The sequence below is a fragment of the Arthrobacter sp. KBS0703 genome (assembly GCF_002008315.2).
Taxonomy (GTDB): Bacteria; Actinomycetota; Actinomycetes; order Actinomycetales; family Micrococcaceae; genus Arthrobacter.
In genome coordinates this window covers 850,419-908,089 of record NZ_MVDG02000001.1, presented here as the reverse complement: position 1 = coordinate 908,089, position 57,671 = coordinate 850,419, and the positions used below count along the sequence as shown (strand labels likewise).

Sequence of the window (57,671 nt, the reverse complement as noted above, 5' to 3'; positions counted from 1 at the left end):
TGCCCGCCGCACGCGGCCGTCAGCCAGCAGCGCCGAAATGATGCGTCGGGACGTGGTGTTGATGGGTACGGCCAGTCCCAGGCCTGCGCCGGCCACCGCGGTGTTGATGCCCACGATCCGGCTGCGGGCATCGGCCAGCGCACCTCCCGAACTGCCGGCGTTGAGCGCGGCGTCCGTCTGGATGACGTCCTCGATGACACGCCGGTTGCGGCCGGCCCAGACAGGAATGGCGCGGCCCAGCCCGCTGACCACACCCGCCGTCACGGAGCCGGCGAGTCCGAGCGGATTGCCGACGGCGATGACCAGTTGACCCACGCGGAGGGATTCCGCATCGCCGAATTCCGCCGGGGGCACATGCGGCGCCCGCCCGCGGATCACGGCGAGGTCCGACAACGGATCCGCCCCGACCACCTCAAGGTCCGTTCCGGAACCATCGGCAAAGACTGCCCGCCCCTTCTGCGTCCCGGCCACCACATGCGCGTTGGTGAGCAGGTAGCCGTCCTCCGTGAAGAGCACGGCTGACCCTGCGCCGACGCGGAATCTGCCGTTTCGCCGGTTTCCGGTCATCTCGATGGCGGCGACATGCGGCGTGACCGCTTGGGCCACCCTGATCACCGTCTCTGAGTAGGCATCCAGCGGCGCGTCGTCGCCGACGGAATCGGATGAGCTTGCAGGCGCCGTGGACATGGTGCGCCTCCCTTGGCCTGTCATAGGTGTGATGCGGATTGAGTTGCTACCTGAAACAACTCCGGCAGCACGCCGGGTACTCCCGGATGCGCTACGCCGTTGGTGAACAGCTGGGCGCCGGCCTCAGCTCTGGGCGCCCGGCGTCTTTGTGCCAGGCGCAGTTGTATCGGGCGCCGAGAGCCCGAAGCGTGGGTAAAGGAGCGGCAGCCCCGTCGTCACACCGTAGTCAAGGGCATCCCCTCGGTGGCCGATGCCGCTGCCAACAAAGCGCCGGGTGGCCATGCCGGCTGCCTTGGCGTCCGCTGCCGCTGTTCTCGCCTGGGCACTGTAAACGGGGTCCAGGGAACCGCTGGTGAAGATGGCGAGTTCGTTGGAATACTTGTGCGCTTTGAGGATGTTGGCGGGTTCCTCCGCGGCGAATGCCGCGTGGTTCCCCTTGAAGATCGTGTTGATCGTGTTGGCTTCGGTTCCGTTGAGCGGCTCCAGTTCGCCTGATATGTCGAGAATGGAGGCGAAGAGGTCAGGGCGCTTCGCGCCGAACGACAACGCACATTCCCCGCCGTTGGAGTAACCGCCCACTGCCCATTCAGTGTGGTCGGCGTCGACATTGAGGTTGCTCCGGACGAAGTTGACGACGTCAGTGGTCACGTAGGTATAGACGTTGCCGCTGTCCGAATCGACGCACACAGGGTTGTGGAACGGATTGCCGAGCTGGTCGACCGTCAGCAGCAGCGGGGCCAGGCCGTGGTGCTGCCGGGCAAGGGCGTCGAGTTCCCGCACCGCCGACCTGTCCTGCTCGGGGCCGCCGGGCTGTCCCATCATCATGACAATAATGGGCAGTGCCGGCGGATTCGGGACCAGCGCCGCCGGCGGCAGATAAAGGTGGGCGTCGCGGGCGCGGAAGCCGGACGCAGGGGCAGGGATTGAAATCGGGCCGTCACGGCCCGCGGCGGGCATGCCGGCGGGAGCTTTCCACGTCTTCCACAGCGGGCCGCCGGTCTCAGCTCTGGAACTCAGCTTCGGCAGGGCCAGGGGACGGGCGGGGTTGAGGTCCAGGAAGGCGCCCACGGTGGCGTTGAGACCGTAGGCCGCATTGATGCCAAGGGCCGCCGTCGCAGCGAATAGCAGAATGGAAACTCCGGCCGCAAGCTTGCGCCGCCAGTGTGAATGCCACATGTTCAGCAGTGCCAGCGCCACCGAGCCGAAGAGTGCTATGACCCAGGCGTGCGTGTCGGGATCCAGGGCCAGGCCGAAGACGTTGAGCCAGCCCTCGCAGACATAGAGGGTAAGGACACCCGCCAGGGAGCCGCCTGCCAAGGCGGCGACCGCGCTCAGGAGCTGGCGACCCTGGAGATGACGGCGCCGGCGTTTGAACTGCCGGGGAATCGAGCCCACCGGAATCGAACGAAGTGCAATCGAACGCCGCGGTACCAGTCGCCGGACCCCGGCAGCCGATGCAGGGACCTGCCGCCGGCGGGCCGGGCCCGCCGGCCGGATCAACAGATACACGACCGCCAGAAGGCTTGCCGCGTCGAATGCGTAGAGCAGGGGTTTCTGCAGAATATTCAGGTCCAGCAGCGGCAGCATCTTGCCTCCTTGCGTACAGCCCCCTGGCGCTCCGCCCAGGATGAGAGTAGGACCGGAACCTTACAGCCGGCTGAATGTTGGCGTGCTGGCGCCTGAGTCTTCCCTGCCCCGGGCTGACCAAAGCAGCCCGTTGCCTGTCTCACAAGCAGCCAGCGGAACAAACCGGCGTCGTGAAGCGGCGCGGGAAGCGCCGTGCGAATGCCCAGATTATCCCCAGTAAATGCCCAGAATCCGTGACTATCGTGAAGACGCCGGAAGTATGACCTGGAGGATTCTGTTGCAAACCTGGCTGTATTCAATCAGTCTTTTGGAGGGGTGGTTTCCGGATACCCTGGCCGTTCTCTGCGCTGTCTCCATTGTCTTCCTGCTGCTGCGCCGGCGCCCCGGTTGGTGGATCTTTGCCGCCGTTTCGCTGACCGCTTCGATGGCAGGCTGCTTCGGCCTGGCGTGGCTGTTGGTTCACGTCTTCTACGTGTGGCCGGAAGATCTTCCGCCGGAGGTAGTGGCGTGGGCCGGTGTCGGAGTTTTTGCCGCAACCGCCGGCGTCGGAAATATTCTCTTGGGCGGCCTGCGGCACGCCCTCCTGGCTCCGGTCGCTGCCCTCGTGGTCCTCAGTCTCTGCGGGCTGCAGATCAATGCCTACTTTGGTCTGCTCCCGACGGTCGGCACGTTGTTCGGCGTCTCCGGGTCCTCGCTTCTGCCGCTGGAGTCCGCCTTGAAGAAGCACGGCGACCGGATGTCCTTCGAAAGCGCGCCGATCTACGACCACTGGCACGAACCTGGGCATTTGGCTGCCACCGGCGTCATGCGCCATGCGGAGATCCCGGGGACGGTTTCGGGATGGCATGGCCGGCACGCCCATATCTACCTGCCGCCGGTGTACCTCCTGAAGAACCGGCCCAAGCTCCCGGTCCTTGTTCTGGTTGGCAGCCAGCCTGGCTGGCCGGGGGTATGGGCCGTCAGCGGGGACCTCGTCCGGATGATGGCCGTTTTCGCGGCCAGGCACCACGGTCTGGCTCCGGTGGTTGTCATTCCTGATCCCAATGGGACCGAGGATGGCAACACGATGTGCATGGACACCACCATTGCCAAGACGGACACCTACATGAGCGTTGACGTGCCCGAATGGATCAAGCACAACCTCGACGTGGACTCGAACCCGCAGCATTGGGCCGTGGGCGGCTTTTCTTTCGGCGGCACCTGCGCCGTCCAGATGGCTACCCGGCATCCTCGCATTTACCCCAACTTCATGAGTTTTGGCGGTGAGCGGGAGCCCGCCCTGGCGATTTCACGCCAGCAGACAGCCAACGAGGCGTTCGCCGGAAACCTCGCTGCGTTCACGGCCGAAGTCCCGCTGACGCTGCTGGCCAAACACCACTACGCGGACAGCTTTGGATTCTTCGCGGCGGGGGCCGACGATCCCGAGTTCCGGGGCAACGCCGTCGTGCTGGCCGCGGCCGCTGCCAAGGCGGGAATGCACGTCAAATCGGAAATCGTCCCGGGTGCCGGGCATTCGTGGAAGGTCGTGTTGGATTCAATGCAGTCGGCGTTGGATTTCCTGGCACGGCCGATGGGGCTGGCCCCGTGACGAAAGGGGCCGGTTGGCGGGCACCGCTGCGGGCCGCCGTGCGGTTGCTGCGCAGCGTCCCCTTGGCCTCCTTGCTGGCCGCTGTCATGTGGGCCGCCGCCGCCGGAACCCGTTCCGTGGTGTCCGGGCCGCCCCCGGAAGTGCGGCGGCTGGTGGCGGAGAGCTTCGACGCTGCCGCCCGCGGGGACTGGTGGGCACCTCTCCTTTCCATCTTCTTTACCGGAAACCTGGCCTCGTACCTTCTGGCCACGGCGATCATCCTGGGATGCGTCGGGCTCGCGGAAGCCACGATGGGCACCCTGCGGACAGCCCTGGCCTTCTTCGGCGGCCATCTGGGCGCCCTGGTCCTGCATTTCACTGTGGTCCTGGCCGGTTCGGCCCTGGGCAGCGACTGGCTCGCGGGCATGCGGCCCGGGGCGATCATCGGCCCGTTCGCCGGATCGCTGGCAGCGCTGATGGCGGCCACTCCGCTGCTCAGCGCGTTGTGGCGGCGCCGGCTGCGCTCGGTCACCGTAGCCGTCACGCTCATGCTGCTGCTGTACGTCGGGCATCCGCAGGCGCTGGCCAGTTTTCTGGGCATCCTGTGCGGCCTTGGCCTGGGCCGGGTTCTTCACGAACCGCCGGAGGGAGCCCGCCTGCCCCGCTCCACGAGCCGAGAGACGAGGGCGCTGCTGTCGATGATGGTGGCAGTCTTCGCCGCAGGGCCGGCGATGGCAGCCCTGGCCCAGGCACCGTCCGGGCCCTTGGCTATCCTCCGCGATCTGATCGTCAATCCGATTCCGACCATCAGCCAACTCCAGGCCAATTGCCGGGCAGCCGTCGACCTGAGCTGCGCGCAGGTGCTTCACAGCCCCGGCCTCAACGGCCCGGGAGGTGAGGCGCTGTCGCTGGTCCCGCTGCTGGTGCTGCTCGTCTGCGCGGAAGGCCTGCGGCGCGGAAACCGTTTGGCGCTGTGGGCAGCGATCGCCGTCCACCTGGTGATCGGAGTCCTCTCGGCCATCCACCTGCAGCTCTTTTCACTGTTCGGGAGCTACATGCGCAGCGCAGGCCGGGTGCTCCCCGTGGAGTCGGGGATTGTTGAGGTGCTGCCGGTGGTCACTGTGCCGTTCGTCATCGCCGGGCTGCTTTTCTTCAACCGGCGGCATTTCATCGTCGATCCCGATCCTCTCCTGCGCCGGCGAACGGCGATTCTGCTGCCCTCGCTCTTTGCCGTCTTCGTCACAGGCTATGTGATCGCGTGGTTCGCAGAGGACAACCATCACCGGAGAGCGGGACTGTTTGCCCTCCTGGCCACACTTCCGAGGATGTTCCTGCCCTACCCGTTCTCCTTCCGGTATTCGGTGTCAGTGTTCCCGCACGGCTTCTTTTCCACCCTGCTCTTCAGCTACGGGGGCGCCGTCTTCTGGCTCGTGTCCGTCATCAGCGTGTTCGTGCTGTTCCTCAGCCGGCGGCTGAGGAACATCCGCCCGGACAACGACTTCTCCAAGGCCAGGGAACTGGTCCGCCAGGGCGGAGGCTCGCTGTCCTGGATGGCCCTGTGGCCGAACAACCGCTATTGGTTCAACGCTGCCCAGACCGCGGGCGTGGCCTATCAGGTGCACTATAACGTTGCGTTGACTATCGGCGGGCCGTTCGGGCATCCGAAAGACGCCGGTGGCACGGCCGAGGAATTCACTCGCTTCTGCGGCGCCCAGTCTCTGGCCCCGTGCTGGTATTCGATCACCGATGACAACTGGGAGCACCTGCGGAGGCTCGGCTTCCGCCGCGTCGCCGTCGCGGAGGAGACGCTGCTGCCCATCAGGGAAATCGAATTCAAGGGCAAGGAATGGCAGAACGTCCGCACCGCGCTCAACAAGGCCCGGAAGCTGGGAGTCACCGCCCGGTGGTCCACCTACAGCGAGCTGAGCCTCGGGCTTCGGACGCAGATCCACGAGATCTCGGAAGCGTGGGTATCCGAGAAGGCCCTGCCCGAGATGGGGTTCACGCTGGGCGGCCTTGAAGAACTCAAGGATGACAATGTACTCATTGGGCTTGCCGTGGATTCAAACGGGAAAGTGCACGGCGTGACCAGCTGGCTGCCGGTGTTCCGGCGCGGACAGGTTGTCAGCCGGACCCTCGATTTCATGCGGCGGAGTCAGGAGGGCTTCCCGGGCGTCATGGAGTTCCTGATCGCCTCTGCCGTGATCCACTTCAAAGAATCGCTTGACGTCCTCTCGCTCTCCGGGTCCCCTCTTGTCCCTCCGGCGGCGTCTGCAGCTCATTCTTCGGCGCCGGCTGACGGCGATGCCCTGGGCAGGTTCCTGGCCCTGTTGGGGAGGGGCCTCGAGCCGGTATACGGTTTCCGCTCTCTGGCGGCCTTCAAGGCGCGGTTCCGGCCGCGGCACCGCACGCTCTACATGATGTATCAGGATCCGCTGTGGCTTCCGTGGATCGGCCGGGCGGTCACCGAGGCATACATGCCGAACACATCCCTGCGGCAAACGGCGAAGCTGCTCCGGGAAATCATGGCGTGAGTCTGTCGGGCACCAACCCGGACGAAGAAAAACACCCCGGTCCGAAGACCGGGGTGTTCCCGATGACTCGACACATCCGTGAAGGATGTCCCGACTCACCACAAAATGTGGAGATGGGGGGAATTGAACCCCCGTCCGATGTCGTGTTGTCAGGGCTTCTCCGGGCGCAGTTCGCGTCGGATTTTCTCGGCCCCAGCCGTCCTGCAAACAGGCGGCTGATCCGGGCCCAGTCATCTAAGAGTCCCGTCTGCCCCGATGACGGGGGCAAACAGCAGTGGCTATCTAAATGACGCCAGGATCCGGGGCAATAGCAACCTCGGGCTGACGGACTGTCTTACTGCTTAGGCAGCAAGAGCGAAGTCAGTGCGCTTAGAATTGGCACTTATTGGTTTGCAGACAGCGTTTACGAGATAATTCTGCATCCTCGGCCCGCTTCACCTGTCGCGACTAACATCGTCGAAACCGATCATCCCCGTATTTTGTTACCAAGCCGGCGGGGCCAACGGTACACGTACCAGATCCCTGCCGGACTACCCATCATAACGCATCTTTGCGGCGAATAATTCCTACCGGCGGTTGCGGTCCCTCATGACCCGAAGAGCTTCGCGCTTGTCCTGCTGTTCCCGCAGCGTCTGGCGCTTGTCGTACTCCTTCTTGCCCCTGGCGATGCCGATTTCCACCTTGGCCCGGCCGTCCAGGAAGTACAGCTGCAGCGGCACCACGGTAAAGCCGGATTCCCGGATCTTGTGCGAGATTTTAATGAGCTCCTCGCGATGCAGCAGCAGTTTGCGGCGCCTGCGGGCGGCGTGATTGGTCCAGCTCCCCTGGTTGTACTCGGGGATATGGATTCCCTCCATCCACAGCTCATCGTTGTAGAAAGTGCAGAAGCCATCAACCATCGAGGCGTGGCCTTCGCGAAGGCTCTTCACCTCGGTGCCCATCAGGGCGATGCCGGCCTCGTAAGTGTCCAGGACATGGTAGTCATGCCGGGCCTTCCGGTTGGTGGCCACTACCTTACGGCCACTTTCTTTGGGCACGGTAGAACTCCTCAGATCTCAAAATTTTGGCTGTTCCGGGGCTCCGGAGCAAGGTCACACCAGTCTACGGCAGTCATCCGGGCGCGGCTGCGAAGGCCGGGAGCCTGCCTCAGAGCAGGGTCATCGGGTCCACCGCTACCCCGTTGAGCCAGGTCTCGAAGTGCGAGTGGCAGCCCGTGGAGTTTCCGGTGGTGCCGGAGTAGGCAATGAGCTGACCCTGGCTGACATGCTGGCCTGGAGAGACGGTGACGCTGCTGTTGTGGTAATAGATCGTGGTCAGCGAGTTCCCCTGCACCACGCCGTGGGAGATTTTGACGTTGTTGCCGCCGCCGTCGTCCGCCCAGCCGGCAGAGAAGACGGTGCCCGCTGCCGGGGCATACACAGGAGTGCCGCATGCGGCCCCAAAGTCGATGCCGGTGTGCATGTAGCCGCCCTGGCCGTAGAAGTCGACGGTTCCGGGCGGCGTTGCCCGCCAGCCGAATCCGGACGTGATGGGCACGCCGTCGGAGAACGGGTGACGGAGCCCGAAGGCCGACGGCGGACCGGTCACCGGCGCATACGGCTTCGGCGTTTCGCCCTTGGCCTTGGCCGCCGCCGCGGCAACGGCTGCGAGGCGGCGCTGCTCCGCCTCCCATGCTTCACGCAGCTTCCGGTCACGTTCGACGATCTCGGCGGCCACGGCGTCCTGCCGGGCCTTGACGGTCGCAAGTTTCTTCTGGATTCCCGGCTTGGCGGCTTCGAGTTCCTTGTTGAGCCGGGCGGTGTCGGCGATGAGCTTGTCCACCTGGGCCTTCTTGGCGGCTGCCTCGTCCCGGGCTGCCTTCTCCTTGGCCAGCGCGGCGTCGGCTTTAGCTTTGAGGTCCCTGATCTCCGCTTCGACCGCTTCCAGGCGGGCCCGGGAGTTCACGTTGGTGGCGTTCTGCTGGGTCAGCTTGTCCATGGCCGAGTTCTGGCTGCGCATGGCCTGGTCTGCCAGGTCGATGGTGTCCGTGAGGCTGCCCGTGTTGTTGGAGCCGAAGAACAGCGTCAGGTTCGACGGCACGCCGCCGGACTTGTAGGCCTGCGTGGCAATCTGGCCAATGAGTTTCTTGGTGCTGGCGATCTTCTGCTTGTCCGTGTCCAGCTGCTGGGCGATCTTAGCCTTGTTCTGCTGGGCAAGATCCACCCGGGCGGCGAGTGCCTCAACCTCTTTCACTGCGCTGGCCACACGGCCCTGCGCCTCTAGCAATGCCTGCTGGGCGGCCGGGAGCTGGCCGCGGAAGAGGACCAGGTCGGCCGCAGCCTTGGAGATTTTTGCGTCCACGAATTCCAGGGACTGCTGGACCCGGGCCGCCTCAGCCTTGAGGGCGGCCTGCTGGTCTTCGAGATCGTCGGCGAAGGCTGCCGGAGCCGAGGCAGCCAAGCTGGCCGCCAGCACCAGCGCGAGGGCTGCACTGACGATCCTGCGTTGGCGTCCCGCCGGAGCGGTCCGCGGGAGCCGGGCGGACTTCGCCATCATGGGCATTCCTTCAGTTCGACAGTGCGCACAGCGAGGAGACTCCAGAGCAATATCGCGGGGACATTGACAATGAAGCTGGAGCGGACGAGGAGATTTCCTCTGGTGCTCGGTGTCTTGTCATGTGAATTTCTCATTGGATTTCTCCCAAGGCTGCCTGTTTGCTCACGCCGAGCGCTGCAGCCAATTCTGACCGGCCTGCCCCTTCCTCATGCGCAGATTTTGCCCAGTTTTCAAGCAGTTGTTTACGCATGGACTACACCCTCAAGTATCGGCGGAGTGTCAGAAGAGATGAAGTACCCGCGAGGACCACGCCCAGTCCGACAAGGGCGGGAGCCAGGAGCAGCGTCTGCGCGGGGGAAATAAATGCGGTGTCCGGGTACTGCTTGGACATGTACTCACCCAGGAAGAAATGGGCGACGGCCCACAGTGTTCCCGATGCGAGGGCTGCGCCGATGACGGCGGCAATCACGCCCTCGAGGATGAACGGCAGCTGGATCACTATCTTTGAGGCGCCTACGAGCCTCATGATTCCCGTCTCGCGCCGCCTGCTGAACGCCGAGAGCCGGATGGTGGTGGCGATGAGCAGGATGGCGCAGACCGTCATCACGCCGGCAATGCTCACCGCCACGAGTGACGCGGCGTTCATTACGGAGAACAGCCGTTCCAGGACCTGCCGCTGATCAATGACCGTCTCTACCCCGGGCTGCGAGGCGAACGTCTCGCTGATGATCTGGTACTTTTCCGGATCCTTCATGTTGATCCGGAAGGACGCAGGAAGCTGGTCGGGCGTGACGGAGTCGACGATGGGCGAGTTCGAAAACTGCTCCTTGAAGTGCTTGTAGGCATCTTCCTTGGACTCGAACTGGAAGTCGTTGATGTACTGGGAAACCGCCGGCGACTTGAGCAGGGTCCGCAGATTTTCCTGCTGCTCGGGAGTGACCGTTCCCGTGGCGCAGCCGGCCGCCGTCGACCCGTCACCGCAAAGGAAGATGGCGACCTGGACTTTGTCGTACCAGTAGCCCTTCATTTGGTTGATCTGCAGCTGGAGCATTCCGGCGGCGCCGACGAACGTCAGCGACACGAACGTCACCAGGATGACGGACACCACCATGGAAAGGTTCCGGCGCAGGCCGCTGCCGATCTCGCCGAGGATGAACTGGAGCCTCACAGCTGGTCCTCCCCTGAACGCGGGGAGCGGTCCGGCCGGGAAGGGCCGGAATCCGCGGCGTCGTCCCGTCCGCTGGCATCCTTGAGCCGGCGGGACTGGCCGACGACGGGAATCATCGACGTGTACAGGGCGCGCGCTTCGTCGCGGATGACCCTGCCGTTCTTGAGTTCCACCACGCGTTTGCGCATTTCGTTCACGATGTCGTCGTCGTGGGTGGCCATTACCACCGTGGTGCCGTTCTGGTTGATCTTGTCCAGGACACCCATGATGCCCATGGAAGTGGTGGGATCCAGGTTGCCGGTGGGCTCGTCCGCCAGCAGGATGCCGGGCCGGTTGACCACTGCGCGGGCGATTGCCACGCGCTGCTGCTCGCCGCCGGAAAGTTCGTGCGGCATGCGCCGCTCCTTGCCTTCGAGGCCAACGGTCTTCAGGACCTCGGGGACGGTGTCCCGGATGACGCTGCGGCTTTTGCCGATGACCTGCATCGCGAACGCGACGTTCGCGAAGACGTTCTTCTGCGGCAGCAGGCGGAAGTCCTGGAAGACGACGCCGATCCCCCGGCGGAGCCTCGGCACGCGCCAGCTGGAGATGTTGGCGACGTTCTGGCCTGCGACATAGACGATGCCGGAAGTGGCGCGGTCTTCCTTGAGGACCAGGCGCAGAAATGTTGACTTGCCGGATCCCGACGCGCCGACGAGGAATGCGAATTCCCCACGGTCGATTTCAAGGCTGACAGCGTCCAGCGCAGGCCGGGCGTTCTGGTCGTAGACCTTGGTGACATTTTCGAAACGGATCATGACCCTATGTACCCTGCAGGACGCGGCTTTGTGGGCATGGTCTGCAACCGGTGCGGGGGCTTTCTCTTGGGGGAAGTAGAGCTCCGGCCCCTCGACTATACGCACGGGCAGCTGCGCTCACCGGGGAGTCAGCGGGGCGTGTCGCACGATTCGAGCCCAAAGCCTGGCCGTTCAGCGTCGAAGGTGGCTACTTGGCCGCGTTGCGGTTGTCCGTGCGCCAGCGGATGCCGGCTTCGATGAAGTCGTCGATCGCGCCGTCGAAGACAGCGGACGTGTTGCCCACTTCGTGCTCGGTGCGGAGGTCCTTGACCATCTGGTACGGGTTCAGGACGTAGGAGCGCATCTGGTCGCCCCAGGATGCCTTGACGTCACCGGCGAAGGCCTTCTTCTCGGCGTCCTCCTGCTCCTTCTTGAGGAGCAGGAGGCGGGACTGCAGCACACGCAGGGCGGCGGCGCGGTTCTGCAGCTGCGACTTTTCGTTCTGCATGGACACCACCGTGCCCGTGGGGATGTGGGTCAGCCGGACGGCGGAGTCCGTCGTGTTGACCGACTGGCCGCCGGGGCCCGAGGACCGGAAGACATCCACACGGATTTCGTTGTCCGGGATGTCGATGGAGTCCGTCTGTTCGATGAGCGGAATGACTTCGACGGCGGCGAAAGAAGTCTGCCGGCGGCCCTGGTTGTCGAAGGGGCTGATCCTGACGAGACGGTGCGTTCCCGCCTCGACGCTCAGCGTGCCGAACGCGTAGGGCGCGTTGACTTCGAACGTGGCGGACTTGAGCCCGGCCTCTTCCGCATAGGAAGTGTCCATGACGGTGGTGGGATATCCATGCCGCTCGGCCCAGCGCAGGTACATCCGGAGGAGCATTTCCGCGAAGTCGGCAGCATCGACGCCGCCGGCACCCGAGCGAATGGTCACCACGGCCTCGCGCTCGTCGTATTCGCCCGCGAGGAGCGTGACGACCTCAAGCTCTTTGAGGGATTTCCGGATCGACTCGAGCTCCGCGGCGGCCTCCCCCATGGAATCGGCGTCGTCCTCATCCTGGCCCAACTCAACCAGCACTTCGAGGTCGTCAATGCGGGACACGAGGGTGTTCAGCCGTTCAAGCTCGGACTGCCTGTGTGACAGGCGGGAGGTGATCACCTGGGCGGCTGCGGGGTCATCCCACAGGTTCGGTTCGCCGGCGCGCTCGCTCAGCTCTGCGATGTCTTCCTTCAGCGCCTCGACATTGGTGACGTTCTCGATGGAGGTGTAGGTGGCGCGCAGCGCGCGGATTTCTGCGGAAAAATCTATTTGGGCCATGGTTATTAAAGCCTACGCTATCCGTCTCCTCCCGCCGCGCGGGCGGGCTTGGCTTGATTCGCGGAGCGACTTGGCTCGCGGGCGGGCTGGCCGTCACGAGCGGGCGGCTGCGGCGGCCTGTCTCTTATACACATCTAGATGTGTATAAGAGACAGTGTGAGCCGCGACCGGGCGGTGGACGCCGCCTCGATGCGGATGCCGTCCGGCACGAGGAAGTTCACCACCGGTGGGTGCACTGCGGCACTGAGGACCACGACGGCGGTGGACCCGTCGGGTGTTCCGGTTGCCGCAGTGACGGCCAGACCTTCGAATCGCCCGAACGCACCGTTCCGGTTGAGGTAGTCACCCGCGACGCTCCTGACGCGTTCCCCGCTCAGGACGGCCGAAGGGGTTCCGCCCTTGGTCTCCACCTGTCCAAGGGTGTAGCTGTCCGCGGCAGCCACCGATGCGCCGTCGGCCAGGGACAGGAGTTTCTTGTGCTCGATGTAAAGGCTTGACGCCGCCATCACCACCGTGCTGACCAGGAGTGCAAGCATGACGAACCCGATAATGAGCACGGCCATCTGCCCGTCCTCGCTTCCGGTTCCGTTCCCTCCGCCGGGTGTCCGGCCGGCCGGATCCCATCTCACCGGAACTTGCCCACGATCTGGGTCGCTGAGGCGTTCAGTTGGCTGGCGTTGAGGCGTAAAGCGTCGCTGAAGGGGACGAAAGGAAGCGGAACGCTCAGATGAACGGTCACTGTGACGGCGGACCCTGCCGCCAGGCAGTCGCCGGGGTCACAGCTGACCTCGACGCGGGCGTTTTCGGCAGAATGCCCGTAATCCGCCATGGCCAGGGTTGCGGCCTGCTCCGCCGCCGCACGGCCCGACTGCTCGTCGCGTTGGGCCACAAAAACCTTCGCCCCCTGGTCTGCTGCGCCGACGACGGCGAACGAGCCACCTTGGATCTGGCTGATGGTGATGATGAAGTACACCACCGGAACCATCAGGAGCAGCCCCAGGAAGGTGAACTCCACGACCGCGCTCCCCCGCTGGCCGGGGCCGCCCCGCAACGAGGGTCCGGCGGCGCGGCTGCCGGTTGCGTTCCTGCCCCCGGTTGGTTCACAGTCGTCAAGGCACAGCGCTTCGGACAAGCGGTGCTTGAGGAATCGGGCAATGCGCCAAGGCGACGGCCGAACCTCGGCGACGCCCTGCGATGCCCTGCGCACGTTGGGGTCATTCGCCGACGGCCGCATGGCCCTTGACCTCCAGCATGTCCCGGGGACCGATGAGTCCGATCACCGGCATCGGGGCCCTGACGGTTACTTCCAACGTCCGGAGGCCCTGGAAAGTGACTTCACGTGTCTGGACGTCCCGCGCGAAGTCAGCACTGAGGGCTGTTCCGATCAGTTCGCCCGTGCGCCGGCGTGCGTCCTCGGCACTGCGGTCAGCCAGGGTCCCGTACCGCGCACCCGAGGCCGCGGCATCGATCAGCGTATTGCGGACGTGCAGTACGAGGGCGAGCTGGATAATGGCCAGGAAGAACATCGTGAGCAGTCCGCCGACCAGCACAAAGTCGACCACAGCAGAACCGCGCTCGCCTCCTGCAGCGTCGACGGAATGCTCCGCGGCCATCCCTGTCACGGCCTATTTTCCGACCGTGTCCATTGCCTGGTTGAACATGGCCTCAAGGGCCGGGCCCGCGAGCGCCAGCAAGGCGGCAACAAGCACCGCCGACATGAGGGTGATCATGACCCAGCCAGGCACATCTCCCCGCTCAGGATCATCAGGCTGACCGCTGGCTTTGGGTAGCGCCGGCGGGGTCAGCGCCCGGGCTCCCGCGGTGAGCGCCATCAGTGCGTTGGCAATTGCCATTCGGTGCCTGGCCATGAATGTCATGTACTTCCCTTTTCTCTGCGGACTGACTGCTGATAACCGGAAAACCCGGTTTGTGTAGGGCCATTCGCCGAGGCGCGCCAGAAGGTCAAAGATTCAGGCTGAGCGCCGCCAGTCCCGGAAACACGGCGAAGACAACGGTGAGCGGCAGGACACCGAATACGAGCGGAACCACGATTGCGCGGGTCTACTATTTCTGCATGAGCGCAGTCGTGTATGTGAGGCAGTCCCAAGACAAGACCGGCAATTCGGCGGCGGTGGACCGGCAGGAACGTGCCTGCCGCAAGCTCGCCGAAGCCAAGGAACTCGCCGACCTCACCATCTACAGAGACAACGACAAGTCAGCAACAAGCGGCAAGGAACGCCCCGAATTTGAACGGCTGCTCCGCGACGTAGAAGCTGGCCGGATTACGATTGTCATTGTTTGGCACCTGGACCGCCTCACGCGCTCCATCCGCGACCTGACCAGGATCATCGAGGCCGGCCAAAGCCACCGGATCAGCATTGCCAGCGTTAATGGTGTCAGCCTAGACCTGGGCGACCCTACTGGCGTGGCCGTTGCCCACATCCTCACCGCGATAGCCGCCATGGAAGTAGCGCACAAAGGCAACCGGCAAAAGGCCGCGAACCGGCAACGCGCGGAGAAGGGCAAGGCGCACTGGATCCGACGCCCCTTCGGCTACCAGCGCGACGGCGAAAAGGTCACCATCGTTCCCGCAGAAGCCAAAGCACTTCGCGACGCGGCCAAGCGCGTTTTGGCAGGTGAGACGCTCGCCTCCGTTGTCCGCGTCCTGAACGGCGCCGGTCACACGTCCACCACAGGCGGCCCATGGAACGTAACGTCATTGCGGCGGGCACTGATCAATCCGCGCAACGCCAAACGGCGGCTCTACAACGGAGAAGACCTGGGCAAAGGAGACTGGCCAAGGATCTTCAACAAGGACACCCACCGAGCTCTCGAAGACAAACTGAATGACCCACGCCGCCGCACAGCACCGCAGGACCTGAGCGTCAAATTCCTGCTCTCCGGCATCTGCCGCTGCGGCAAGTGCGGCAAGGCCATGTTCGCCACCACGACCAAGGGGCCCATGGTGTACCGCTGCTTCGGCGGGTACTGCATGACGCGGAGGCTGGACCGCGTAGACGAAGTGGTCGAAGGCGTTGTCATAAGCGTATTGTCCCGGCCTGACGCGGCCGCGCAGTTCACTGGCACCGAAGACGCTATCAAGCTGCGCCGCCTGTCTCTTATACACATCTAGATGTGTATAAGAGACAGCCGCGACGCGCTCGCCGCCCTGCTGGCCGACGGGCTGCTCTCCCCTGCTGCCGTCAGGGAACAGTCCGGCAAACTTAGCAACGAACTGCAGGCGGTTGAAAGCGCCCTTGACGCCGCTGACACCCTCAACCCTGCCGTCGGCGTCATTGCGGCCGAGGACGTCGCGGCAGCGTGGCATGGGCTGCCGTTGAACCACCGCCGTCAGATCATCCGCGCCCTAATGGACGTCACTGTCCGCCCGGCCGGCAAGGGCGTCCGCTTTAGCGCGGATCAAGTCATGGTCACGCCGAAAATTGCCGGCGTTCCCGCCGCATAGCGAAGCGTCGGGGCCCCGTCCTAGCCCCGGTCAGGCGTGCCCTTGCCGGGACATTACTACCCATGGTTAACTTGCTCTAACCGCGAGGGGCCCCGTAGGGGCCAGCTCAACCCAATGCAAGGGCATCAGGGCGGATTCGACACTGGCCGGTATAAAACGCGGGAGCCAGCGCTGTCGGAGCCACGCCGAAGAATCATCTTCGGAGGGCTCCCGTGCCTGCACAATCGAACCACCCAATTCTGCAACCGCAGCAACTTATCAGCCTCGCTGAATCGTCGGCGCGCACCGGCCTCAGCGAAAAAACCCTGCGCCGGCGAATCGCCGACGGCCTGCTCCCGGCCTACCGGGTAGGACCACGGGCAATCCGCGTAAAACCCGAAGACCTCGACAAGCTCCTTCGGCCCATGCCCGCCAGCGTCGAAGGCCGCCGGCAGGACCAGCTAGCCGACTACATAGCCCGAACCGTAGAGGCGTTCCCCCCTCTCACCCGCGAACAGCTGGACCGGATTGCCGTCCTGCTGCACAGCGACCCGGAGGCCGGGAAGTGAACGCGCCAAAGTCCGAGCCAGGATTCTTCGCCGACATAAGGGCCGCATTCCCGCAGCCATCCGCCGCGACGGGCACACCGCCGCCCGCGCCGCCAGTCCTGGCCGGCGTGGACGGGGCACACCCGTATGCCCTCGCAGCGCTCAGAAGCCAATGCGAGGAACTGGCCGCAGCGCAGCCCGGGAACCGTAACCACCTACTCAACATCTCTGCCGGCAAGATGGCCGGCTACGTCGCGGCCGGGAACCTGCCCGCAGACCAGACGCAGCGGGCCCTGCTCGACGCAGCCCGGACAGCCGGCCTGCCAGACAGTGAAATCCTGCGCACCATCCGCAGCGGCTGGGATCACGGCATCCAGCACCCTAAGCCCGTCCCTGACACGGACAAGGCATCGGACGACTGGCTAGCCAGCGTCGCCCCGGCAACACCCGCAGGCCGCCCCGCAGGCCCAACCAGAAGCGAGGCAGACAGCACCCTAACGGCGGCATTCGTAGACGGCGGCAGCTTCGTTTTCGACATACCCGACATAACCCCGTCAGTGTGGGGCGCCGGCAGCGAAGTGCTGTGGGCCGAAGGCGAAGCGCTCATGATCGTGGGACCGTCCGGCGTCGGCAAAACCACCCTGACAGGCCAGCTGGTCCGCGCCCTGCTGGGGCTGCAGAACGACGTCCTAGGCTATCCCGTCAACAACTACGGCAAGGTGCTGTACCTCGCCATGGACCGCCCCCAGCAGATTCGGCGAAGCCTCAACCGCCACTTCCAACCAAACGAACGCGACACCGTAGCCCGGGGACTAATCCCCCGCCCGGGGCCGCCGTCCGCGGACCTTGCCCAACACCCGGACCTGCTCAGATCCCTGGCCGAAGCCGCAGGCGCGGGCGTCGTCATCGTGGACAGCCTCAAAGACGCCGCCATCGGCCTCGCCGACGACGCCACGGCCGCCGGCTACAACCGCGCGCGGCAAAAGTGCCTAGCCGCCGGCATCCAAGTGCTGGAACTCCACCACCAAACCAAACGCGGCGCCGGCGACAAACAACCAACCACCCTCGCCGACGTCTACGGATCCACATGGATCACCAGCGGCGCCGGATCCGTCATCCTGCTGTGGGGCGAAGCCGGATCCACCGTCGTCCGATTCATGCACCTGAAACAACCGGCCGAAACCGTCGGCCCCTTCGACGTCTCCCACGACCACGACGCCGGCAAGTCAACGAAAGTCGACAAGGCCGACCCGCTGGCCATGGCCCAGGCACTGGCAGCCAGCGGAGGCATGACAGCCCGCACTTTCGCCATGGCACTCCACGACACGGACAAACTGACGGCGGCGCAGCTGCAGGGAGCCCGCCACCGGCTGAACCGGCTAGTCAACGAAGGCAGGCTGTCCGCCCGCGACCTGCCAGCCCTCAACGGCGCCAACCCCGGCAAGGTGTACCTGCCAGCCAGACCCGCCGCACCACCAACACTTCCCGGGCTGCCGTGAACAGCGCGACCGGGCGTGGACCCCCACACACCCCCCACAAACGCGGATTTGTGTGGACGCCCACCACAGGCACAGACCCCCCACAAAAAACACCCAAATCCGCGGAAACAAGCCGCACACGGGGGCCCACAAGGTCCACAGCCCAAGGGGTCCACATTTCCCTCCCCCCTTAAAGGGGGAGGGAATGGGACTGGACCCCAAAACGATGCCAAAGAACGACAGAGCGGAGCCCAGAAAATGACGACACCGAACCCCAACGAGCCGGACACCGCCCACGCCGGACAGGAGCCGCCCGGCTGGTTGCTTGACCGGATCGAAGCCTGCACCGGCGTAGCTCTCGGCCCACGTTGCCCGCACTGTCAACAAACGGTGCAATCCCTGGCCGGCCCCGGCATGAGCGTTGAAGTCATCCACGAGCCCGGCTGCCCGGCGCTGATCGCCGCCGAGAACCCGCCGGCCATCATCGGCTACCCGTACCCGGATGACCCGCGGACACCGCTGTAAGCCGGCCAAGCCCGCTAAAGGGATGCCCCCGGCGCGCCGAGGGTATCCCTTGCCGGACTTTAATGGCCGGGCATATGGTTGGGGCAGAGCAACGCCAACAGGATCCGGGAAGCCGGTCCCGCCAGCCGCCGCAGACGCCGCCCCGCAACAGCCGGGCCGCCGACAGTGGCCGCAAGAAGCCCGGACCCGCAGTGAAGGGCCGACCCGCACCGCTCCAACGGCAGCACGCCGCCCCTCGATCACGGGCAGCGCCAAAAGCTCGCCGTGCTGCGCTACGCGCACCCCACCCCTTCACCACGCCCGCCCGCCAAGCGCCCGGGCCATCTCTCACCGGAGCACACCATGAACTACCCACAGGCACACAGCCGCAAAGACGCCCAAGCGAGGCTGCGGGAGGCAGCCGGCAAAGCCCTTTCAGTCACCGAGAATCCCACGATGAACTTTGCACGGAAGCAGGCCGCACTCGGCCCGCTCGAAGAAGAAATGACGCACTGGGAACAAGAAATGACCAGCTGGGAAATTGTTGAATCCAAGAAGCGTGCCTTCGATGGCGCCGGCGGCCGCGAAGCCATGGGCGCGGACCACAGCGGCGGCTACAACGTCCCGGCCGTTGACGCCTACGGCCACCCCGTGCCGCAGCTGCGCCGGGCCCCGAACCTGATCCCGGACCCGGAGCAGATGCGGGAACTTTATGAGGCTGCATCGTCGCAGCGGGCACTGAGGATTCAGATCAAGTCCCCGTCCAGCGATGCCGGCAACGTGACGGCCGGCCAGTTGCCGGCGCAGCTGTACCCCGGCATCACGGGAATGGGGCACGAGCCCGTTCGGATCCTCGACCACATTCCCACCACTTCGATGCAGGGCGCACCCTCCATTGAATTCATTTCCCACACCAGCACGACCGGTACGGCCGGCATGGTGGCGGCCGGCGCCCAGAAGCCTGAGGCAACCATCACCACGACGCAGGTTGTCCTCACAGCGAAAAAGTTGGCCGTTTACGCGCTGGAGAACATGGAGACGCTAGCCGACTTTCCCGCGTTTCAGCAGTATCTGACCGCTGAGCTTTCGCACCTGGTCATCGACCAGGAGAACACGCAGGTCCTGACAGGCGATGGCACGGGCCAGAATCTGTTGGGCCTGCTGAATTGGTCCGGGATCATCACCCGCGCCTACGGCACCGCCACCGAAACGCAAGGACTGGACACCATCGACCTTGCCATTGCGGATCTGCGCACCGGCCCGGCGTTCACCGAACCCGACACCGTGATCATCCACCCGGCTACATGGTCCAAACTGCGCCGCGTGAAGGACTCGCAGGGCCGCTACCTGCTCAACCCCGACCCGACCGCCGCGGAAGCGAACACTCTGTGGGGCGTGCCCGTACTGGCAACAACCAGCATCGCCACCGGAACGGCCGTCGTCGCCAACCTCGCCGCAGCTGCCGTCGGCTTCGTCCGCGAAGGAATCAGCATCCAAACCAGCAACGCCCACAACGACGCTTTTCGGCTCAACCAAATTGCGTACGTGGTCGAGGAGCGTCTGCAGCTGGGCGTTTCGAGGCCAGCGGGGATAGTCAAGGTGACGGGGCTATGACACGGGCGGCAGCACGAAAGGCCGAGGCGCCGGCAGACACCGGGGCGCCCGAAGCTGTGGAGCCGGCGCCGGCCGACGTCACGGTGAAAGTCGCAGCCCCGTACCAAGTCAGCCATGACGGCAAGGTCTACGGCACCGGCGAAACGCTCACAGTGCCGGCCGACGTCGCCGAACCCTGGCTGCTGGCAGGCTGGGTCAACACCGTGAACAAAGCCAAGTAAACCGCGCAGAATCCGGCCGCAGGGTGGCGGGGTACATCAGATCGCTACAACTTTTTTCCCAGCCGCCCCTCCACCGGGTTGCGGGTATCTCTCCCCCGGCCTTAAGACCCACTTTGGACCGCCGGCACCCGCGGCGTTTTACCAATGGGACAGCAGGAGCCCCATAATTAGGACACGCGGCTTAGCCATTCGTCCTTTTCCGGCCGAACGGCGGAATGGGCTTTACGTTGCTTTCGTCGATGGATTTGGCGTCTTCGAGCTTCACCAGGTGCATCAGGCGGCGCATCAGCCAGATCATCCGCACAGTGGCGTGAATCAAGAGTCCAAGTGCCATTTCGATTAGCCACGGCACTGTAATCAGTTCTTTGGCCGTTGCAAGCAGCGCAGCGATTAGGCAAAGGCCGACGGCGGTGAATGCGGACGCCATGGTCGAAACCCAGTTGGCCTGCAGCGCTTTGCCGCCTCCGGCCCTAAACAGTCGGAAACGGGCCGAGCTAGACTCAAGGCCGAAAATAATGATTACGCCGGCGAAACCGCCGACAAGGCTCGATGAACCCGCTATTCCTAGGCAAAGCGACGCGATAGGGTCCGCCCGGGCCGGATCCATCAACGCGACCCAGACGTTCGGTATCGCGGCGAAACCGGTAAGCAGTGCGTGGGCGGCCACAAGTACGGCCATGATCGAGGTAACAACAAGGGGGTGGTCCTGTACGAAACCGAGCAACTTGCCCAACTGCTTCACCTGACCTACTTAGGACTTTAAAGTTTACCTTGCCGGTATTTTTGAATGGCCGAACCGAGTGCGATCAGTGCAGAGTTCAAACTGGGCTCTTCGCCTTCCGGGGCGTCGATCACCTCGCGACTCGTGATCTTGTCGTTGAGGAAATCGACCTGTTCTCGCTTAGTTTCTCCATCTTGGTCGACTATAAGGGTGGCCGATGACTTTTTGAACGTGGCATTGCGCATGAACTCCACCAGCTGGTCCTTAAGCTCTTCCGCGGCCAAGGTGTCCGGCGTTGCATGGCCGAAGCTTAGTATCAGCTCCATCGACAAGTCGCCCGAGACCTCTTCGACGGCCTCCATGGCCTGACCAATGGCACCTGAGCTGGATCCCGCCCCCAGAGCATGCGGCTCTACCTTGATATGGACCTTGGAAACGCCGAAAGAATCCCGCAAACGCTCGAAGCCGTCCTTCTTCACCAAAGGACGCAGCTTGTAGAACGGACCCTTGACCCCAACGGCCGTTACCTCGTTGATCCAGGCTTCGATACCGGACCATGTCGGGCCTCCGGAGGACCGAAGGAAAGCAGCAAAGTTGCTGCCGTCGATGCCGGCTATATATACCGGTTCAAGCAGGCCGTAGATGTTCGGCACCTCGGACAGGGCCCCAACCGAGCCCAACTCGTCTTGAACGTCTGGCCAATCAATTTCTGGCCGGGACCGTCCCAGGTAGATGTAGTCGAGGAGTGTCTTGACGTCTGAACGAGCTTCGCCCAGCAAAAGGTTTCCCCGGTAGAACGCGCTGCGTTCCTCTTCTGGCGCACCCCTCAGATGCGAAGCCAGCAGGTCCCAGAACCCGGGGGCCAAAGCTACAGCGACCCCATCGGCAGTCTCCTGGAAGACCTCCATGAAGTAGACCGTGCGTTTCTTGCTCAACCGCTCCCCCTTGTAATCACGGCTTCACACAGCGGAGCGCCATAGAATCGCCGGCCGCGCCGACCTGCCAGCGCAAAACTAACAAGATCTTACCGGTCAGCTTTCGAAGCACAGACCACCACTGGATCTGACGCGCCGTCCAGCGTTTATGTTCTGAGGCGCACACGGTCAAAGTTGAAGAAAAACCATGGGTAGGCCATCCGGATCATCGGAAGCAATTGGCCGCAGAGTCCCTAGCTCCGTCCGCTGCCACCGTTGGCCGGCACCGTCGGTGAACTGCACCTCACGCAGTACGGCGTTACGCCAGAATTCCCGCGGCCGCTCTTCTCTGTTGCCCCGGGCCTCGATGACCGGCCACGTCTGGACCACAAGGGGCTCCGACCCGTCCTGATACCGCTGGAGAATAGCAACGGATGAAATGGGTTCTTCGGCGCCGTTGTGGACCGTCCAACAGAGCTTCACCTCGCCCTTATCGTCGACGTAGCGCTCAGTCGTCACCGTTACCTGGGCCGCAAGACGACGCTTGGCAGCTGCCGCCTGCTCTGCCTGCTCCCGCCGGAAAGCCGCCCGGTCTTCCTCTGCCGCCGCCCGCTCTTGGCGTAGCCTCTTGCCGTCTCGCATTCCAAAGCTCAGAGCTACCGCTACGGCTGCGAAGGTGCTCGCTGCTGCGAACCAGTCCGGGACGGTTCCCCAATTCAAATCCATGGCGAGAAGCCTACCGTCCGCCGCGGAAAATACCGGTTCCCGGGACGCCCGGGGGCTATTGGTTCAGCATCTGTGCATCCTGCTGCAGATTCCTGAACCGGCAAGTTTCGGTCCGCGTGACAAGGCTGCCGTCGGCAACCTTGCTGACAGAGCGGACGGGGACTTCCCATGCAATCTCCTTGTAGAACAGATCGACCTGCTTGACCTCGCCCACGAAGTCGACCGAAACAATGTCATAGGGCTTGTCAGGGACGCCGCTGAAATGTCTCTTACTGCTAGCCGCCACGGCTCGAAGCTGGGCCTCACACGCGCTCTTGACCTTGGAGACCGTGGCGGCATCAACCGGCACCACGGGCTCTGCGGTCGGAGTGAACTGGTATGGGTTCGCCTCAGGCTTTGACATATTGATACTGCAACTCACTATGATGCCAACCATCAAGATCAGCACCACGCCCAACGCCCACAGTGCGCATCCGCCGCAGCCCGATTTTGTTTTCGGCTGCTCTGCAGCCTCTCCCCCAAGTTCACTCATGGACACAATCTAATCGCTGGCGCACCCGCGTGCCGGCATAGGCCGCGCGCGGGAGTTTCCCGAAGACATGCACGCAACGTACTGCGACAAGATGCCGTCGTCGTAGAAATAGAAGCTCTGCGCATTTGTCACCATCATCGCGATTTCCTTCTTTCCGGCCGACTCCATCAGGTCGCGTTTCGCGGTGTCGCGGACGTCTTGGGCCTGCGCCCTCAGGACCTCTGCGAGGGGCGTGCCGCGCTCCACTGCCACGATGATGCCGTCGACGAACCGGACGAGTGGTCCCAGGTCAGTCCGGGCCGAGAACTCCTGCAACGCTTCCACGAGGGGCTTCCCTGCCCTGGTTTCGGCGAGGACCGCGCCGAATTCCTTTGACAGCTCACCGCGGGCGCTCCTGCACACCCGGTCCAGGGCACCAGTGGCGCTTTCTCCGGCACTCACGGCGAGCGCCATCATCTCGGCGAGGCTGGGGAACTCCGCCATCATCCGTTCTTCACGCTTCCGTATCTGCACACCCAGCCAGTAGTCCCGGAACAGGAACCCGCCCACTGCGCTTCCGGCCGCAGCAACGACCGCCAGGACTGGACTGAACCTCCCGGCGAGTGCGCCCAGAACGATGAGACCGACTGTAGCGACGAAGCCGGAAACGGCCCAGAGCAACTGCTCTGCCCGGAAGTTCACAGGCGGCTTGCTGATGCCCGCCTGCGCGAGCCTACGGGCAAGCGCAGACGAGCCGAGGTTGAATTTGCCCAGTTTGGCGGTGGCATCTTTGATGAGCGGGCGAAGAATGCGTTCGAGCGGACCAAATGGCGTGATGGTGTGGTCCACGGTCCGCAGGAGCCTGGATTCGATGTTCTGGGATCGCAGCTGCGGTTCGATCCGCTCCGCGAGGCTCATTGACCGCATGAATGGCAGCCGGACGACGACGAGCCAGAGTCCGGCGCCCAGAACTACGCCGCACACGATCGCAGCCGCCGGCACCGTGGTCATCGCAGCACCCTCTCTTCTTCCGGCAGGGCCCCTATCCGGAGCATGACGGAGTAGCAGACCAGGGAAACGACCAGCCCCCCGAGCAGGACCGCCGCCCCCATCGGCGTGTTGTAGGCGGCGACGGCTTCCGGGCGGCTCGCGAGCAGCACCATGACGATCCACGGGGCGGCAACAGCGAGGCGGGCCGCGTTGACCGTCCACGACTGCCTGGCCTCCAGTTCACTCCGGGTCCGGGCACTCTCCCTGAGGAACTCGGCCAGGGTCCCGAGGAGCTTGCCGAGATCGGAGCCTCCCACTTCCCTGGTCAGCCGCAGTGCCTCAATAATCCGGTCGGCAACCGGGTCCGCAAGACGCTCCTTGAGCCTGTTCAGGGAAGCGTCGAACTGCCCGCCCGAACGATAGTCGGAGCCGAAGTCCCGAAACACATGGCGCAGTTCCTCCGGTCCTTTTTCACCCAGCTGGATGAGTGCCTCCGGCAGCGACAACCCGGCCCTGATCGCCGACCTCAGGTGATCAACGACGTCGGGCCATAGCCGCCGCAGGACGGCAGTACGCCTCTTGGCCCTCCATTTCACGACAACTACCGGCAGCCAGGCGCCAAACAGTCCGAAGCAGAACGAAATCGGCCATGACTTGCTCACGGCAAAGAAGGCGAGCATGGCAAAGGCGCCCAGGCCAAGGCAGCTCCCGACCAGGCCGGCCCCGGTAACCTTCTCCACGCCCGCGGCAAGCAGCAGGTCCTGCAGGCGGCCGTTACCGCGCTGCTTCCTGACGCGATCCGGCTCTTCCCATGCCGACCACCAGATCAGGAACAACCCGGCCCCTGCCAGTACCCCCAGCAGCGGCGCCATCAGCGCGGCTCCAGGAGGGCGGCAACGTCGTAACCGGCCTTCGCGAATTTCTCCGCTGCGGGCATCGAGTTGGCTTTCAGCTGCAGCTGGCCGTCGACCATCGAGAAGATCATGGACGACTCGATGATGCCGTTCTCGACCCTTCTGCCCAGCGACAGGATTTCGGTCACCTGCCGGCGGCCGCTGGCCTGGCGGCTGCAGTGGACCACGAGGTCAATGCACGAGGCCACCGTCGGGACGACAAACGCGCTCGATATGTTGTCTCCGGCCAGCAGGGGAAGCGTGCAGATCTTGGTCACGGCGTCGTGCGCGGAGTTGGCATGCACCGTACACATGCCGGGCAACCCGGAGTTCAGCGCGATGAGCATGTCGAGGCTCTCGGCCTCCCGTACCTCTCCCACGACGAGGCGGTCGGGCCGCATCCGGAGCGCCTCCTTGACCAGCCGGCGCAGCGGGATTTCACCCTCGCCTTCGAGGTTCGGCTGCCGGCACTGAAGCCCGACGACGTCGCGCAGCGGAAATTGCAGCTCAAAGATTTCCTCAACGGTGATGACGCGCTCGCGGCTCCCGATGCTGGCCGCCAGGCAGTTGAGCATGGTGGTCTTACCCGCCTGCGTTGCACCGGACACAAGAATATTGAGCCCGCTGGCCACCGCGGCTCCGAGAAACCGTGCCGACTGCGGTGTCAGCGTGCCCAGTTCAACGAGGTGCTCCAGGCGGCTTGCCTTGACCACGAACTTGCGGATGTTGATGGCCCAGTGGCGCCTGGTGACGTCAGGGATGACCACGTGGAGCCGTGATCCGTCGGGCAGCGCGGCGTCTACGAAAGGCGAGGACATGTCCAACCGCCGGCCGGAGCTCTTCAGCATGCGCTCAACCAAATCCCGGATCTGCTGGTCCGTGAGGCTGAGGGACGTCAGCTCGGATTCGCCGCTCCTGGCCACGTAGATTTCCGAGGGCGCGTTGATCCAGATCTCCTCGATCTCCGGATCGTCCAGCAGGGGCTGGAGGGCGCCGAAGCCTGCCACCGCGTCGAAGACGAACCTCCGGGCGGGTTCCAGCGGACCGATAGGAGGGAGCGGCCCCATGAGTGCGCGTTCGTCGTAATCGCTCACGGCTGCATCCACGAGCCGCCTGACTTCGACCGCCTGCCGCAGCGGATCGAGACCCCGGCGACGAATTAGCTCCCGGACTTCATCCTCGACTATCCGTACAGCATCCATGTATTCCCCAATACGACTGCCGCCCCCGGCGGAGGAAGTGCAATTGGGTTAAAGCTAAGGGATGCTACCCCGTGGGCAAAGTCATGGCGGACAAGTTGTGGATAAGTGGGTCCCGGGTCGGAACTGTGCCAGCCGACCCGGGGCCCGGCCGTCAGTCCTGTTCTGCGTAGCCGAACGGGTTGGAGCTCTGCCAGCGCCAGTGGTCCTCGCACATCTGCGCCAGGTTCCGGTGCGCCGACCAGCCCAGTTCCGCGAGGGCGGCCGAGGCATCGGCGTAGCTCACGGCCGCGTCGCCGGGCCGCCGCGGCGCGAACTCGTAGGGAATCGGGTGGCCGGCAGCAGCGCCGAAGGCATCGATGACTTCCAGCACGGACGAGCCGCGTCCGGTGCCCAGGTTCCAGCGGAAGGCGCCGGTCTTGGTCGCGAGGTAGCGCAGCGCGGCCAGGTGGCCTGCCGCAAGGTCCATGACGTGGATGTAGTCCCGCACGCCGGTGCCGTCGGGCGTGGGATAGTCGTTGCCGAAGACCATGACCTTCTCCCGGCGGCCCACGGCCACCTGGGCCACGAACGGCAGCAGGTTGTTCGGAATGCCGCGGGGGTCTTCACCGATGCGGCCCGATTCGTGCGCCCCCACGGGGTTGAAGTACCGCAGCAGCGCAATGCTCCAGCGCGGATCGGCGGCGCTCAGGTCGGAGAGGATGTCCTCGATCTGCTCCTTGGTCCGCCCGTAGGGATTGGTTGCGTCGAGGGGAGACTTTTCGATCAGGGGAACATGCTCCGATGCACCGTAAACCGTGGCGGACGAGCTGAAGACCAGCCGGCGCACGCCCGCCTTCTCCATGCTCTCCAGCAGGTTCAGCGTGCCCACGACGTTGTTCTTGTAGTACCAGAGGGGCTTCTCGACCGACTCCCCCACGGCCTTGAGGCCGGCGAAGTGGATGACGGCGTCGAAGCCGCCTTCCGCGAACACGCGGTCGACGGCGTCCGCGTCCAGAAGGTCGCCCTCACGGAAATCCACTTTCTTGCCGGTGAGCTCCTCAACCCTGCGCACCGCCTCGACGCTCGAATTCATGAGGTTGTCCAGCACGACGACCTCATGCCCGTCCTCAAGAAGACAAAGCACAGTGTGTGATCCGATGTAGCCGGCGCCCCCGGTGACCAAAACTTTCATGGCCACAAGTCTAGGTCCAGACGCAGGGCGTCAGCGCCTGCACGCCTCCGTTGCTGCCAAGGGGACCTGAAGGCCCATCCGGCAGGCGCAGTGCCGTTCAGCGTCCCCGCTGGTCACAGGAGTCACATTAGTCACTTCCATACCTCTGGTGTTAGGATGGGCCCGCTAACATCGCCGCTGGTTTGGTGCGGGGCTCAATACGGCGAGGAAAGTCAGCCATGAGGCCGTTTTAAGCCAGCAGCTCAAGGCTACGGAGTACTACATGGAACGTTCCTCGAAAAGCAGTCGCTCCGCAGTCATTGCGTTGAGCATTAGACGGCTGGGCCTTGTGGGGGCTTCCGCGATTCTGTCCACGATGCTGTGCGTAGGCGGCGGCCTTCCGGCCCAAGCAACGGCGACGCCGCCCGCTGGCCCCGCAACCCCTGACGCCCCCGCCGCCTCGACGAGCCCCGCTGCGTCCACGGAACCAGCTCCGTCGTCGGCCGCCGCGCCCTCGGCGAGCACACCGGACCCGGCGACATCTGCCGCAGCCACTCAGGCTGCCACCCCCGCACAACCGGCCCCCGCACAGATCGACATGGACGCGCTGCGCGCCGAAATCGGCAAAGACGGCGCCTACATGGGCCAGGGCGCCAAGGCCCGCGCCTCGACGTTCGCCAAGCAGTCGCAGGCGTCGTCCCTGAATGCCATCTCCACAGAGGCCGCCAATACCTGGATGCCGCCCGGCGTCCAGGGGATGGACGTCAGCAGCCACCAGTCCGCTGTCAACTGGACGGCCCAGTTCAACATGGGTGCCAGGTTTGCCTACGTGAAGGCCACGGAGGGCACGACGTACCGGAACCCGCTCTTCGGGTCCCAGTACGGCGGCGCGGAAGCCGCGGGCATGATCCGCGGGGCGTACCACTTCGCGCTCCCGAACGTGACGGCGGCGTCCGTGCAGGCCGATTACTTCGTCAACAACGGCGGAGGGTGGAGCGGCGACGGGAAGACCATGCCCCCGCTTCTGGACATCGAGTACAACCCGTACCCGTCGCTGGGCAACACGTGCTACAACATGAGCCAGGCAGCGATGGTGAACTGGATTGCTGCCTTCTCCAACCGTGTTCTGGCCCGGACCGGCCGCCTTCCCATGATCTACACAACTACCGACTGGTGGACCAGGTGCACCGGCAACTCCGGAGCCTTCAGCAGGCAGCCCCTGCACCTGGCCTCATATTCGACCTTCGTGGGCACCATGCCCAACGGCTGGGGAACATACAGTGTCTGGCAGTACAGCAGCACCGGACCTTTCGACGGCGACTCCAACGCCTGGAACGGGTCACTGGCCACCCTGCAGAAGTTTGCGTCCACGGCCGACGGTGCCGTCCCGACACCATCGATAACGTCTCTGGGTGATGTGATTGCCGCCGACCCCACCGGCGTCCTTTGGGACTATCCCGCGACAGGTTCGGGAACGTTCGGCGCGCGGCGCCAGATCGGAAGCGGCTGGACCGGACTGCGTTCCATTAACGCCATCGACTGGAACGCCGACGGCGTCCTGGACCTCGTCGCCCAATGGACCTCGGGCCGCGTCAACGTGTACCTGGGCGCCTCCACCGGCGGATTTGCCGCCGGCCCGGTGCTGGCAGCGACGGGTTGGGCCAACTACCAGCTCACGGTCGGCTACTGGCTCGGCAGCAGTTTCTTCCCGCAGATCATCACGCGAGACGATGCCGGCGCGCTCCGCCTGTGGCGCAACGCCTCGGGGTCCGGCGTTAGTACGGGAACGGCCATCGGCAACGGCTGGGCCGGGCTGAACCTGACCATGATCGACTTTGACGGCGACGGCAATCAGGACATCCTTGGGCAGGACACGACCGGGGCGCTGCGGCTCTACCGTTCCGGCGGCGCCGGTTCCTTCCTTGCCGAGGCACGGCCGACGGTAGGCAGCGGCTGGAACGCGATGACCAGCGTGACCGTTACCACCAACTTCAAGGGCGCAGGAACCAACGGCCTCATGGCCCGCAGTAGCGGTGGGCAACTGACCTATTACCCCGTGCCCGGCAACTCAACGTGGGGCGCGTCAGCCCTGATCGGCGTCGGATGGAACGACTTCCTCATCGCCGGCGGCGAGACCGTCAACGTCGCTGCCGCTCCTCCGCCCACCCAGCCGACTCCCTCGATCACGGCCGCCTCGGACGTTGTGACCATCGATGCCGCCGGCGGCCTGTTCCGCCGCTCCGCCGGCGGGGGCGCCCTCGGGGCCGCAACCAAGATCGGTGACGGCTTTACCGGCATCGCTTCCGTTCACGTCACCGACTGGAACGCAGACGGTATCCAGGATGTGGCGACTCTCAGTACCGCCGGAGCCCTCAGCATCCGGACCGGGCTGGCTGCCGGCGGCTTCGCGGCACCCAGCATTCTCGCCTCGGGCCTCTCCGGAGCAGACATCACCATCGGGCCCTGGCTGAAGGCCTCGAAATATCCGGGCCTCGTGGTCCGCCAGGCGGACGGGGCGCTCCGGTTCTACCCGAACCCGTCGGGAGGGGCCCTTGGCCCTGCTGCCGGCATCGGGTCTGGATTCACCCGGATGCATGTCTCCATGACGGATGCCGACGGGGACGGCAACCAGGACGTTGCCGCCGTTGACTACCTCGGGCGCATGACGCTTTTCCGCTCCAACGGCACGGGAACGTTCATCGCGGAAGCCCGGAAGCTGATCGGCAACGGGTGGGGCGCGATGACCAGCATCAGTCCGGCCAGGGGATTCGCGGCACCGTCCTCGAACGGGTTACTGGCACGCGACAGCGCAGGAACGCTCAGCTACTACCCGCTGAGCCAGGGAGCCTTCGGCCAGAAGTCGGTGCTGTCGGCAGGATGGGCGAACACCCTAATTTCCGGAAGCGCCCGTCTTGCATCCGAACGGCCGGTCACCAGCACCGCGGACGTGCTCTCCATTGACGCCGCGGGAAGGCTCTGGAACCATCCGGCCGGGTCCTCCGTGATCTCCGGGGCGTTCCAGATCGGCGTCGGCTGGTCAGGGATGAAGTCCCTGAACGTTGTCGACTGGAACAGCGACGGCGTCCCCGACGTCCTCGCCCAGAAGACCAGCGGCGCGCTATCCGCGTACTTGGGATCGGCGTCGGGCGGATTCACCGGACCGGTCACTGTCGCCACGGCAGGCTTCGCCCAGACCACACTGATCGCCGGCAAGTGGGTGACCGGCAGCCGCTACCCCGGCCTGGTGGGCTATGGCAGCAACGGAGAGCTCAACTACTGGGCCAACGCGTCGGGTGCAGCGCTCAGCGCTCCCGTGCGGATCGGCACGGGCTGGACCGGACTCAAGCTGGCCATGGTGGACTTCGACACTGACGGAAAACAGGACCTCCTGGCCGTCTCCTCCTCCGGTTCGATGAAGCTCTTCCGCTCCACCGGGACAAACAGCTTCGTTCCGGAAGCAAGGAAGATTGTCGGCACCGGGTGGCAGTCCTTCCGGCAGTTCTCCGCCACGGCAGGTTTCGCCGGCGCAGCAAGCAAGGGACTTCTGGCCCTGCAGACGTCCGGGCAGCTGCGGTACTACCCCGTCACCGCCGGAAGCAAGTGGGGCCCGGTATCGACGGCGGGCACTGTCGGCTCAGCGGCCCTCGTTTCCGTCTCGTCCGCTGCGGGCTAGACGCCCGAAGGCACAAGAAGGGCGGCTCCCGCGTGGGAGCCGCCCTTCTTGTCCGGCCAGCCTGCGTGCCGCCTTAGGCGCGTGCGTGCCGGGAACCCGCGATGTCGTCCACGGCCTTCTGCCAGGCCAGCACTTGGGACTCGGCCGAGAGCGGCCGGGCTGCGGCGTCTGCCGCCTTCTTCCACTCCGCAATCTTGTCGGCCGTCAGGCCGTGGAGCGTCGCACGCAGCGAATCGGCGGAGAAGTCGGGCGTCACAGCGCCCAAGCCGTACTGCTCAACAAGTGAAACCATCGCCGGTGACGGGCCGACGATCAGGCCGATCCGGGCCTGGACGGCTTCAAAGAACTTGTTCGGCAGGGCATTCTTCAGGTTGAAGTTAGTCGGAGGGAGAAACACCAGCGACACGTCATATTCGCTCAGGGTTGCCACCAGCTGGGCGTACGGAACCGGATCACGGAACCGGATCGCCGGGACAGACGCCGCCTTCTCTTTCAGTTCCGCCACGTAGTCAGGCTCGTTGGGCATGACGATCATGTCCAGGGTGAGCCAGTCCGGCGCGTCCCGCATGGCTTCGATGAAGTTTTCAAGTTTCCGGTAGCGCTGCCCGGCCGCGCTGTGGATCAGGCGCACGGGGGTGCCGACAGGACGAACCTCCCGCTCGGCGTACGGTGCAGCGTTGGTGACAACGCCTGCGGCCACACCGTAATCCTTGGTGTACTCCTCGGCAATGCCCTGGGACACAGTGGTGACCGATTCAGCCATTGGAAGGTAGCGGCGGCAGAGCCAGCGCATGAACGGCGCAACGAACAGCCGCCATTTGAGGTCGTCTTCTTTTTCGCGGGGCGCAAATTCGTGGAGGTCCGCGTGGACGCCGAGCCTCGGCTGAAGTTCGAAGGCCAAGGGCAGCGTATTCAGGTCGTTGGCCAGGATGACGTCGAATTCACCACGGGGCAACACTTTCCGCGCTGCCTGAACGGCTGTCAGCCCGTTGTATACGCGGGGATAGCGCCGGGCGACAAGTCCCAGTTTGTCCGAGGGCCAGCCGCGGGCGTCGCTGGGCAGGGCATAGTGATCATCGACTCCCTCAGGGGCTTCACCGTAGCCGCACGTGGTCACCCGGTATTTGCCTTTGAACAGCTCAACCTGCTTGAGGACCCTTGGATCCGAACGAATGGGCGAAAAGGTCAGGATCAGCAACGAGGGGAGCTCAGTCATATGACCCATTATCCCAGACACTTGCAGGGCCTTCCGTCCGGAAACCGCCACCACGCGTTGCCCGCATGCACCGGCGGCGGGCAACCTGCAGGGGCTAGAAAATGTTCTTGACCAGCGGAATACGGCTGGCCGCAAGCGAGACCGCAAAACTGGCGGCCAGCGTCACGGCATAGGCACCGGCGATTGCGCCCAGGGAATTTCCGGCAGACACCGCCGGAACGGTCAGCCGGATTGCTTCAAAAATGACGAGGTGGACAAGGAAGACGCCGAAGGTCGCGTTGGACAGTGCAACGGTCATCTTCCCCGCCCGTTTCAGCTTGAGGCCGTCACACAGGGAAAGCGCCACCACGAAGACGCCGATGGCAGCCAGCGCAACCTGCAGCCCCAGGTAGGAGACCGGAAAAGCAGCATCCAGCACCGGCAGCGATCCCCTGTGCCCGTACTGCCAGATGGCAGCTGCCACGAGCCCGGCCGTCGCGGCTCCTGCGGCCAGCAATTTCCAGCCGCCCAGCCGGACGTCCTTGAGGGCGTAGCCCGCGAGGAAATACCCCACATACGGCATCCAGTGGGTAAAGACGTTGAGCTGGATGGGACGGGAGACGCCAAAGAGGCTCAGGATTCCCGGCATCATGTAGAAGATCAGGGCAGCCGCCAGGATTGTTGCGGCGGCGGCAACGGCCCTGCGCCTGCTTCCGCCGCGAAGGAAAGCGGCCAGCAAGGGCGCCACGGCATAAAGCCCGGCGATCAGCCACAGGAAATAAAGCTGGGTGAACACCGATCCGTCCACGAGGAGCTGCAGGACACGCGCCGGGGTGAGGTCCTCGCCGCGCATCCACAGCCGCACACCGATCAGGTAGATGAGGTTCCAGGCGATCAGCGCGGGGACCAGCCTGACAGCCCGCCTGCGGTAGAAAAGCCCGGGATCGGCGAGTTGCCGGGAGCCAAGGATGAGCGCTCCGGAAATCATCGCGAAGACGGGAACCACCCAGATCCATGCGACGTCGATGGTGACGGCGATCCACCAGGTCCGGCTGCCGCGGGGTGCCCGTCCCACCAGGAGGCCGAAAACGTGAATGGCCACGACTCCGCAGATGCTGACAATCCGGAGGATGTCCAGGCCGAAGTCCCGTTGCCGGGGGCTTTCGGGGCTGCGGGCGCCTGCCTGCAGCGGTACGCCCCGAACGGACGTCATTGTCCCCCGTGGGCCGGCGGGGTCAGCCGCCGATCAGGCTGGGCATCTCCGCTCTGATGTGCATCGCTGGCGCCTGGCAGTGCCACCTCGTCAAGGGCGATCCTCCTGGACAGTTTCGTCAACGTGGCTTCCATATGACGGAAGCGCTGGTATGTCGTGGCCATGAACACCAGGAAGCTGACCACGAGGCCGTAAAGGACCAGGTCCGTGCCTCGGCCGATGCCCATGAGGTGTGCCACCCGGGTCAGCAGTTCGGGGAAGAAGATGGAAAACGCTGCTACGCAGGCGAACAGGACCAGCATGATCCGGCGGATGGCGAGGTGCCGCGCGTTGGAGCCGCCGCGCATCAGCGCCAGCGACATGATAACGACGGCCAGGACGAGAACTATCTGGACAATAATCTGCACAATTTCACCTAAAAAAGAGATCAGCAACGATATTGACCGAGTTCAGCAGGGACTGGCCTTTGGATTTGGAATAGTCGGTGTAGACGATTTCGACCGGCTGTTCCACCCAGCGGGGATTCATCTCGGCAAGCTGGTGGACCAGTTCGGAGGCGTGTGCCATCCGGTTCTGCTCCAGGTGAAGGCCGCGGGCCACTCCCGGGCTGAAGGCCCGCAGGCCGTTGTGCGCATCCGTCAGGGCCATGCCGGTGGCGAGGCGGGACTGCACAGCGGCCGTACGGAGGACCAGCCGCTTCATGGGCGACAGCTTTGTCCGGTCATCGAGGAAGCGGGATCCCAGGACGACGTCGGCTTCGCCTGACAGGATTCGGTCGGCCATGGCACGGGCGTCCACGACGCGGTGCTGGCCGTCGGCGTCGAAGGTGATGATGCAATCCAGTTCCGGGTCCTGGAGCGCATACTCGATGCCCGTCTGGAGCGCGGCCCCCTGACCCAGGTTTACGGGGTGCTGAACGACGACGGCGCCCGCTGCCCGGGCGACGCCCTGGGAGCCGTCACTGCTGCCGTCGTCGACACACACAACGTTGGGGAATTCTTCCCTCAGCCCCTCGATGACGGTACCGACGACGGACGCTTCGTTGTACATGGGTATGACTATCCAGGTTCGACTCACCCGTCAAGTATTCCATAGGGCACGCAGCCGACGGGCACGCGGGACTCCCCGGCACGGACCCGTGTATGGACGCGTGGAGGGTGTGGAAGGCAGCCAGGAACGGCGGGAGCGGTGACCGGATGTGGGCCGCCCCGCACCGGCCCGGCCGCATTCAACGGTAAAATTGCCTGTTGTGTCTGCAACTAACCTCGTGAATGACCCGGCTTCAGGACTCCGCACGGCAGAGCAGCGGCCCGCTCAGGCCCCGTTCCGCCCGGAGATCCAAGGCTTGCGCGCCATCGCCGTGGCAGCCGTCGTGCTGTACCACTTCTGGCCGAACCGGTTAACCGGAGGGTACGTGGGCGTCGACATCTTCTTTGTCATCTCGGGATACCTCATCACGTCCCACATGTACCGGGAGATCCTGCGGACATCTTCAATCGGCCTGCTGAAATTCTGGGCCAGGCGTGTCCGCCGGCTGCTGCCGGCTTCCTTCCTTGTCCTGATCGCTTCGCTGTTTGCCGCATTCCTGTGGGTGCCGTCAACAGTCTGGGAAGTTACGGCGCGGCAACTGGCAGCCAGCGCATTCTACGTTCAAAACTGGGTGCTGGCCGGCGATTCGGTGGATTACTCCGCGCAGCACAATGACGCGACCGTCGCCCAGCACTACTGGTCCCTCTCCGTCGAGGAGCAGTTCTACGTCTTCTGGCCCCTGCTGGTGCTCGGCCTGCTGTACATAGTTCCGAAGCTCGCCCGTTCAAAGGGCAAGGCGACGTCTCCGCGGTCGATTCTGATCGCCGGCCTGGCGGCGGTGGGGATAGCCTCCCTGGCCTATTCAATGGCGGTGACGGCGCTCGCCCCGTCCATGGCGTACTTCGTCACCCCGGCCCGTGTCTGGGAATTTGCGGCCGGAGCGCTCGTTGCCCTGATCCTCGTTGAGCGCACCCTTGACGGCCGGCTCGCCACCGTCCTGGGCTGGGCGGGCATTGGCCTGATTGCCGGTTCGGCCCTCATGTTCACGGCCGCGACGCCGTTCCCCGGCTGGACCGCCGCCGTTCCCGTCGGCGGAACCGTGCTGATCCTGATGGTGTCCGGGACGGCGACACCGGCTGGAGCCCGCTGGTGGCTGTCATCCAAGGCCATGACGTTTGTGGGCGGCATCTCCTACTCCCTGTACCTGTGGCACTGGCCGATCCTGATCGTTGCCCCGTACGTCACGGGCCGGCCCGCCGGCCTGCTGGACAAGTGCCTCCTCCTTGGCCTGGTGGTCCTCCTGTCCTGGCTCACGAAAATCACGGTGGAGGACCCGCTGCGCACCGGCCGCTTCCTGTCGACCAACCTTCGCGCGTATTCGTTCGCCGCGTCCGGCATGGCCATCGTCCTGGGCCTCTCCGTTGCGCTGACGTCATTTGCCTTCGCCGGGAGCGACGGCAAGGCGGCGCAGGTGAACAGCCCCTGCTACGGGCCGGGGGCACTCACCCCCGGCAACCACTGCGACCCGGTGACCGGGTCCGGGCTTCCGGACCCCGCTCCGGCGGTGGTTGCCCGGCAAAACACGGAACCCCTGTACAAGGGTTGCCAGGGCGATCTTTCCGGCACTGATCTCGTCTCCTGCGACCTCGGCGTGGACGAACGCCAGGCCACAGCCACCGTCGCCCTCGTGGGTGATTCGCACGCAACCGCGTGGCTGCCGGCGATCGAGGTGCTCGCGGAACGGCACAAGTGGCACATCAAGACGTTCACCAAAGCGTCCTGCCCCCTGACAGCGGCGTTGCGCGTCCTGCCCTCGGAGGCGACGGACGGAAACCAAACAGACTGCCGGTCCTGGGGAAAGAAAGTGCAGGAAAATCTGGCGACGGACCGGAAGGTCACCACCGTGTTCACAGCAGCCTATTCGACTGCCTACACGTACAAGCAGGCGCCCGGCGTTGAACTCCGCGACCCCGCACAGGACGGCTTCACCACAGCGTGGAAGGGGCTGCTCTCGGCCGGCAAGCGCGTGGTGGCCTTTGACGACGTGCCGCGCACTAACGGCCAGTATGTTCCCACCTGTCTTGCGGCCAACAGCCGGGATCCACTCGCCTGTGCCACCACTGTGGATCATGCCTTCCCCAAGGGAACCGCCATCACGCATGCCGCGGCAGCCTTCAAGGCGCCCGGGTTCACGCGCATCCCGCTCCGAAACGAATTCTGCGACGCGAAGCTCTGCTACCCGCAGCTCGGGGATGTGATCGTCTACCGGGACTACTCGCACATTAGCGCCGAGTATTCGCGGGCGCTGGCCCCGTTCGTGGACGGGCACCTGTCCTGACCGGGCGGGGGGCGGCGCCGCCCCCAATCGGCGCGGCTGGCGGCTACGCTAGTCATGTCATGCAGGCCGCCGGGCCGTGCACTGGATTGCTGAACTGGAGGCCTGTTCGAGTGACATCTGCAGCCGGAGAACCACGCGTAACGCATTTTAACGACTGCGCCAACGTGGCCCTGACCCTGGTCCAGGCGGCAGCCGCGCAGGGCCATCACTGGAACTTCGTGCCGCCGTCGGATGTCCGGCCGCCGGAAGGGTTCACCTCGTCGCCAGCCGGGCGGGCGCGCCAGCTGCCGTACGTCGCCCGGCACCTGAAGATGCTGTTGACCTCGGATGTGATTCATATCCACTACGCGACGGCGGCCGCACTGCTGGAGCACGGTTTCCTCCCCCGCCGCCCGTACCTGCTTCATCTGCATGGCACCGATATCCGCAAGCAGTGGCTCGAGCCGTCTACCCGCGATCAGGTCCAGCGCGCCATTGACGGCGCCCACACCGTGTTCTACTCAAATCTCGACACCGCAGAGAACGCGCTGGCGGCGCGTCCCGATGCACGGTACATGCCGGCGCTCCTCCGCCCCGAGACTCTCCCCCGCTGGGCGCCCCAGGCGCAGGCGGGCGGTCAGCGCAAGGTGGTTTTCGCCTCCCGCTGGGACGATTCCAAAGGGCTCGAAACGCAGCTGGAGTTCGCTGAACTGCTGGTCAAAGCCGTCCCGGATTCGACGAAGATCGTCGGGCTGGACTGGGGGCCGGGAGCGGCGTCCGCCAAGGCCCTCGGCGTTGAGCTGGTCCCAAAAATGAGCCATCCGGACTACCTTGCTTACCTCGCGTCCGCGGACCTCGTCGTGGGGCAATCCACGGGCCTGCTCGGCGTCAGCGAGCTGGAGGCGATGGGCATTGGCCCGGTGGTTGCGTGTCCCGGACGCCAGATGGAGGGGCCGGCAGGAGCTCCACCCGTCCTGCAGGGTTCCCCGCTCGAACTGGCTGAACAGGCGCGGGAAGTACTGCGGGACCCCGTCACGGCCGCAGAGCAGACGGACGCCCGGCAGTGGGTGCTCAAGAACCACCGCGCGGACGCGTGGATCCCGGTCCTCCAAGACCTCTACGGTTCGGCAGCGGATCACCGCAGCCGCTGACCGGCAATCCGGGGTTCAGTCCGGCCCAGCGGGTGCCCGCTAGAATGTCATGGTGATACGAAGCCCACGAAGTTCTTCCCCTGCCAGCTGCGACGCCGCCCGATTCGTCCCAATTCCCACGCAGGAGCAGCGCCGGTGAAGGCTCTGTTGACCACATTCAAGAACGTTGTCAGCATCCTGCCGCCGCAGAGCGTCGGGTTCCTGAAGCTGTATTCAGTACTTCTGGGCGTGCTATCACTCTTTGACGCCTTCGCGATGGGCCTGCTGGCACTGGTGCTGACACCCATGATCAACGGCGCCGGCTGGAAGGTCCCCTTCATCGGCGTAGAGATCTCCGGCGCGGGCCTTTTTGTCGTTGTGGGCATCATTTGCCTCATCATCGTCCTCAAGGGCGTGTTTGCCGTCATCCTGCAATGGTTTGCCACCCGCAGGTTTGCGCAATATGAGCTTGCCATGGGTGACCGGCTGTTCAACGCCTACCTCGCCGCGCCCTGGGTCGAACGCCTCCGGCGGAACTCTTCGGACCTCATCCGGATTGCGGACGTGGGCATCGCCAACACGATCGCCGGATTCCTGCTGCCTGCGGTATCGGTGGTGGGCGAAGTGCTCACTTTCGTCGTCGTTGTCATCATCCTTGCCGTCTCGCAGCCTCTGACCGCCGCGGTGGCCCTGATTTACCTGGGCCTGGTGGGCGGCGTCCTCTACGTCTTCGTTTCGAGGCGTTCGGTCGTGGCCGGGCGGGTCAACCGCGACTACTCGTTCCGCGTTGCGCAGCTGCTGACCGAGATGGTGGGCGCACTGAAGGAGATTACGCTGCGCAACAAGTCGGACGAAGTTGCCCAGGTGGTCCACGAGAACCGCATCAGCACGTCCCGCGCACGGTCCAACATCCAGTTCCTGAGCATCGTTCCGCGCTACGTCCTGGAATCCGCGCTCATCGGCGGTTTCGTCGTCGTCGGACTGGTGGGATACCTCGCGGGCGGCACGAACCAGGCGATGTACTCGGTGGCCATTTTCGCCCTTGCAGGCTTCCGCATGGCCCCCAGCATCCAGCGTTTCCAGGCCATCGTGTCCCAGACCTCGGTCAACGCCCCGCACGCGAACATTGTGGTCTCCGACATCAAGTCCATCGAGCGCTTCTCCGAGGACCGGCAGCATGAGCGCAGCGGCGAGACGCTCGCCGTCTCGGCTGCGAGCCTTGACCTCCGCGATGTGTCGTTCCGGTATGCCCCGGACGCGCCGCCGGCACTCAGCGACATCAACCTCACGGTGCCGTTCGGCTCAACCGTCGCATTCGTGGGTTCGTCGGGCGCGGGAAAGTCAACGCTGGTGGACCTCATCCTGGGCCTCGTGGAACCCACCGGGGGAACCATTTCGATCGGCGGCATTCCGCTGAGCGCCGTGAAGGATGACTGGCGCTCCCGTGTCGGTTACGTGCCCCAGGACGTATCACTGTTCGACGCCACCGTCGCGCAGAACGTGGCCCTGACCTGGACTGACAGCGTTGACCGCGAACGGGTGAAGGAAGCACTGAAGACAGCCCAGATGCTCGACGTCGTGGAAAAGCGCGACGGCGGCATGGACAGCGCCCTCGGCGAGCGTGGCCTGTCGCTGTCCGGCGGCCAGCGGCAGCGGCTGGGCATCGCCCGCGCCCTCTACGCGGATCCGCTGGTGCTGGTCATGGACGAGGCCACGAGTGCCCTCGATACGGCAACGGAGGATGCCATCAGCCAGGCCATCCGCGATCTCCACGGTAAGGTCACCGTGCTGCTCGTCGCCCACCGGCTGTCCACCATCCGCCACGCCGACCAGATTTTCTTCATGACGGGCGGCCGGGTCACCGCCAGCGGCACGTTCGACGAGCTGATCGAAAACGTCCCTGACTTCGCGCATCAGGCCTCCCTGGCGGGACTCATCAATTGACGCCGGCAGAGCCGACGATCGACGTCGTCATTCCGGTCCACACCACGGAACGTCCGCTGGACCGCGCCGTGCGCTCCTGCTTTGACGGCATGCCAAACGGCATGGTCCGCGTCACTGTGGTGTGCCACAACATCTCCCGCGACCAGATCAGCCCCACGGTGGGCGCTGCCTCCAACGGCACCATCCGGTTCGAGGAGTTTCACGACCAGCGGAACTCCCCCGCCGGTCCGCGGAACTACGGGCTGAGCCTCGCCACGGCGCCGTTTGTGGCAGTGCTGGACTCTGACGACTATTTCGAGACCGGTGCCCTGCAGGCCTGGCACAACGCGCTCAATGAGCAGAACGCGGATGCCGTGGCAGCGCCGCTTCTCACCGACCGGCAGGTCCGCATCCGAACGCCACGGGTCCGTCCCGGGCGGACGCACAACCTGGATCCCGTCCGCGACGGCCTGGCCTACGCCACAGCTCCCCTGGGGCTTATCCGCCGCGAGACCCTCAAATCCGAAGGCATCGCGTATACGGAGGGGCTGCGGTCGGGCGAAGACCTCGATCCCGGGCTGCGCCTATGGTACTCGGGGGCGAAAATCGAATATCCGGCAGGCGCGCCAAGCTACGTGATCTGCAGCGACGCGTCGGACCGCGTCACATCGGATGTCCTGCCGCTGGCCGAGGAGTTCCGGGCCGTGCTGGGCCTCGACGACGCCTGGTTGGGCGGCCTGCGTCCTGCCGCGCGGACAGCCATTGCCGTCAAGTTGGTCAGGGTCCATCTGCTGGGCGCTCTCCGGAGGCGCGGGTCGAACTGGGAATGGACTCCGTCCGACCTCGCCGTGCTGGAGCAGTTCATCGGAAAGGTCTCCAGCATTTCCGGGAAATATCTGCGGCCGTTTTCCGTGGCGGACCGCGGGCTCATTCTCGCCGCGGGACGAGCCACTGCAGACGGAGTCATCAGGGAGGCCCTGGAGGCCGATCAGCGGGCGCCGTACGTCAGCAAGGTCCTGGCGCCCGCGCCGTGGGCAAACCTACGCCGCGAAAGCACTCTTCGCCACCTTATCCGCACCAAGCTCTACTCCTGTCTCTTATACACATCTAGATGTGTATAAGAGACAGGGGCTCGCCCGTAGCGGCGGGTTTGGGCTCGGACGACGGCGGCGGGCGGCTACGGCGCGAAGGCGCACGGGCGGCGGCCGGCCGCCCACGGGCGGCAGCGGGCCGCCAAGGCTCAGACGAGCAGCGACGCCGCGATGAACCTGAGCGGGGACTCCGGGTTGAGGTTGTTCCTGATCCCGCGGGCGAAAAGCGTTTCGGGCCTGCCGAACCTACGCCGTGCTGCGGCCGCGGCCACGAGCGCCGCAGGCTCGGCGCCGCCGTCAAGAATGGTGTCGAGCAGGCGGCGGTCAGCGATGGCCATCGGATCCGCCGCGCCGGGGGCAGCGGCAAGCAGGCTGCGGGCGACGGCGGCCAGTTCCGCCATGTCCGCCGCGGACCAGCCCCCATCGTCGGCCCGCACCCTGTCTCTTATACACATCTAGATGTGTATAAGAGACAGACCCTGAGGAGCTTGACCACGATGGCCCGCCTGCCGGTGTCCGTGAGCCCCTTGAACCAGTCGGAGGCCACCAGGCGCGTCGCAAAGGACAGTTCGTCGGTGACGGGCCGGCGGGTGTAGGTGACGCGGTCCTGCGCGTCCGCGCCGACGACATAGTGGCCGGCGCCCCGGGCGTAGTCGATCCGTCCGCCGCCGAACCACAGCCGGGAGGAGAACTCCTGGTCCTCTCCTGTCTTGAGTCCCGCAGTGAAAGCCAGGCTGTGGCGCTGGATTTCCTTCGTGCTGATGAGTCCCAGCGGCGCGGTGCGGTAGGACAGCCGGTCCCGGACGGGGTCGAGCCGGCTCTTGCGTCCGGCTCGGACGGGAGGGGTGCGGATCTTGTTGCCGTCAGCGTGGCGCTGCGGCGCAATGACTGCGGCGGCGCCGCCGTCGCGGGCAACTGTGAGCCACTGCGCGAGCGCGCCCGATTCCAGGTAGTCGTCGCTCCCCATGATGCACGCGTACTCGCCGTCGGCCGCTGCGATGCCGGCGTTGAACGGGCCCGCAGGGCTGGGAATGCCGTCCTGGCAGGTGAGCCAGCGCACCTGCTCTGCGGTGTCGGCCGGAAGGCGCCTGCGGATTGCTTCGGCTTCTATGTTGTGGCAGACAACGGAGACGCGGACTCCGCCGTCCTGATTGGCCGCCAGGCCGCCGTCAAAGGCTGAGGCCACTGCCCGCTCGATCGGCCTGCCGGAACTGTGTACGGCTATGACGACGTCGACTGCAGGCGTAAACCCTGTACCCGTATTTTGCACTTGCTCAGGCTATCACTGCGCTATTCGGGCGCCGCCGGCCTTCCGTTCGCTGACGTCCGTGTAGATGTCGTCAAAGAGTCCGGCGACGGTTTCGGGAGAGAACCGACGCCGGATCGGCCCGGCAATGACCCTGGGCTCTTCGTTCCGGAACCGGTCCCGAACCTCCAGAATCGCCTGTCCCAGCGACTCGGGCGTCACGTCGTCGACGAGACGGCTGTTTTCCGGCGTCGCGTAGTCGTCATAGCCGCCCACGTGCGGGGCAACGACGGGGCGCCCGGCACTCATGGCCTCCGCCGCGGAAGTAAAGAAGTTTTCCTGTTCTGTCGGCAGGAAAAACAGATGGGCGTGGTCGAAGAGGGCGAAAACTTCCGCCGGGGCAACGTTTCCCAGCAACCGGACGTAGGGAGTCAGTCCGCACGACGCAATGAGTGCCTCTACCTCGGCCCGCTGGCCACCGTCCCCGGCCCATTCCAGCTCTACGTTGTGGCCCTGGCCACGAAGCCAGGCGACCGTCTGGACGGCGAGCAAGGGCCTTTTTCGCGGGATGAGACCGCCGACGGCCACCAGCCGCAGGGGATCCAGCGGCGGGTACGGTGCCACCGGCCTCTCGTTCGGCACGACGCACGGAACCACGGACGCCGCCTGGGGACGCGAGAACTCACTGAGCCTGTCCGCCAGCTGCCGCGTCACTCCCGTCACGTGGTGGGGCAGGCGGAGTACGTGCCTGAGCCAGGCTATCCGTGGCCAGACTCCGCCAACGCTTTCCGGGTTGGTGACGCCGTTCCAGTGCTCCGTATGGACCCATGGCCGCCGACGCAGAGACCAGGGCAATGCCGCGACGAGGGCACTGGAGAACGCCATGGTGTGCAGGACGTCGGCGCTTCGCAGGGCGGATGAAATCTGCCGCACGGCGCCGATCAGGGTGAGGGGCCGCCGCGGGTCCAGGCCGATGCGGGTCACCGGGATGCCTTCATACTGCCCGGTCTCGGGGTGCTGCGAACGCCCCAGCCGCACGTGCAGGACCTGTACATCGTGGCGGCGCTGGATGGCCTTGGCGTGCTCTAGGTTGAAGGGTGCCTCCGTCGGTCTCGGCTCGCTGGGAAACCACGTAGTAACCACAAGAATTCGCACCGACAAGACCTCACTGTGTAAACCGCAGCCCGCATGCCGGGCACAACGCCGAATCCATCGTACCGGAGGGGCCAGTCCGGAAAAGTTGGAGGCTGCCTCTAAACTAGAAGCCATGCGTATTCTCAGCGTCGTTGGCGCACGTCCCCAGTTTGTAAAGCTCGCGCCGATCGCGGCGGCCATGGAGGGCCAGGCGGAACACCTGATCGCCCACACCGGCCAGCACTATGACGAACTCATGAGTGATGTGTTCTTCCGGGATCTTGGGATCCCGGCACCGGACTTCAACCTCGGAGTTGGCTCTGGCAAGCACGGCGCCCAGACCGGTGCCATGCTGCATGGACTCGAGGCAATCCTGGAGGAATCAGCTCCGGACTGCGTGCTGGTCTACGGCGACACCAATTCGACCCTCGCCGCTGCCATCGCCGCCATCAAGATGCACATCCCGGTGGCACACCTCGAGGCCGGTCTCCGGTCCTTCAACCGCCGGATGCCCGAAGAGCACAACCGCGTCCTGACCGACCACAGTGCAGACCTCCTGCTCGCGCCCACCGAGGTGGCCGTCAAGCACCTGGCCACGGAAGGCCTCGCGGAGAGAACCGTTCTGGTCGGCGACGTCATGACGGACGTGCTCTTCAAAGTCCGCGACCTGCTCGACGCCGGCGACCAGCCCCTCCCCGTCGACGCGGCGCCGGGCGAGTACTACGTCTGCACCATTCACCGGCCCGACAACACCGACTCCCCGGAGCGCCTGGCCGCCATCATCAGCTCCCTGGCGAGCCTGGAGAAGCCGGTATTCCTGCTGGCACACCCGCGGCTCGTCAGCCTGGCCGCCAAGCACGGGCTCGACCTGGAGCAGGGATCGGTCCGGGTGGCAGCTCCGCTGGCCTACCCGCAGCTTGTCAACGCCGTGCGGAACAGCGCGGGCGTCATCACCGACTCCGGCGGACTCCAGAAGGAAGCCTTCCTGCTGCGCACGCCCTGCACTACCATCCGGCCGGAAACGGAATGGGTGGAGACCGTTGAGCTGGGTTGGAACGTGCTGGTCAGCAAGGACCTGAGCATCCTCGCCGATACCGTACGGCGGCCGGCGCCGGCCGCAACGGACGCAACGCCCTACGGTGACGGCCATGCGGCCGAGCGTACGGTGGCTGCCCTGCTTCAGGCGTTCGGAAGCTAATCCCGCTCGGGCCCGTTGGCCACGGCCAAGGACTGGCAACGAAAAGACCTCCGGCACCCGCAGCTATCAAACTGGCGGCGCCGGAGGTCTTTTCCTGTTCCTGGCCTGGCTGCGTTCCCGGACTAGCTGCAGGCCACCACTTTGTACAGCTTGGCGGTTCCCTGCTGATCCACGAGCTGAACAGCCTTGGATGACTCCAGGTTCTGGAGGCCCGGGTAGGTCCTGCTGGACGGGTGGTTCAGCAGGTATTGCTGGCCGAAGTCCAGCGCATAGGATACTTTCGTCTCGCGCACGGCATCGCAGACGCGGGCGGACGAATCGGCCTTAGCGAGGGCCTCAGCAACAACCCGCATGCTTTTCGTTTCCCGCTGGCCCATGTGGAATTCCAGCACCTTGCGGTCCGCAAAGGCATAGGCCAGGGCTCCGCCGTTCCACGGATTCACCGCGATGACCGCGTCCTGGGGCACCTCGGAACCCATGCGGGCCAAGAGCACGTACTCATCCGAGGACAGAATGGAATCCTTGGTATCGCGCTCATAAAACACCTGGCCGGACGCGACGTAGTCGCGGACCGGACCGGTCTGCGTGGCCCAGGCAAGCACCACAACGGCAATGACGGTCCCCGCCAGGCCGGCAACAGCGGCAGGGCGCGCTCCGGCCACGGCGTTTCGGGGCATCCTTGACACAATGCCCCCGAACGCCGCCTTGGCGACGTCCGCGACGGCCAGCATGCCCACAGCAGCGAGCACCACGGTGAATATCGGCAGATACGCCGCGAGCCGGTTCGTGTCCTGGTACCACGTGCCGGTGAAGAATGCCCTGGCCCACCCGGCCTTGAATCCGGCGTCGACCACGTAGAGGAACCCTGCCACAAAATAGCAGCCCAACAGCCAGATCTGGGTCCGCTGCCGGATGATCCGAACCATTCCGATCAGCGCCAGCACGGAGATCGCCAGCGCCACGTCAGTCTTCATCGGTGCATTCGCCAGGACTTCGCCAACTGATCCTGCAACTGTCTGGTGGGCGGCCCATCCGTTGTAGGCGCCCGGCCGGAGCTTCTGCCATGCAAGTAGTGCAACGACCACACTGGCGACCGTCACAGCGGCCGTCACGGCGAACCGTGCGAGGGAGGCCTTGTTGCGGATCTGTCCGCGAACGTGGACGGCCAATTTCCAGACGAGGATAGGGGCGCTGAAGGCGAGCAGCGCGTTGACCGCGCTCATGTGGGACAGCGCAAGGCCCGGAATTCCCAGCACCAATGCGGGCAGCGCGCGAACCGTCGGCACCGGAAGTGTCGGGGCCAGTTTGCACACGAGGATCACGGCCGCGATGCCGGCAGGCAGGGCACTCACCGAAAGGAGATTGGGAAAGAGGGGTCCCCAGACCAGCAGGAGGTACGGGAACGCCATGAGGCCCGCCGACGCCACCCCTGCCGCCAGGAGGCCGATGGGCCTGGGGCCGACGACCACCCTCGTAAGGAAAACCAGAGAGATGGGCCAGATGACGGCAGATGCCACAAGGTTCACCACGTTGACAGAGACCGGAACGGCCGCACCCGTCAGCTGCGTGACCAGCGCGGCCAGGGAATGCCACTCGGCCGGGTAGACGGAGGACAGTCCGCCGGTTCCGCCGGCCATGCTGCCGAGATTCAGCGAAGATGCGTTGCCCGTGTCCAGGACGAAGCGGACGGCGTTCAGGTGAAAGACGTTGTCATAGCGCTGGGAAATGTTGTCCGGGGCGCCTACCAGCTGGATGACACGACGGGCCGTCAGGAATCCGCCGACGGCGATGGCGGCGGCAGTCGCCCCCAGGACTGCCCAGCTGTCGCGAACCTCGGTTGCCGTGATCTGCCTGCGCACCCAGGCTGTGCGGGTTGCCGCGTAAGCCGCGGCCGACACCAGCAACGTGGCCGCCAAGACCACCCAGATATTCCAGCTGATCCCTACGAACGGAGCAAGGACGGCAGCGACGCCGGTGATGGAGAGCGAGAAGAGCGGCGCGAACCCGAGCAGGCTCGAGCGCCGCAAGCCCATGGACCAGGCCACTGCGGCGCCCGGGAGCAGCACCACAGCCACGGCAACGAGCAGAGCCGGCAGTGTGGACAGCCAGGACACATTTCCTCCAAGAGTTTGAGCAGGGGCGGTCCGGTTGTCGCCGGTGTGCCCCGGGGGGGTCGTTCGCGAGTAGTGCAGTTGCTTTAGCGGTTCCGCAGCCGGCTGATGACGTGGCCCACGGGGCCGTCCATCACAACCGAGCCATGTTCCAGCAGGATTCCGCGTTCACACACGTGGGCGACCAGGTCGAGGTCATGGCTGACGACGATCAGCGTTTTTCCCGCTGCCGCCAGTTCCTTGATCTTTGCCAGGCACTTCTTCTGGAAGGGTTCGTCGCCCACGGCCAGGATCTCGTCGACCAGGAAGACGTCCGGGTCCGTGTGGACTGCAACGGAAAACGCCAGCCGGAGGTACATGCCGGAGGAATAGAACTTCACTTCGGTGTCAATGAACTCGCCGATCTCGGCAAACTCGACAATCGAGTCGAACTTTTCCTTGATCTGCGCTTCGGTCATGCCGAGGATGGCGCCGTTGAGGTAGACGTTGTCCCGTCCTGAGAGGTCAGGATGGAATCCCGCACCCACCTCAATCAGCCCTGCTACCCGGCCGCCGGTGCGGACCGTGCCCGAATCGGGCAGCATGACCCCGGAAATGTGCTTCAGCAGCGTCGATTTGCCGGAGCCGTTGAGGCCCAAGAGCGCCACCGTCTCACCGTGCTCGACGTCGATCGAAAGGTCCCGGAGGGCGTGGAACTTCTTGGAGAGGTCACCCTTGCGGCCGCGCATCAGCCACACGAGGGCTTCCTTGAGTGACCTGGTGTGCCGCAGGACAAACTGCTTGTTGATGTTGCGTATTTCTATGGCGGTAGTCATCACAGCTCCTGCGCGAAACGGCCTTCGAGCCTGCGGAAGGTCCACTGGCCGAGGAACAGAATGAGCAGCGACACCAGCAGGCCCACCGGGATCCACAGCGTGACCAGGTTCGGCGGGCTGCCTTCCGCCCCGGACGTCGTGGGCAGCCAAAACGCGTGGTGGAACGACTCGACGGCGATCGTGATCGGGTTGAGCTGGTACACGGAAAACCAGAGGTCCCCCGCCTTGGCCTGGACCATGTGCCACGAATACAGCACCGGCGAAACCCAGGTGGCCACCATCAGCAGGAGGTCCACAAAATTCTCCGAGTCCCGGAAATATACGTTCACGGCCCCGAAGAAGAGCCCCAGTCCGGTGGCAAGCAGGGCAATGATCAGGAAGCCCGCAACGGCGCTGTACGCCTCAAGGAGTCCCGGGCGCCAGCCGCTGAAAAGGCAGGCGATCACCAACACGAACATCTGCGGCAGGAAATGCACCGCAGACACCCACACCGATGAGACCGGGAACAGCTCACGGGGCAGATAGATCTTGTTGATCAGGCCGCTGTTGTTGACGATCGAGCGCGTCGCCGTGCTCAAGGACTCGGTGAAAAAGTTCACCAGGATAATCCCGGAGAACAGGTACACGGCGTAGTTCGGCAAACCGCCCCTGTTGCTCGGGCTCTGTTCAAGCCCCAGGAAGACGCCGAGGGCAACGTAGAACGCAACGAACTGAACCCCGGGTTTGACGTAGGTCCAGAGCAGTCCCAGCACTGACCCCCGGTACCTGATCCTGAGTTCCTTGCGGACCAGGAGCTTCAGGAGGAACCGGGACCGGAACACATCGGCAAGCCCGTTCCCGGTTCCCGGTACCACCAGGGCACGCGCGGCATCCTGGTGCGTCGGGGAGGTGTGTCCGCTAGTCACTGATTGGATTTCCGTTGATCGGGCGCGGAGTCGGTCATGGACTCAAACGTCTTGAGCCAGGCTTCCGGCGACGTGAAGTTGGGCAGTTCTTTCTTGTAGGACGCCGAAAGCTCGTCCCAGCGCGCCAGCACACGGGCGTGCAGCGTCAGGCTGCGAAGCAGCTGCTTGCGGAAGCGGACGTTGTCCCGGCGGTACCAGGATGCGCCCGTCCCGTCAGACGCCGAGACGATGGCCGAATCCAGGTGGGACAGCCGCCACCAGCGGGCATCCGCCGCAGGCACAACGGCCTCGGGGTTCTGCGACGCTGCGGTGTTGACGCTGCGCAGCTGGCGAAGGGCGCCGGACATGGCACTGGAGATGGTCTGCGCGAAGTTCTTGGGGCGGGACGGAACCATGCCGAACTTCGGCAGGTGCACCCTCTTGACCGGGGGAAACTCCGTGATGTCCTTGGTGACCTGGGCATCCGGGAAACCCGAACGGACCTGGCGGATCTCGGGGAGCTTGCCGCCAATTGTCCGGTGCAGGTGGGAGGGACCGTCGAGCAGGTCCTGAAGGGCACGGTTGCGCAGCTCTACAGCCGAGTACTGCAGCGAGAGCAGATGCCGGACGTCCTGGAGGAAGCTCTCGATGGGCAGCCGGCCGCCCTTTTCGTACTGCGAGTAGAGCATGGCCGCGACCCACCGGTTGCGCTGGTGGAAATAGGCCTGCCAGTCAATGGTGTCGTCCTTCTCGGTCCAGGGCATGTGCCATACGGCCGCCCCCGGAAGGCTCACAGTGGTGTACCCGTTGGCCTTGGCCCGGATGCCGTACTCGACGTCGTCCCACTTGATGAAGACCGGCAGTGCAAGCCCGATCTCCCTGATGATCGACGTCGGGATCAGGCACATCCACCAGCCGTTGTAGTCGACGTCGATACGGCGGTGCATCCAGGGTGTGGTGCGAAGGTTGCCGGAGGCGAAATCGTGGGCGATCTGCCCTTCCCCGATCGGCTCATACTGGAACCGGTACTCGTTGATGCCCTCGCCGAAGTTGTGGATCACCGAACGCTCAAAGAGATTGAACATGTGTCCGCCCACGATGGTGGCGCTGCGGGTGAAGTCAGCGAAGTTGACGGCGCGGAGCACGCCCTCAGTTTCCACCACGACGTCGTCGTCCAGGAGCATGACGTACTTGCTCAGGCCGTCCTCCACAGACTCGTGCATTCCGCGGGCGAAGCCGCCGGAACCGCCCAGGTTGCCCTGCTCAATGAGCTTGAACTTGTCACCGAGGACAGCCGCGGCTTCTTCGAAGCCGGGCTCGTCACGGACTTTCTGGGTACCCTGATCGGTGACGATGAGGCGGTCCATGACTGCCACCAGGTCTTCCGACTCGGCGAACGTGCGCAGGTGCTTGACGCAGTAATCCGGGCGGTTGAACGTTGTGACCGCAATGGAGAGCGTGCCCGGGGTGAAGCCTTCGGTTTCGGGAACCGACCAGTCAGCCTGCTTCAGGGTCACGTCTTTGCCGTGCGCGACGAGGTCGAACCAGTACCACCCGCCGTCGGCGAAGTTGGTCAGCGGCAGCTCGCAGGTCGCGGTGGCACCGCCGGTGGCATGCATGCTCTGGACACGGTTTGAGCTGCCCCGGGGGCTGGACTTGTAGACAATGACCGTTACTTCGGCATCCACTTCAATGCTGAGCCGGACCTTCTGAACGTCCGTGTGGGCGCGCCAATAGCTGGCGGGGAACGCATTGAAATACGTTCCGAAAGAAACCCGGCGGTGCGCAGGGAGTGACAGCTGGCGGCGGTCAAGGATGAAGTCCGCGCGGAGTTCGCTGCGCTGGGCAGCTACCACCGGTGCTGCCGCCGCCCGCTTGGAGCCCGCGTCCTGCGTTTCGACGACGCGGCGCGCGGCGTCGAAGTCCACATACAGCGGAAGGGTGTCGGTGTCGCCGTCAACCGGGAAGACCACACGGTGAACTGTCTTCCAGACGGTGTCGCCGGTGCCGGACCCGGTTTCTTGCCGGAATTCTGTCGCTACGCTCATGCGTCTACTCCTCCGCTTTCCAGCTTCGCCCCGCCGCTGAAGTGCGGCTTGATCTTGTTGTCAAACATGCTCAGGGCCGATCCGATGGCCATGTGCATGTCAAGGTACTTGTAGGTGCCCAGCCGGCCACCGAACAGCACTGAATCCTCGTCACGGGCCAGGTCCCGGTAGGCCAGCAGCTTCGAACGGTCGACGGCGGTGTTCACGGGGTAGTACGGCTCGTCACCCTTCTCGGCGAAACGGGAGAACTCCCGCATGATCACCGTGGCGTCCTTCGTGTAGTCACGTTCGGGGTGGAAATGCCGGAACTCGTGGATCCGGGTATAGGGGACTTCTTCGTCCGGGTAGTTCATTACGGCGCAGCCCTGGAAGTCCTCCACGGGAAGGACCTCCTCCTCGAGGTCGATGGTGCGCCAGGAGAGGTCACCTTCGGCGTAGTTGAAGTAGCGGTCAACCGGTCCCGTGTAGATGACGGGAACCTGGCCGCGCACCGACGCCTGACCGAACTCGCCGCCGTCGAAGAAATCGGTGTTGAGGTGAACCTCAATGTTGGGGTGGTCGGCCATGCGTTCAATCCACGCGGTGTAACCGTCCACCGGCAGGCCTTCATAGGTGTCGTTGAAGTACCGGTTGTCGTAGTTATAGCGGACCGGGAGGCGGGAAATGATCTCCGCCGGGAGGTCCTTCGGGTCCGTCTGCCACTGCTTGCCGGTGTAGTACTTGATAAACGCCTCGTAGAGGGGACGGCCGATCAGCTGGATGCCTTTGTCGTTCAGGTTCTGCGGGTCAGTGCCCGCCAGCTCCCCGGCCTGTTCCTGGATCAGCGCCCGTGCTTCCGCCGGCCCCATCGAGGCCCGGAAGAACTGGTTGATGGTGCCGAGGTTGATGGGCATCTGGTACACCTCGCCCTTGTGGCTGGTGTAAACCTTGTGCTGGTAGTTCGTGAATGCCGTGAAGCGGTTCACGTATTCCCAGACCCGCTCGTTCGAGGTGTGGAAGAGGTGGGCTCCGTAGCGGTGGACTTCGATGCCTGTTTTGGCTTCATTTTCGCTGTACGCGTTCCCACCGATGTGGTGCCGGCGGTCCAGGACGGCAACCTTAAGTCCAAGCTCCGTGGCGGCGCGTTCCGCGATTGTCAGGCCAAAAAAACCCGAACCGACTACGACGAGATCAGCGTTCACAACTCTCCTGTGTGTTTTGGTGGCAGGCATGGACAGCCCTATCTGCCGGGTCTAGACTACCCGAACTTGAAATTTGTCACGCATTCCGGGGTGGCTTCAGGGCGCTTGCCGAGAGGCTCCGGGGCCCGTGCGGCCGCTGGAAAATCAACCCGCCGGCGCTTCACGGGCCACCCTTAGCGCCCGGACTGCGCCACCGCCAGAACTGCGGCGGCAGCATGCTGACCGGAGTTAGCCAGCGACGCGTGGCGCTCAACCCAGCCGGCCCTGGCATCCCGGCTGCCGTCGTCGTCGCCATTGTGCCGAGCGTCCAAGACCCGGCGCATGGCTCCGGCAACGCTGTCGACGTCGTACTTTGCCGCTTCGCCGAGTCCGTTGTCGGCGACGAGTGCCGCGCCTTCTCCGGTCCCGGCGAAGATCACGGGGGTTCCGCACCCGGCCGCCGCATAGATCTTGGTCGGTTTCGCAAAGTCGTAGCCCTGGCCCGGCTTGATGCTGACCAGCGCCCCCGATGCCCCGCGGATCCACTGCGCCGCCTCTGCCGGCGGAATGACTCCGCCGAAGTGAACGCGGCCGGGAGCCGTCTGCGCCGCGAGTTCCCGCAGATGAGGCTCATCGGACCCCTGCCCGAAGAACCGGATGCTGGCGCCGGGGTGCTCGGCCAACACCGCCGGCAGCGCACGGATGAAGATGTCGGCCCCCTGCCACTCGGACATGGTTCCGGTGTACACGAAGTACGGATCGCCCGTCCCGGCTGACTCGCCGGCCGGGCCGAAGACGGAGGTGTCGATGCCGTTTCCGACAACAACAACACGGTCCGCGGGGACGCCGAACTCCCCCACCTTCTCCGCCACAGCGTCGGAAATGGCGATCACCTTGGCGGCGCGGCGCAGCGCGAAGCCTTCGGCAGCCCGCATCACGCGGATGACAATGCCCGGCACGTCCGTGGCGGACAGTGCTTCGGTCCAGATGTCGGCGGCGTAGTACACGAACGGCCTGCGCCGGAGCGCCGAACTCAGGGCCACCATCACCCCCGTGGTGGGAGGCGGTTCGGAGACGACGACATCCGCCGGCGAGAACAACAGGCGGAAGAATGCCGGCAGATCGAAGCTCATGTACTGCACGTAGCCCCGGACGTTGCCGCCCGCGTCGCGAAGCACCGGCCACCGGGAAAGCTTGTACGGCGCCGTGAAGGCCGGCGAACCGTGTGGCGGCCGCGTGGTCAAAACACTGACCTCCGCGTCCTGTGCCACGAGTCCGTCCACCAGCGCCTGCAGCCTGAATGATGCCGCGCCCACCTCGGGGGTGAACAGCCGCGAGGCTACGGTGACCTTGAGGGGTCTCTTGTCAGTCACGAAGCGGCAATCTCCACGATCTGCCGGCTCGTGGCGGATTCCAGCACGGCTTCGGCAACCCGCAGGGTGTCGAGCCCTTCCTGCATGGTGACCACGTCGCTGCGCAGCCCGAGGACGGCGTCCCGGAAGGCTTCGTGTTCGGTCCGCAGCGGTTCGGGCTTGGGGATCGCAAGGCGGGTGACGTTGCCTTCCGAGACACCCCGGAACGCGGCCATCGATTCCCACTCAGTGGCGACGGTGCCGTTCTCGAAGAACGTCAGGTCTGCGGTGATGGTGTCGGCCACGAAGGCGCCCTTCTCACCGGTGACAATCGTCAGGCGTTCCTTCATCGGGGAAAGCCAGTTGACCAGGTGGTTGGTGATCACGCCGTTTTCGAGGTGTCCCGTTGCCGCGACCATGTCCTCGTGCGGGCGGCCGCTGCGGGTGGTGATGTGGGCAAAAATCGACTGGAACCGGCTCTGGGCCAGCCAGGCCGTCAGATCGATGTCGTGCGTGCCGAGGTCCTTGACCACGCCGACGTCGGCGATGCGGGCCGGGAACGGCCCCTGGCGCCGGGTGGCGATTTGGTAGACCTCGCCGAGCTCGCCGGCCTCAATCCGTTTGCGCAGGGACTGCAGCGCGGGGTTGAACCGTTCGATATGGCCGACGGCTCCGACAAGCCCTTTGGCTGCAAACGCATCAACCATCCGCTGGCCCGCTTCGGTGCTCGAGGCGATGGGCTTTTCAACCAGCGTGTGGACACCGGCTTCGGCGAGGGCGAGCCCCACTTCCTCGTGAAGTCCGGTGGGCACGGCAACGACTGCCATGTCGATGCCCACGGCGATGAGTTCCTCAACGGAAGACAGCACGCTCAGCGGGCCGGCAACTCCGTGGGGATCCCCATAGGAGTCCGCAACGGCCACCAAGTCAACGCCGTCGAGCTCCCGGATCACGCGGGCGTGGTGACGGCCCATCATTCCCAGGCCGATCAGGCCAACGCGAAGGTTTCCCATCAGGCGCCTGCCTGGACGAGCTTGTTGACCGCCGTGACGATGCGTTCCAGGTCAGCCTGGCTCAGTGACGGGTGGACCGGCAGGGAGAGGACTTCCTTCGCGGCCATTTCGGTGTTGGGCAGGTCCTCCGCGCGGTTGAACGACGGAAGACGGTGGTTGGGCACCGGGTAGTAGACGCCGGTGCCGATGTTGTACTCCTCGCGTAGGGCCTTCGCCAGGCCGTCGCGGTCCTCGGTGACGCGGATCGTGTACTGGTGGTAGACGTGCGAGGCGCCTTCGGCGACCGTGGGCGTGCCCACACCCTCAAGGTTGTCCGTCAGGAACGCGGCATTCTGCTGGCGCTGTTCCGTCCAGCCCAGGACCTTCTTCAGCTGCACGCGCCCGATCGAGGCGTGCAGGTCCGTCATCCGGGCGTTGAAGCCGACCAGCTCGTTTTCGTACTGCTTCTCCATGCCCTGGTTCCGCAGGAGCCGCAGGTTCCGTTCCACGGTGGCGTCCGGGGTGGAGACCATGCCGCCCTCGCCGGAGGTCATGTTCTTGGTCGGGTAAAGGCTGAACATGGCGAACTTGCCGAACGTTCCGACCTTCTTGCCCTTGAAGCTGGCACCGTGGGCCTGGGCGGCGTCCTCGTAGAGGTCGATGCCGCGTTCTTCAGCGAGCTTGGTGAAGCCCTCGACGTCGAACGGGTGGCCGTAGAGGTGGACCGGCATGATGCCCTTGGTCTTGTCCGTGATGAGGGAGGCCACGTGGTCCACGTCGAGCGTGTAGTGGTCCAGCTCGATGTCGGCAAACACGGGGGTGGCACCGGTGAGCGCGACTGAGTTGCCGGTTGCGGCAAAAGTGAAGGAGGGAACGATGACTTCGTCGCCAGGTCCGACGCCGGAGGCAAGAAGGCCCAGGTGCAGTCCGGAGGTGCCGGAGTTCACAGCTACGGAGGAGCGGCCGTCCAGGAGGACGTCAGAGAACTCCTTCTCGAATTCCGCGACCTGCGTGCCTTGGGCGAGCATTCCTGTTGCCAGAACGGCGTCGACGGCGGCCCGCTCGTCGTCACCGATGATCGGCTTCGCGGCAGGAATAAAGTCGTAGCTCATGCGTTCTCCTCAGATTCTTTCAGGGAATTTCCGTCTTCAATGTACTTGGCGCCGGTGGCAGGGCAGACCCAGAAGTCGCCCTCCTGCCGCAGCGGTTCGCCTGCCTTCCCGACCCAACCCAGTCGGCGTGCAGGAACGCCCGCTACCAGGGCAAACGCCGGAACGTCCTTGGTGACCACGGCGCCGGCCGCAACCGTTGCCCAGCGCCCGACAGTCAGCGGCGCAACGCACACGGCCCGCGCACCGATCGAGGCGCCGTCTTCGATGGTGACGCCAACGGGGGTCCAGTCATGGGCGCTCTTCAGCGAGCCGTCCGGGCTGACGGACCGCGGGTAGGTGTCATTGGTCAGCACCACGGCCGGGCCGATGAAAACCCCTTTGCCGAGCTTGGCCGGTTCGTAGACCAGGGCGTAGTTCTGGATCTTCGTGTTCTCACCGATCTGTACGCCTGTGCCAACGTACGCGCCGCGGCCCACGATGCAGTTCTCGCCAAGGTTGGCCCGTTCGCGCACCTGGGCAAGGTGCCAGACCTTCGTGCCCTCGCCGAGTATTGCCTGGTCCGAAACGTCGGCGCTGGGAGCAATGGTCGTCGTCATAGTTTGGTTCCTCTCAAGAGTGCCGGCGCCGCGGCCAGCGGGGGCTGCGGCAGCAAGGCGGTGTCAGGCCTTGCCAATGACGCGGTAGGTGATCCCGTCCCACCGGTCAGCTGAGCTCACGCGACGGCCGTCAATAAACGCTTTGATGCCCGGCAGGTCAGCGGGCGACAATTCCCTGTACTCGGCGTGGTCGGCCTGGACGACGGCCGCATCAACGGGCTCGCCAAGGTGGTAGGCCGCGAACCCGAGCTTGTCCAGTTCCGCGTCCGTGTACAGCGGGTCGTGAACCGACACCTCGGCACCGCGCTTTTCCAGCGACGTCACGGCGTCAAAGACGCCGGAGAACGCTGTCTCCTTCACGCCGCCGCGGTACGCCGCACCCAGCACGACCACGCGGGCGCCGGTGAGGTCACCGTACGCGCCTTCGAGGAGTCCCACCGTGTAGTCCGGCATGTCGGCGTTGGCAGCGCGGGCGGCGCGGACGACGGTCGCTTCGGGGTCATTCCAGAGGTAGAGGCGCGGGTACACGGGGATGCAGTGGCCGCCGACGGCGATGCCCGGCTGGTGGATGTGGCTGTAGGGCTGGGAATTGGAGGCTTCGATGACCTGGTAGATGTCGATGCCGGCCGTGGCAGCGAACCGCGCGAACTGGTTCGCCAGCCCGATGTTGACGTCCCGGTACGTGGTCTCGGCCAGCTTGGCCAGCTCGGACGCCTCCGCGGAGCCCAGGTCCCAGACTCCGTTCGGCCTGCGGAGGTCGGCACGCTCGTCGAAGTCCAGCACGGATTCATAGAACTCAACGGCCTTCGCCGCACCCGCTTCGGACAGGCCGCCGACGAGCTTGGGGTACTTGCGCAGATCCTCGAACACGCGGCCGGTCAGGACGCGTTCCGGGGAAAAGACGAGGTGGAAATCCCGGCCCTCGACCAGCCCGGAGCCGGCCTCGAGGGCAGGCTTCCAGCGGGTGCGGGTGGTTCCGACCGGCAGGGTTGTCTCATAGGACACGAGGGTTCCGGGCGTCAGGTGCTTGGCCAGTTCAGCCGTGGCACCGTCCATCCAGCCAAAGTCAGGCTTCGCGTCGGCGTCAACGAACAGCGGCACAACGAGCACGACGGCGTCCGCGCCGGGCACGGCGTCGGCGTAATCCGTGGTGGCGCGGAGTTTTCCTGCCGGCACGAGCTCCGAGAGCTTCTCCTGCAGGTGGGCTTCACCGGGGAACGGCTCCGTGCCGGCGTTGATGAGCTCCACTACCTGCTGGTTGACGTCGACGCCGACAACGTCATGGCCCTTGGAAGCAAACTGGACAGCCAGCGGCAGCCCGATTTTCCCCAACGCAATTACAGCAATCTTCACGATTCTGGTGCCTTTTCTCTCATGACTGGCAGGCGGCAGCCACGCCGCCGCACCCGGTTTTGCTTAACACTATCCGCTGTCCAGTCCTTCCGCCGACTCCGCTACTCCCCGTCGCCAGGGCCCGCTGGCTGCAGCGAGGTGCTCCGCACGGTTATCCACATAGCCGGATCCAGGCGCGCCGTCCCGGCAGCGGCGGCGTTAGCGTGGGGCACAAGTTGGCCGAAGAACGGAGGACCACGCGGTGACCCTGCACTGCACCTTGGTCCGCGGCCCGGCGGCGGAGCGCTCCGACGCGGCCGTGGAACTGACCGTCCGCGTACGGCCCGGCTGCCCGGGCGCCGAACTTGACCGCGCTGTGGCGCACGCCTTCGGAACGCGGGATCTGACGGTGAATGGCCTGCCGCTCGGCACCATGACGGTCGGTGAGGTCCCCCTCGTCAACGGGGCGGTCCTCGTCGACGGCGGCCAGAGGCGGGCGAGGCCGAGGCCCTGGCCAGGGTCGGACGCTTCCCCTGCACTGTTGCTGGCCGTGCACAGCGGCCCGGCTGCAGGAATGATTCTGCCCTTGCGCCGCGGGAGCTACCAGATCGGACGCACCAACGCGGAGGTGACGATCCCGGATCCGGATCTGTCAAGGGAGCACGCCAGGATCGACGTTTCGGACACGGCCATGACCCTCCTGGACCTTGACAGCGTCAACGGGACGGAGGTGGATGGCAAGCGCGTCAGGAACGCCGTCATTTCCACCGACTCGCTCATCCGGTGCGGAAACTCGACCCTGTCAGTCCTGGTTGCACGGCCGCCGGGTTCACCGGGCTCGCATCTGGGCTCCGCCGGACTGTCGGTGGCGGAACCCCTGAAGGTACCGCGCGCAACTGAGCAGAGCAGCCGGGCCGCACTCCTCCTCGCCGCCGGGTTGCCCGTCGCCCTCGGGCTGGGGCTGGCGCTGGCGACCGGGATGTGGATGTTCCTGGCGTTCACCGCCATATCGGCCGTGACGGTTA

The 57,671-nt window shown here is 65.0% G+C and carries 53 protein-coding genes and 1 other RNA gene (2 of these 54 cut by a window edge); 17 read left to right on the top strand and 37 right to left on the bottom strand.

The window, feature by feature from the left end:
* Nucleotides 1-687, bottom strand: the 5' portion of a protein-coding gene (locus B1A87_RS04260) for a S1C family serine protease (protein WP_078027971.1). The gene continues 297 nt to the left of window position 1, outside the view; the window shows 687 of its 984 coding nt (coding positions 1-687); its start codon is at nt 685-687; its stop codon lies beyond the left edge, outside the window.
* 123 nt (nt 688-810) lie between these two features.
* Nucleotides 811-2,274 (bottom strand): esterase family protein, encoded by a 1,464-nt coding sequence (locus B1A87_RS04255; protein ID WP_144275721.1) that lies wholly within the window; start codon nt 2,272-2,274, stop codon nt 811-813.
* A 307-nt stretch (nt 2,275-2,581) separates the two neighbouring features.
* Here B1A87_RS04255 and B1A87_RS04250 point away from each other — a divergent pair, with 307 nt between their 5' ends.
* Nucleotides 2,582-3,862 (top strand): esterase family protein, encoded by a 1,281-nt coding sequence (locus B1A87_RS04250; protein WP_185982233.1) that lies wholly within the window; start codon nt 2,582-2,584, stop codon nt 3,860-3,862.
* Nucleotides 3,859-6,375, top strand: coding sequence for a bifunctional lysylphosphatidylglycerol flippase/synthetase MprF (locus B1A87_RS04245; protein ID WP_078027974.1), 2,517 nt, complete (start codon nt 3,859-3,861; stop codon nt 6,373-6,375). Before B1A87_RS04250 ends, B1A87_RS04245 begins: the two co-directional genes overlap by 4 nt.
* A gap of 105 nt (nt 6,376-6,480) precedes the next feature.
* Here B1A87_RS04245 and ssrA read toward each other — a convergent pair.
* The 6 genes from ssrA to prfB form a co-directional block, all read right to left on the bottom strand.
* Nucleotides 6,481-6,849, bottom strand: a transfer-messenger RNA (tmRNA) gene (ssrA, locus tag B1A87_RS04240).
* Nucleotides 6,850-6,941: 92 nt separating this feature from the next.
* Nucleotides 6,942-7,412: an SsrA-binding protein SmpB gene (gene smpB / locus B1A87_RS04235; RefSeq protein ID WP_078027975.1), complete on the bottom strand. Its 471-nt coding sequence runs from the start codon at nt 7,410-7,412 to the stop codon at nt 6,942-6,944.
* Nucleotides 7,413-7,521: 109 nt separating this feature from the next.
* Complete coding sequence (locus B1A87_RS04230; protein ID WP_078028192.1) at nt 7,522-8,907, bottom strand: peptidoglycan DD-metalloendopeptidase family protein; 1,386 nt, start codon at nt 8,905-8,907, stop codon at nt 7,522-7,524.
* Nucleotides 8,908-9,163: 256 nt separating this feature from the next.
* Nucleotides 9,164-10,078 carry a permease-like cell division protein FtsX gene (gene ftsX / locus B1A87_RS04225; RefSeq protein WP_078027976.1) on the bottom strand — a complete coding sequence of 305 codons (915 nt, stop codon included), beginning with the start codon at nt 10,076-10,078 and terminating at the stop codon, nt 9,164-9,166.
* Nucleotides 10,075-10,875: a cell division ATP-binding protein FtsE gene (gene ftsE / locus B1A87_RS04220; protein WP_078027977.1), complete on the bottom strand. Its 801-nt coding sequence runs from the start codon at nt 10,873-10,875 to the stop codon at nt 10,075-10,077. Before ftsE ends, ftsX begins: the two co-directional genes overlap by 4 nt.
* Before the next feature lie 187 nt (nt 10,876-11,062).
* On the bottom strand, nt 11,063-12,178 hold the full coding sequence (gene prfB / locus B1A87_RS04215) for a peptide chain release factor 2 (RefSeq protein ID WP_078027978.1): 1,116 nt from the start codon (nt 12,176-12,178) through the stop codon (nt 11,063-11,065).
* On the opposite strand from prfB, the gene B1A87_RS22820 reads away from it, so the two are divergent.
* Nucleotides 12,177-12,326 (top strand): hypothetical protein, encoded by a 150-nt coding sequence (locus B1A87_RS22820; protein WP_185982231.1) that lies wholly within the window; start codon nt 12,177-12,179, stop codon nt 12,324-12,326. The two genes, prfB and B1A87_RS22820, sit on opposite strands and share 2 nt — an antisense overlap.
* On the opposite strand, the gene B1A87_RS04210 is transcribed toward B1A87_RS22820, so the two are convergent.
* The 4 genes from B1A87_RS04210 to B1A87_RS04195 form a co-directional block, all read right to left on the bottom strand.
* The gene (locus B1A87_RS04210; protein WP_144275720.1) at nt 12,313-12,741 is read right to left on the bottom strand and encodes a pilus assembly protein TadG-related protein; all 429 of its coding nucleotides are present in this window, start codon (nt 12,739-12,741) and stop codon (nt 12,313-12,315) included. The genes B1A87_RS22820 and B1A87_RS04210 overlap by 14 nt on opposite strands.
* A 62-nt stretch (nt 12,742-12,803) precedes the next feature.
* Nucleotides 12,804-13,385: a hypothetical protein gene (locus tag B1A87_RS04205; RefSeq protein WP_313902446.1), complete on the bottom strand. Its 582-nt coding sequence runs from the start codon at nt 13,383-13,385 to the stop codon at nt 12,804-12,806.
* Nucleotides 13,386-13,392: 7 nt separating this feature from the next.
* A complete protein-coding gene (locus tag B1A87_RS04200; RefSeq protein ID WP_078027979.1) occupies nt 13,393-13,791 on the bottom strand; it encodes a TadE family protein in 399 nt (132 codons plus the stop codon).
* A 12-nt stretch (nt 13,792-13,803) separates the two neighbouring features.
* A complete protein-coding gene (locus B1A87_RS04195) occupies nt 13,804-14,031 on the bottom strand; it encodes a hypothetical protein (RefSeq protein WP_139362779.1) in 228 nt (75 codons plus the stop codon).
* Between the two features lie 221 nt (nt 14,032-14,252).
* On the opposite strand from B1A87_RS04195, the gene B1A87_RS04190 reads away from it, so the two are divergent.
* The 7 genes from B1A87_RS04190 (at nt 14,253) to B1A87_RS04160 (ending at nt 19,988) form a co-directional block, all read left to right on the top strand.
* Nucleotides 14,253-15,311 carry a recombinase family protein gene (locus tag B1A87_RS04190; protein WP_144275719.1) on the top strand — a complete coding sequence of 353 codons (1,059 nt, stop codon included), beginning with the start codon at nt 14,253-14,255 and terminating at the stop codon, nt 15,309-15,311.
* Nucleotides 15,312-15,644, top strand: coding sequence for a hypothetical protein (locus tag B1A87_RS04185; RefSeq protein ID WP_144275718.1), 333 nt, complete (start codon nt 15,312-15,314; stop codon nt 15,642-15,644). It begins immediately after the preceding gene.
* A gap of 212 nt (nt 15,645-15,856) precedes the next feature.
* The gene (locus B1A87_RS04180) at nt 15,857-16,192 is read left to right on the top strand and encodes a helix-turn-helix domain-containing protein (RefSeq protein ID WP_260680649.1); all 336 of its coding nucleotides are present in this window, start codon (nt 15,857-15,859) and stop codon (nt 16,190-16,192) included.
* A complete protein-coding gene (locus B1A87_RS04175) occupies nt 16,189-17,670 on the top strand; it encodes an AAA family ATPase (RefSeq protein ID WP_078027981.1) in 1,482 nt (493 codons plus the stop codon). Before B1A87_RS04180 ends, B1A87_RS04175 begins: the two co-directional genes overlap by 4 nt.
* 237 nt (nt 17,671-17,907) lie before the next feature.
* Nucleotides 17,908-18,174, top strand: a complete 267-nt coding sequence (locus tag B1A87_RS04170) for a hypothetical protein (protein ID WP_078027982.1) — start codon at nt 17,908-17,910, stop codon at nt 18,172-18,174.
* Nucleotides 18,175-18,609: 435 nt separating this feature from the next.
* On the top strand, nt 18,610-19,767 hold the full coding sequence (locus B1A87_RS04165; RefSeq protein WP_185982230.1) for a phage major capsid protein: 1,158 nt from the start codon (nt 18,610-18,612) through the stop codon (nt 19,765-19,767).
* Nucleotides 19,764-19,988, top strand: a complete 225-nt coding sequence (locus B1A87_RS04160; RefSeq protein WP_078027984.1) for a hypothetical protein — start codon at nt 19,764-19,766, stop codon at nt 19,986-19,988. Before B1A87_RS04165 ends, B1A87_RS04160 begins: the two co-directional genes overlap by 4 nt.
* A gap of 181 nt (nt 19,989-20,169) precedes the next feature.
* Here B1A87_RS04160 and B1A87_RS04155 read toward each other — a convergent pair whose 3' ends face one another.
* The 8 genes from B1A87_RS04155 to galE form a co-directional block, all read right to left on the bottom strand.
* Nucleotides 20,170-20,730 (bottom strand): hypothetical protein, encoded by a 561-nt coding sequence (locus tag B1A87_RS04155; RefSeq protein WP_078027985.1) that lies wholly within the window; start codon nt 20,728-20,730, stop codon nt 20,170-20,172.
* 17 nt (nt 20,731-20,747) lie between these two features.
* Nucleotides 20,748-21,644: a DUF6731 family protein gene (locus B1A87_RS04150; protein ID WP_139362780.1), complete on the bottom strand. Its 897-nt coding sequence runs from the start codon at nt 21,642-21,644 to the stop codon at nt 20,748-20,750.
* Nucleotides 21,645-21,812: 168 nt separating this feature from the next.
* On the bottom strand, nt 21,813-22,349 hold the full coding sequence (locus tag B1A87_RS04145) for a hypothetical protein (protein WP_078027987.1): 537 nt from the start codon (nt 22,347-22,349) through the stop codon (nt 21,813-21,815).
* A gap of 55 nt (nt 22,350-22,404) precedes the next feature.
* A complete protein-coding gene (locus B1A87_RS04140; protein WP_139362781.1) occupies nt 22,405-22,881 on the bottom strand; it encodes a hypothetical protein in 477 nt (158 codons plus the stop codon).
* 9 nt (nt 22,882-22,890) lie between these two features.
* On the bottom strand, nt 22,891-23,871 hold the full coding sequence (locus B1A87_RS04135) for a type II secretion system F family protein (RefSeq protein ID WP_078027989.1): 981 nt from the start codon (nt 23,869-23,871) through the stop codon (nt 22,891-22,893).
* Entirely contained in the window at nt 23,868-24,722 is an 855-nt protein-coding gene (locus B1A87_RS04130) for a type II secretion system F family protein (protein ID WP_078027990.1), read from the bottom strand. The genes B1A87_RS04135 and B1A87_RS04130 overlap by 4 nt, the downstream gene beginning before the upstream one ends.
* A complete protein-coding gene (locus B1A87_RS04125; protein WP_078027991.1) occupies nt 24,722-25,945 on the bottom strand; it encodes a CpaF family protein in 1,224 nt (407 codons plus the stop codon). The genes B1A87_RS04130 and B1A87_RS04125 overlap by 1 nt, the downstream gene beginning before the upstream one ends.
* Nucleotides 25,946-26,096: 151 nt before the next feature.
* On the bottom strand, nt 26,097-27,116 hold the full coding sequence (gene galE / locus B1A87_RS04120) for a UDP-glucose 4-epimerase GalE (protein WP_078028195.1): 1,020 nt from the start codon (nt 27,114-27,116) through the stop codon (nt 26,097-26,099).
* Between the two features lie 304 nt (nt 27,117-27,420).
* Between galE and B1A87_RS04115 the strand changes: the two genes are divergently transcribed.
* Complete coding sequence (locus B1A87_RS04115) at nt 27,421-30,768, top strand: GH25 family lysozyme (protein WP_185982229.1); 3,348 nt, start codon at nt 27,421-27,423, stop codon at nt 30,766-30,768.
* 73 nt (nt 30,769-30,841) lie between these two features.
* Here B1A87_RS04115 and B1A87_RS04110 read toward each other — a convergent pair whose 3' ends face one another.
* From B1A87_RS04110 to B1A87_RS04095, 4 genes are all read right to left on the bottom strand, one after another.
* Nucleotides 30,842-31,984 (bottom strand): glycosyltransferase, encoded by a 1,143-nt coding sequence (locus tag B1A87_RS04110; protein WP_078027993.1) that lies wholly within the window; start codon nt 31,982-31,984, stop codon nt 30,842-30,844.
* 94 nt (nt 31,985-32,078) lie between these two features.
* The gene (locus B1A87_RS04105) at nt 32,079-33,176 is read right to left on the bottom strand and encodes an acyltransferase (RefSeq protein ID WP_078027994.1); all 1,098 of its coding nucleotides are present in this window, start codon (nt 33,174-33,176) and stop codon (nt 32,079-32,081) included.
* The gene (locus B1A87_RS04100; RefSeq protein ID WP_078027995.1) at nt 33,173-33,583 is read right to left on the bottom strand and encodes a DUF2304 domain-containing protein; all 411 of its coding nucleotides are present in this window, start codon (nt 33,581-33,583) and stop codon (nt 33,173-33,175) included. The genes B1A87_RS04105 and B1A87_RS04100 overlap by 4 nt, the downstream gene beginning before the upstream one ends.
* Nucleotides 33,584-33,587: 4 nt before the next feature.
* Entirely contained in the window at nt 33,588-34,226 is a 639-nt protein-coding gene (locus B1A87_RS04095; RefSeq protein ID WP_078027996.1) for a glycosyltransferase family 2 protein, read from the bottom strand.
* A 199-nt stretch (nt 34,227-34,425) separates the two neighbouring features.
* On the opposite strand from B1A87_RS04095, the gene B1A87_RS04090 reads away from it, so the two are divergent.
* The 4 genes from B1A87_RS04090 to B1A87_RS04075 all read left to right on the top strand — a co-directional run bounded on the left by B1A87_RS04090 (nt 34,426) and on the right by B1A87_RS04075 (nt 40,696).
* Complete coding sequence (locus B1A87_RS04090) at nt 34,426-36,543, top strand: acyltransferase family protein (RefSeq protein ID WP_139362782.1); 2,118 nt, start codon at nt 34,426-34,428, stop codon at nt 36,541-36,543.
* A 164-nt stretch (nt 36,544-36,707) separates the two neighbouring features.
* Nucleotides 36,708-37,673 carry a glycosyltransferase family 4 protein gene (locus B1A87_RS04085; protein WP_078027998.1) on the top strand — a complete coding sequence of 322 codons (966 nt, stop codon included), beginning with the start codon at nt 36,708-36,710 and terminating at the stop codon, nt 37,671-37,673.
* A gap of 147 nt (nt 37,674-37,820) precedes the next feature.
* Nucleotides 37,821-39,596 carry an ABC transporter ATP-binding protein gene (locus B1A87_RS04080; RefSeq protein ID WP_260680646.1) on the top strand — a complete coding sequence of 592 codons (1,776 nt, stop codon included), beginning with the start codon at nt 37,821-37,823 and terminating at the stop codon, nt 39,594-39,596.
* Nucleotides 39,593-40,696, top strand: a complete 1,104-nt coding sequence (locus tag B1A87_RS04075) for a glycosyltransferase family 2 protein (protein WP_144275717.1) — start codon at nt 39,593-39,595, stop codon at nt 40,694-40,696. Before B1A87_RS04080 ends, B1A87_RS04075 begins: the two co-directional genes overlap by 4 nt.
* Before the next feature lie 119 nt (nt 40,697-40,815).
* On the opposite strand, the gene B1A87_RS04070 is transcribed toward B1A87_RS04075, so the two are convergent.
* From B1A87_RS04070 to B1A87_RS04060, 3 genes are read right to left on the bottom strand one after another with little or no spacing between them, the layout of a single operon-like run.
* On the bottom strand, nt 40,816-41,121 hold the full coding sequence (locus tag B1A87_RS04070) for a hypothetical protein (RefSeq protein WP_144275716.1): 306 nt from the start codon (nt 41,119-41,121) through the stop codon (nt 40,816-40,818).
* Nucleotides 41,112-41,936, bottom strand: a complete 825-nt coding sequence (locus B1A87_RS04065; protein ID WP_144275715.1) for a glycosyltransferase family 2 protein — start codon at nt 41,934-41,936, stop codon at nt 41,112-41,114. Before B1A87_RS04065 ends, B1A87_RS04070 begins: the two co-directional genes overlap by 10 nt.
* A 12-nt stretch (nt 41,937-41,948) precedes the next feature.
* Nucleotides 41,949-43,067: a glycosyltransferase family 4 protein gene (locus tag B1A87_RS04060; protein ID WP_185982228.1), complete on the bottom strand. Its 1,119-nt coding sequence runs from the start codon at nt 43,065-43,067 to the stop codon at nt 41,949-41,951.
* A gap of 112 nt (nt 43,068-43,179) precedes the next feature.
* Here B1A87_RS04060 and wecB point away from each other — a divergent pair, with 112 nt between their 5' ends.
* Complete coding sequence (gene wecB, locus B1A87_RS04055; protein ID WP_078028002.1) at nt 43,180-44,244, top strand: non-hydrolyzing UDP-N-acetylglucosamine 2-epimerase; 1,065 nt, start codon at nt 43,180-43,182, stop codon at nt 44,242-44,244.
* 122 nt (nt 44,245-44,366) lie between these two features.
* Here the strand turns inward: wecB and B1A87_RS04050 are convergent, their stop codons facing one another.
* The 10 genes from B1A87_RS04050 to B1A87_RS04005 form a co-directional block, all read right to left on the bottom strand.
* Entirely contained in the window at nt 44,367-46,358 is a 1,992-nt protein-coding gene (locus B1A87_RS04050) for a DUF6541 family protein (RefSeq protein WP_078028003.1), read from the bottom strand.
* An 83-nt stretch (nt 46,359-46,441) separates the two neighbouring features.
* Nucleotides 46,442-47,170: an ABC transporter ATP-binding protein gene (locus B1A87_RS04045; protein ID WP_078028004.1), complete on the bottom strand. Its 729-nt coding sequence runs from the start codon at nt 47,168-47,170 to the stop codon at nt 46,442-46,444.
* Nucleotides 47,170-48,075, bottom strand: coding sequence for an ABC transporter permease (locus B1A87_RS04040; protein WP_139362785.1), 906 nt, complete (start codon nt 48,073-48,075; stop codon nt 47,170-47,172). Before B1A87_RS04040 ends, B1A87_RS04045 begins: the two co-directional genes overlap by 1 nt.
* A complete protein-coding gene (locus B1A87_RS04035; RefSeq protein ID WP_078028005.1) occupies nt 48,072-50,102 on the bottom strand; it encodes a glycosyltransferase in 2,031 nt (676 codons plus the stop codon). Before B1A87_RS04035 ends, B1A87_RS04040 begins: the two co-directional genes overlap by 4 nt.
* Nucleotides 50,099-51,283 (bottom strand): UDP-galactopyranose mutase, encoded by a 1,185-nt coding sequence (gene glf / locus B1A87_RS04030; protein ID WP_078028006.1) that lies wholly within the window; start codon nt 51,281-51,283, stop codon nt 50,099-50,101. The genes B1A87_RS04035 and glf overlap by 4 nt, the downstream gene beginning before the upstream one ends.
* A gap of 173 nt (nt 51,284-51,456) precedes the next feature.
* Nucleotides 51,457-52,635 (bottom strand): glycosyltransferase family 4 protein, encoded by a 1,179-nt coding sequence (locus tag B1A87_RS04025; RefSeq protein WP_078028007.1) that lies wholly within the window; start codon nt 52,633-52,635, stop codon nt 51,457-51,459.
* Entirely contained in the window at nt 52,632-53,627 is a 996-nt protein-coding gene (locus tag B1A87_RS04020; RefSeq protein ID WP_078028008.1) for a Gfo/Idh/MocA family protein, read from the bottom strand. Before B1A87_RS04020 ends, B1A87_RS04025 begins: the two co-directional genes overlap by 4 nt.
* Nucleotides 53,627-54,718, bottom strand: coding sequence for a DegT/DnrJ/EryC1/StrS aminotransferase family protein (locus tag B1A87_RS04015; RefSeq protein WP_078028009.1), 1,092 nt, complete (start codon nt 54,716-54,718; stop codon nt 53,627-53,629). The genes B1A87_RS04020 and B1A87_RS04015 overlap by 1 nt, the downstream gene beginning before the upstream one ends.
* Nucleotides 54,715-55,314 carry an acyltransferase gene (locus B1A87_RS04010; protein WP_078028010.1) on the bottom strand — a complete coding sequence of 200 codons (600 nt, stop codon included), beginning with the start codon at nt 55,312-55,314 and terminating at the stop codon, nt 54,715-54,717. Before B1A87_RS04010 ends, B1A87_RS04015 begins: the two co-directional genes overlap by 4 nt.
* 63 nt (nt 55,315-55,377) lie before the next feature.
* Nucleotides 55,378-56,667 carry a nucleotide sugar dehydrogenase gene (locus tag B1A87_RS04005; protein ID WP_078028011.1) on the bottom strand — a complete coding sequence of 430 codons (1,290 nt, stop codon included), beginning with the start codon at nt 56,665-56,667 and terminating at the stop codon, nt 55,378-55,380.
* A 241-nt stretch (nt 56,668-56,908) separates the two neighbouring features.
* On the opposite strand from B1A87_RS04005, the gene B1A87_RS23585 reads away from it, so the two are divergent.
* Nucleotides 56,909-57,671: the beginning of an FHA domain-containing protein gene (locus tag B1A87_RS23585; RefSeq protein ID WP_260680643.1), read on the top strand. It continues 929 nt past the right edge of the window; 763 of the gene's 1,692 nt are visible here — the first part of the coding sequence; the start codon lies at nt 56,909-56,911; its stop codon lies beyond the right edge, outside the window.

Bases quoted from the DNA above. Each gene is read 5' to 3' on its own strand.
- prfB (WP_078027978.1), bottom strand. From the start codon at position 12,178: ATGGCCCAAATAGATTTTTCCGCAGAAATCCGCGCGCTGCGCGCCACC.
- B1A87_RS04110 (WP_078027993.1), bottom strand. From the start codon at position 31,984: ATGACTGAGCTCCCCTCGTTGCTGATCCTGACCTTTTCGCCCATTCGT.
- B1A87_RS04125 (WP_078027991.1), bottom strand. From the start codon at position 25,945: ATGGATGCTGTACGGATAGTCGAGGATGAAGTCCGGGAGCTAATTCGT.
- B1A87_RS04185 (WP_144275718.1), top strand. From the start codon at position 15,312: ATGTGTATAAGAGACAGCCGCGACGCGCTCGCCGCCCTGCTGGCCGAC.
- B1A87_RS04035 (WP_078028005.1), bottom strand. From the start codon at position 50,102: ATGAGCGTAGCGACAGAATTCCGGCAAGAAACCGGGTCCGGCACCGGC.
- B1A87_RS04140 (WP_139362781.1), bottom strand. From the start codon at position 22,881: ATGAGTGAACTTGGGGGAGAGGCTGCAGAGCAGCCGAAAACAAAATCG.
- B1A87_RS04020 (WP_078028008.1), bottom strand. From the start codon at position 53,627: ATGGGAAACCTTCGCGTTGGCCTGATCGGCCTGGGAATGATGGGCCGT.
- B1A87_RS04200 (WP_078027979.1), bottom strand. From the start codon at position 13,791: ATGGCCGCGGAGCATTCCGTCGACGCTGCAGGAGGCGAGCGCGGTTCT.
- B1A87_RS04210 (WP_144275720.1), bottom strand. From the start codon at position 12,741: ATGGCCGTGCTCATTATCGGGTTCGTCATGCTTGCACTCCTGGTCAGC.
- B1A87_RS04135 (WP_078027989.1), bottom strand. From the start codon at position 23,871: ATGACCACGGTGCCGGCGGCTGCGATCGTGTGCGGCGTAGTTCTGGGC.
- B1A87_RS04010 (WP_078028010.1), bottom strand. From the start codon at position 55,314: ATGACGACGACCATTGCTCCCAGCGCCGACGTTTCGGACCAGGCAATA.
- B1A87_RS04145 (WP_078027987.1), bottom strand. From the start codon at position 22,349: ATGGATTTGAATTGGGGAACCGTCCCGGACTGGTTCGCAGCAGCGAGC.
- B1A87_RS04045 (WP_078028004.1), bottom strand. From the start codon at position 47,170: ATGACTACCGCCATAGAAATACGCAACATCAACAAGCAGTTTGTCCTG.
- B1A87_RS04195 (WP_139362779.1), bottom strand. From the start codon at position 14,031: ATGGCAATTGCCAACGCACTGATGGCGCTCACCGCGGGAGCCCGGGCG.
- B1A87_RS04015 (WP_078028009.1), bottom strand. From the start codon at position 54,718: ATGAGCTACGACTTTATTCCTGCCGCGAAGCCGATCATCGGTGACGAC.
- B1A87_RS04170 (WP_078027982.1), top strand. From the start codon at position 17,908: ATGACGACACCGAACCCCAACGAGCCGGACACCGCCCACGCCGGACAG.
- galE (WP_078028195.1), bottom strand. From the start codon at position 27,116: ATGAAAGTTTTGGTCACCGGGGGCGCCGGCTACATCGGATCACACACT.
- B1A87_RS22820 (WP_185982231.1), top strand. From the start codon at position 12,177: ATGGTTATTAAAGCCTACGCTATCCGTCTCCTCCCGCCGCGCGGGCGG.
- B1A87_RS04255 (WP_144275721.1), bottom strand. From the start codon at position 2,274: ATGCTGCCGCTGCTGGACCTGAATATTCTGCAGAAACCCCTGCTCTAC.
- ftsE (WP_078027977.1), bottom strand. From the start codon at position 10,875: ATGATCCGTTTCGAAAATGTCACCAAGGTCTACGACCAGAACGCCCGG.
- B1A87_RS04070 (WP_144275716.1), bottom strand. From the start codon at position 41,121: ATGTGTATAAGAGACAGGGTGCGGGCCGACGATGGGGGCTGGTCCGCG.
- wecB (WP_078028002.1), top strand. From the start codon at position 43,180: ATGCGTATTCTCAGCGTCGTTGGCGCACGTCCCCAGTTTGTAAAGCTC.
- B1A87_RS04190 (WP_144275719.1), top strand. From the start codon at position 14,253: ATGAGCGCAGTCGTGTATGTGAGGCAGTCCCAAGACAAGACCGGCAAT.
- B1A87_RS04105 (WP_078027994.1), bottom strand. From the start codon at position 33,176: ATGACGTCCGTTCGGGGCGTACCGCTGCAGGCAGGCGCCCGCAGCCCC.
- B1A87_RS04165 (WP_185982230.1), top strand. From the start codon at position 18,610: ATGAACTTTGCACGGAAGCAGGCCGCACTCGGCCCGCTCGAAGAAGAA.
- B1A87_RS04230 (WP_078028192.1), bottom strand. From the start codon at position 8,907: ATGGCGAAGTCCGCCCGGCTCCCGCGGACCGCTCCGGCGGGACGCCAA.
- B1A87_RS04095 (WP_078027996.1), bottom strand. From the start codon at position 34,226: ATGTACAACGAAGCGTCCGTCGTCGGTACCGTCATCGAGGGGCTGAGG.
- B1A87_RS04160 (WP_078027984.1), top strand. From the start codon at position 19,764: ATGACACGGGCGGCAGCACGAAAGGCCGAGGCGCCGGCAGACACCGGG.
- B1A87_RS04130 (WP_078027990.1), bottom strand. From the start codon at position 24,722: ATGGCGCCGCTGCTGGGGGTACTGGCAGGGGCCGGGTTGTTCCTGATC.